Origin of the sequence: Gordonia oryzae (assembly GCF_003797185.1) — a bacterium.
GTDB lineage: Bacteria > Actinomycetota > Actinomycetes > Mycobacteriales > Mycobacteriaceae > Gordonia > Gordonia oryzae.
In genome coordinates, this window is the sequence record NZ_RKMH01000001.1 from 287,956 (window position 1) to 345,626 (window position 57,671).

The 57,671-nt window shown below is 67.4% G+C and carries 38 protein-coding genes and 2 pseudogenes (2 of these 40 only partly in view); 31 read left to right on the forward strand and 9 right to left on the reverse strand.

Features of this window, described 5'->3' with window-relative positions:
• Positions 1–771: the end of a methionine synthase gene (gene metH, locus EF294_RS01355; RefSeq protein ID WP_123925216.1), read on the forward strand. Its footprint begins 2,841 nt before the window's first position; the window shows 771 of its 3,612 coding nt (coding positions 2,842–3,612); its start codon lies beyond the left edge, outside the window; the stop codon is at positions 769–771.
• Here metH and EF294_RS22520 read toward each other — a convergent pair.
• On the reverse strand, positions 761–1,039 hold the full coding sequence (locus EF294_RS22520) for a hypothetical protein (RefSeq protein ID WP_342774303.1): 279 nt from the start codon (positions 1,037–1,039) through the stop codon (positions 761–763). The two genes, metH and EF294_RS22520, sit on opposite strands and share 11 nt — an antisense overlap.
• A 129-nt stretch (positions 1,040–1,168) precedes the next feature.
• Between EF294_RS22520 and EF294_RS01365 the strand changes: the two genes are divergently transcribed.
• The 4 genes from EF294_RS01365 to hisG all read left to right on the forward strand — a co-directional run bounded on the left by EF294_RS01365 (position 1,169) and on the right by hisG (position 4,555).
• The gene (locus EF294_RS01365) at positions 1,169–2,629 is read left to right on the forward strand and encodes a hypothetical protein (protein WP_123925217.1); all 1,461 of its coding nucleotides are present in this window, start codon (positions 1,169–1,171) and stop codon (positions 2,627–2,629) included.
• A 51-nt stretch (positions 2,630–2,680) separates the two neighbouring features.
• A complete protein-coding gene (locus EF294_RS01370; RefSeq protein WP_123925218.1) occupies positions 2,681–3,364 on the forward strand; it encodes an HAD family hydrolase in 684 nt (227 codons plus the stop codon).
• 6 nt (positions 3,365–3,370) lie between these two features.
• Entirely contained in the window at positions 3,371–3,634 is a 264-nt protein-coding gene (locus EF294_RS01375) for a phosphoribosyl-ATP diphosphatase (RefSeq protein WP_123925219.1), read from the forward strand.
• Between the two features lie 72 nt (positions 3,635–3,706).
• Positions 3,707–4,555, forward strand: coding sequence for an ATP phosphoribosyltransferase (gene hisG, locus EF294_RS01380; RefSeq protein ID WP_123925220.1), 849 nt, complete (start codon positions 3,707–3,709; stop codon positions 4,553–4,555).
• Between the two features lie 30 nt (positions 4,556–4,585).
• On the opposite strand, the gene EF294_RS01385 is transcribed toward hisG, so the two are convergent.
• On the reverse strand, positions 4,586–5,419 hold the full coding sequence (locus EF294_RS01385) for a thioesterase family protein (RefSeq protein ID WP_123925221.1): 834 nt from the start codon (positions 5,417–5,419) through the stop codon (positions 4,586–4,588).
• A 255-nt stretch (positions 5,420–5,674) separates the two neighbouring features.
• On the opposite strand from EF294_RS01385, the gene EF294_RS01390 reads away from it, so the two are divergent.
• Positions 5,675–7,303, forward strand: a complete 1,629-nt coding sequence (locus EF294_RS01390; protein WP_123925222.1) for an alpha/beta hydrolase family protein — start codon at positions 5,675–5,677, stop codon at positions 7,301–7,303.
• A gap of 29 nt (positions 7,304–7,332) precedes the next feature.
• On the opposite strand, the gene EF294_RS01395 is transcribed toward EF294_RS01390, so the two are convergent.
• Positions 7,333–8,250, reverse strand: coding sequence for a RecB family exonuclease (locus tag EF294_RS01395; protein ID WP_123925223.1), 918 nt, complete (start codon positions 8,248–8,250; stop codon positions 7,333–7,335).
• 173 nt (positions 8,251–8,423) lie between these two features.
• Between EF294_RS01395 and EF294_RS01400 the strand changes: the two genes are divergently transcribed.
• The 3 genes from EF294_RS01400 (at position 8,424) to EF294_RS01410 (ending at position 14,015) form a co-directional block, all read left to right on the forward strand.
• A complete protein-coding gene (locus tag EF294_RS01400; RefSeq protein ID WP_123925224.1) occupies positions 8,424–9,254 on the forward strand; it encodes a tRNA (adenine-N1)-methyltransferase in 831 nt (276 codons plus the stop codon).
• A 173-nt stretch (positions 9,255–9,427) separates the two neighbouring features.
• Positions 9,428–11,269 carry a proteasome ATPase gene (gene arc / locus EF294_RS01405; RefSeq protein WP_123925225.1) on the forward strand — a complete coding sequence of 614 codons (1,842 nt, stop codon included), beginning with the start codon at positions 9,428–9,430 and terminating at the stop codon, positions 11,267–11,269.
• Between the two features lie 190 nt (positions 11,270–11,459).
• On the forward strand, positions 11,460–14,015 hold the full coding sequence (locus EF294_RS01410; protein ID WP_185090911.1) for an FHA domain-containing protein: 2,556 nt from the start codon (positions 11,460–11,462) through the stop codon (positions 14,013–14,015).
• Between the two features lie 33 nt (positions 14,016–14,048).
• Here the strand turns inward: EF294_RS01410 and EF294_RS01415 are convergent.
• Positions 14,049–14,729: pseudogene (locus EF294_RS01415) on the reverse strand (DUF3417 domain-containing protein); the annotation flags it as partial.
• Here EF294_RS01415 and EF294_RS01420 point away from each other — a divergent pair.
• Positions 14,726–15,526, forward strand: a pseudogene (locus EF294_RS01420) (ABC transporter permease); the annotation flags it as partial. The pseudogenes EF294_RS01415 and EF294_RS01420 overlap by 4 nt on opposite strands.
• 33 nt (positions 15,527–15,559) lie before the next feature.
• On the opposite strand, the gene glgP reads toward EF294_RS01420, so the two are convergent.
• Positions 15,560–18,115, reverse strand: a complete 2,556-nt coding sequence (gene glgP, locus EF294_RS01425) for an alpha-glucan family phosphorylase (RefSeq protein ID WP_185090912.1) — start codon at positions 18,113–18,115, stop codon at positions 15,560–15,562.
• Between the two features lie 159 nt (positions 18,116–18,274).
• On the opposite strand from glgP, the gene dop reads away from it, so the two are divergent.
• The 11 genes from dop (at position 18,275) to EF294_RS01480 (ending at position 30,878) form a co-directional block, all read left to right on the forward strand.
• Positions 18,275–19,774: a depupylase/deamidase Dop gene (dop, locus tag EF294_RS01430; protein ID WP_123925227.1), complete on the forward strand. Its 1,500-nt coding sequence runs from the start codon at positions 18,275–18,277 to the stop codon at positions 19,772–19,774.
• A 257-nt stretch (positions 19,775–20,031) separates the two neighbouring features.
• On the forward strand, positions 20,032–20,223 hold the full coding sequence (locus EF294_RS01435; RefSeq protein ID WP_123925228.1) for a ubiquitin-like protein Pup: 192 nt from the start codon (positions 20,032–20,034) through the stop codon (positions 20,221–20,223).
• A complete protein-coding gene (gene prcB / locus EF294_RS01440) occupies positions 20,220–21,089 on the forward strand; it encodes a proteasome subunit beta (protein ID WP_123925229.1) in 870 nt (289 codons plus the stop codon). Before EF294_RS01435 ends, prcB begins: the two co-directional genes overlap by 4 nt.
• Positions 21,086–21,886, forward strand: a complete 801-nt coding sequence (gene prcA, locus EF294_RS01445; RefSeq protein ID WP_123925230.1) for a proteasome subunit alpha — start codon at positions 21,086–21,088, stop codon at positions 21,884–21,886. Before prcB ends, prcA begins: the two co-directional genes overlap by 4 nt.
• Before the next feature lie 84 nt (positions 21,887–21,970).
• The gene (pafA, locus tag EF294_RS01450) at positions 21,971–23,329 is read left to right on the forward strand and encodes a Pup--protein ligase (RefSeq protein ID WP_123925231.1); all 1,359 of its coding nucleotides are present in this window, start codon (positions 21,971–21,973) and stop codon (positions 23,327–23,329) included.
• Positions 23,330–23,345: 16 nt separating this feature from the next.
• Entirely contained in the window at positions 23,346–24,347 is a 1,002-nt protein-coding gene (locus EF294_RS01455; RefSeq protein ID WP_123925232.1) for a helix-turn-helix transcriptional regulator, read from the forward strand.
• Positions 24,347–25,348 (forward strand): helix-turn-helix transcriptional regulator, encoded by a 1,002-nt coding sequence (locus EF294_RS01460; protein WP_123925233.1) that lies wholly within the window; start codon positions 24,347–24,349, stop codon positions 25,346–25,348. Before EF294_RS01455 ends, EF294_RS01460 begins: the two co-directional genes overlap by 1 nt.
• 89 nt (positions 25,349–25,437) lie before the next feature.
• Entirely contained in the window at positions 25,438–25,710 is a 273-nt protein-coding gene (gene tatA / locus EF294_RS01465; RefSeq protein WP_123925234.1) for a Sec-independent protein translocase subunit TatA, read from the forward strand.
• 11 nt (positions 25,711–25,721) lie between these two features.
• On the forward strand, positions 25,722–26,717 hold the full coding sequence (gene tatC / locus EF294_RS01470; protein ID WP_123925235.1) for a twin-arginine translocase subunit TatC: 996 nt from the start codon (positions 25,722–25,724) through the stop codon (positions 26,715–26,717).
• A 117-nt stretch (positions 26,718–26,834) separates the two neighbouring features.
• On the forward strand, positions 26,835–29,672 hold the full coding sequence (locus tag EF294_RS01475) for a DEAD/DEAH box helicase (protein WP_246007601.1): 2,838 nt from the start codon (positions 26,835–26,837) through the stop codon (positions 29,670–29,672).
• A 231-nt stretch (positions 29,673–29,903) separates the two neighbouring features.
• Positions 29,904–30,878, forward strand: coding sequence for a DUF4333 domain-containing protein (locus tag EF294_RS01480; RefSeq protein WP_123925236.1), 975 nt, complete (start codon positions 29,904–29,906; stop codon positions 30,876–30,878).
• A gap of 47 nt (positions 30,879–30,925) precedes the next feature.
• On the opposite strand, the gene EF294_RS01485 is transcribed toward EF294_RS01480, so the two are convergent.
• Entirely contained in the window at positions 30,926–31,891 is a 966-nt protein-coding gene (locus EF294_RS01485; protein ID WP_123925331.1) for a 5'-3' exonuclease, read from the reverse strand.
• 134 nt (positions 31,892–32,025) lie between these two features.
• On the opposite strand from EF294_RS01485, the gene EF294_RS01490 reads away from it, so the two are divergent.
• Positions 32,026–33,144 carry a M24 family metallopeptidase gene (locus EF294_RS01490; protein ID WP_123925237.1) on the forward strand — a complete coding sequence of 373 codons (1,119 nt, stop codon included), beginning with the start codon at positions 32,026–32,028 and terminating at the stop codon, positions 33,142–33,144.
• Between the two features lie 15 nt (positions 33,145–33,159).
• Here EF294_RS01490 and EF294_RS01495 read toward each other — a convergent pair whose 3' ends face one another.
• Entirely contained in the window at positions 33,160–33,576 is a 417-nt protein-coding gene (locus tag EF294_RS01495) for a PPOX class F420-dependent oxidoreductase (protein ID WP_185090895.1), read from the reverse strand.
• Positions 33,577–33,661: 85 nt separating this feature from the next.
• Between EF294_RS01495 and dprE2 the strand changes: the two genes are divergently transcribed.
• From dprE2 to EF294_RS01515, 4 genes are read left to right on the forward strand one after another with little or no spacing between them, the layout of a single operon-like run.
• The gene (gene dprE2, locus EF294_RS01500) at positions 33,662–34,438 is read left to right on the forward strand and encodes a decaprenylphospho-beta-D-erythro-pentofuranosid-2-ulose 2-reductase (protein WP_246007602.1); all 777 of its coding nucleotides are present in this window, start codon (positions 33,662–33,664) and stop codon (positions 34,436–34,438) included.
• On the forward strand, positions 34,435–35,718 hold the full coding sequence (gene cbiE / locus EF294_RS01505; RefSeq protein WP_123925239.1) for a precorrin-6y C5,15-methyltransferase (decarboxylating) subunit CbiE: 1,284 nt from the start codon (positions 34,435–34,437) through the stop codon (positions 35,716–35,718). The genes dprE2 and cbiE overlap by 4 nt, the downstream gene beginning before the upstream one ends.
• On the forward strand, positions 35,715–36,512 hold the full coding sequence (locus EF294_RS01510) for a cobalt-precorrin-4/precorrin-4 C(11)-methyltransferase (protein WP_123925240.1): 798 nt from the start codon (positions 35,715–35,717) through the stop codon (positions 36,510–36,512). The genes cbiE and EF294_RS01510 overlap by 4 nt, the downstream gene beginning before the upstream one ends.
• Positions 36,502–37,269 (forward strand): cobalt-precorrin-6A reductase, encoded by a 768-nt coding sequence (locus EF294_RS01515; protein WP_185090896.1) that lies wholly within the window; start codon positions 36,502–36,504, stop codon positions 37,267–37,269. The genes EF294_RS01510 and EF294_RS01515 overlap by 11 nt, the downstream gene beginning before the upstream one ends.
• A 52-nt stretch (positions 37,270–37,321) precedes the next feature.
• Here EF294_RS01515 and cobJ read toward each other — a convergent pair whose 3' ends face one another.
• Positions 37,322–38,875, reverse strand: coding sequence for a precorrin-3B C(17)-methyltransferase (gene cobJ / locus EF294_RS01520; RefSeq protein ID WP_123925242.1), 1,554 nt, complete (start codon positions 38,873–38,875; stop codon positions 37,322–37,324).
• Between the two features lie 10 nt (positions 38,876–38,885).
• On the reverse strand, positions 38,886–39,509 hold the full coding sequence (locus EF294_RS01525) for a precorrin-8X methylmutase (protein ID WP_185090897.1): 624 nt from the start codon (positions 39,507–39,509) through the stop codon (positions 38,886–38,888).
• A gap of 120 nt (positions 39,510–39,629) precedes the next feature.
• Between EF294_RS01525 and EF294_RS01530 the strand changes: the two genes are divergently transcribed.
• The 5 genes from EF294_RS01530 to EF294_RS01550 form a co-directional block, all read left to right on the forward strand.
• Positions 39,630–40,328: a thioesterase II family protein gene (locus tag EF294_RS01530; protein WP_123925244.1), complete on the forward strand. Its 699-nt coding sequence runs from the start codon at positions 39,630–39,632 to the stop codon at positions 40,326–40,328.
• A gap of 534 nt (positions 40,329–40,862) precedes the next feature.
• Positions 40,863–42,623 (forward strand): fatty-acid--AMP ligase, encoded by a 1,761-nt coding sequence (locus tag EF294_RS01535; protein WP_123925245.1) that lies wholly within the window; start codon positions 40,863–40,865, stop codon positions 42,621–42,623.
• Positions 42,624–42,730: 107 nt separating this feature from the next.
• Entirely contained in the window at positions 42,731–48,292 is a 5,562-nt protein-coding gene (locus EF294_RS01540; protein ID WP_425459384.1) for a beta-ketoacyl synthase N-terminal-like domain-containing protein, read from the forward strand.
• Positions 48,289–53,127, forward strand: coding sequence for an SDR family NAD(P)-dependent oxidoreductase (locus EF294_RS01545; RefSeq protein WP_123925246.1), 4,839 nt, complete (start codon positions 48,289–48,291; stop codon positions 53,125–53,127). The genes EF294_RS01540 and EF294_RS01545 overlap by 4 nt, the downstream gene beginning before the upstream one ends.
• 4 nt (positions 53,128–53,131) lie before the next feature.
• Positions 53,132–57,671 carry the 5' portion of an SDR family NAD(P)-dependent oxidoreductase gene (locus EF294_RS01550; protein ID WP_123925247.1) on the forward strand. 968 nt of this gene lie beyond the right edge of the window, so 4,540 of the gene's 5,508 nt are visible here — the first part of the coding sequence; its start codon is at positions 53,132–53,134; the stop codon falls past the right edge of the window.

Genomic DNA, 57,671 nt, shown 5'->3' on the forward strand with positions numbered 1-57,671 from the left:
CTCCAGCTGCTCGACGAACGTGCACTGTTCTTGGGACAGTGGGGATTACGTGGGGCGCGTGGAGGTAGTGGACCCACCTACGAGGAACTCGTCGATACCGAGGGCCGACCCCGTCTGCGTGAATGGATCGATCGCCTCTCCACCGAGGGCATTCTCGCGCACGCAGCCGTGGTCTACGGCTACTTCCCGGCGGTCAGTGACGGCGATGTGGTGCACATACTCGCCGAGCCGACACCCGATGCGCCCATCAGGTTCTCGTTCACCTTCCCGCGACAGCAGCGGTCACGATTCCTGTGCATCGCCGACTTTGTCCGCTCCCGCGAGGCGGCTCTGACCGACGGGCGCGTCGACGTGTTGCCGTTCCAACTGGTGACGATGGGGCAGCCGATCGCCGACTTCGCCAACGAGTTGTTCGCCCGCGACGCCTACCGCGACTATCTCGAGGTGCACGGGATCAGCGTGCAGCTCACCGAGGCGCTGGCCGAGTACTGGCATCAGCGGGTCCGTGGGGAACTGGCGTTCGCCGACCGCGCCGCCGACGCCGAGGATCCCGACAACGCGCAGGGCTTCTTCGACCTCGAATATCGTGGTGCGCGTTTCTCGTTCGGGTATGGGGCATGCCCCGACCTCGACGACCGCGCGAAGCTGATGGAGCTCCTCGAGCCCGAACGCATCGGAGTGCACTTGTCAGAGGAATTGCAGCTGCATCCCGAGCAATCGACCGATGCTTTCGTGCTGCACCACCCGGAGGCCAAGTACTTCAACACCTGAGCACGTCACCACCGGCGTACGGCGAGACTTTCCGCGCAGGGGCTCGGTCAACGGCAAGACCACCTGCTTCTCGGAAGTTCAGTGGGAGGACCACGGCGAGGAATGGCCATGCGGTGGTGATCGAGCGCATGGTCGGGTCGGGATTCGGCCGCCCGAGCACAACCGCGTGGGCAACGGTTCCCAGTGCCACCTCGAGCGCGGCGAGAGCCGGCGCCGATGTGATGGCGGCGGTATCGGGATTGCGATGTCCGAAGCCGAGAACCGACATGCCGCCGTTCTCGCGGTTGCCGGGATGTGCGCGGCGAACACTCTGCGATCGCCGCGCGCGGGGGCGGGGCCATCCGATTCCCAGCGTGCGCCTACCGGCTTCCCAGCTTCGGTGTCCACCCTTGGCGTCATGACCTCTGCGACCCTGCCGGCCACCGAGGTGTCCGATGCCGGAGACGAACCAACGACCGACAGCGGACCCTCTCGCACCGCGCCGACGTGGGCACGATGGCTCGTGCTGGGCTTCCTCGTGGCCGTAGCGGTCGCGGTACGGTGGCACTTCCACTCGATGGAGACGATGGATTACCGGGTGTTTCTGTCGCGCTGGTACGCGACCCTCGACACACAGGGCTTTGGGGCGTTCAGGGAGCAGTTCGCCGACTACAACTACCCCTACCTCTATCTGATCTGGTTACTCACCGTCGTCCATGCTCCGACGCTGGACGCCATCAAGGCACTCTCGGCGGCCTTCGATGTGGTCCTGGCCTTCTTCGCCTACCGGATCGTCGCCCGGCGCACCGATCGATTCACCCTGCGTGCCTTGGCTTTCGGTCTGATCCTGTTCCTGCCGTCAGTGATCGCCAACAGTGCGTGGTGGGGTCAGGCCGACGCCATCTATTCGGCATTCGCGGTCGGTGGCATCTTCTTCTTGCTGCGCGCACAGCGCGAGGGCATCACTCACCGGGAATATGTCCTGAACTCGTTGTGGGCGTGCACCTTCTTCGGACTGTCGTTGTCGTTCAAGCTGCAGGCGGTCTTCGTGCTGCCGATCTTGGCGTGGATGCTGCTACGCGGCAGGTTGCCGTGGTACACCCTGGCAACGATTCCCGCGGTATTCGTCGCTGCGGCGCTTCCCGCCGTGGCGGTGGGCGCCCCGTGGTCGGATGCGCTGTCGGTGTATCTGAACCAGACCGACTCCTACAGACAACTCACCCTCGGGGCGGCCAACCTGTACCAACTGATCCCGATCTCCGGCGACGCCACGTGGCTGGCGCATCTGGGCATCGGGCTCGCCGCGGCGATCGTCGTGGCGTTCCTGGCGTGGTCGGTGTGGAAGGAGCCGCCGGTGACGCCCACGTCGATCCTCGTGGTGGCCACGGCGTCGGCGGTGATTGTGCCGTTCCTGCTGCCGGCGATGCACGACCGGTACTTCTACATGGCAGAAGTGCTCAGCGTGATCATGGCGTTCTACCTACCACTGCGCTTCGTGATCATCCCGATTCTCATCCAGGCCGCGGCGATCGGCGTATACCACTCCTCGCTGGGCGCCGACCAGGGGCAGGGTTGGGGCGCCGGCCACGGTTTCGGCGATCAGGGATCCGGGGGTGGTCAGGGCTTCGGGGGTGGTCGGGGACCCGGTCGAGAGCACGGCTTTGGCGCCGGGGCGGGCGGCGAATGGCACGGCGATACCGGCGACCGTCGCGGAGGAGGCGCGCCCGGCGGACATGGCGGCTCCGGCGGCTACACCTCCGGCCGAGGTGACACCGCACTCGGGACCTACGCGTCGATGATGGGTCTGGCCGCGCTCGGTCTTGTCGGGGCGGTGGCCCACACCCTGCGGCGAGCTCGCGGAGTGGTCATCCGTCCGTGACCGGGGTCACCGGATTGGGTGTGATCATCGCTTGTCGGCGATGATTTTCTCGTGTCGACAACCGCCGATCGTCGTGCTCCCGACGCCGTCCTCTGGGATATGGACGGCACCCTGCTCGACTCGGAACGGCTGTGGGATATCGCCGTCGCCGAACTCTCGCTGCGACACGGCTATCCAATGACCTCGCAACTGCGGGAGTCGACGCTGGGCAACTCCATGCACGACGCACTCGACAAGGTCTACGCCGCCGCGGGGCTCTCGGCGGCTGATCGTGATCACGCCCGAGACGAACGATGGCTGCTCGACCGGGTCGCCGAACTGTTCGCCGATGACCTGCCGTGGCGATCGGGCGCCCGCGAGACGCTCGAACTCGTCGCCGCGGCCGGTATCCCGATGGCGCTGGTCACCAACACCGTCCGCGAACTGACCGAACTCGCCCTCGACACCCTCGACCGGCGGTACTTCGCCGTCACGGTGTGCGGCGACGAGGTCGCCGCGGGCAAGCCGGCACCGGATCCGTATCTGTTGGCGGCGGAGCTCCTCGGGGTCGACGCCCGCCGATGCCGCGCAGTCGAGGATTCGCCGACCGGGACCTCATCGGCGACCGCCGCCGGGTGCACGACGCTCGTGGTGCCCTCGACGGCGCCGGTTCCACCGGGTCCGCTGCGGGAGTTCCGGACCTCGCTTGTCGGGGTCACCCTCGCCGAACTCCGCATAGCCCACGTGCGAGGATAGGAACTCGTGAAAACCTTCGACGAGCTGTTCGCCGAGCTGACCGACAAGGCGAAGAACCGGCCGGCCGGCAGCGGAACCGTCGCCGCTCTCGACGCGGGCGTGCACACCCTCGGTAAGAAGATCATCGAGGAGGCCGGAGAGGTGTGGCTCGCCGCCGAGTACGAGTCCGATGAGTCGCTCGGTGAGGAGATCTCCCAGCTGCTCTACTGGTTGCAGGTGATGATGATCAAGCGCGGTCTCTCGCCGGTCGACGTCTACCGCCATCTGTAGGCCGCGCCCGATCTGGCGCGGCCCATCGCCTCTCATCATCCCCTCAGCTCACCAGCTACCTCTGGAGTGATCATGCTGCGAGTCGCAGTACCCAACAAAGGCGCACTGTCGGAGTCGGCTGCCGCAGTCCTGGCCGAGGCCGGCTACCGCAAGCGGACCGACAGCAAGGACCTGACCGTCCTCGACATCGCCAACGACGTCGAGTTCTTTTTTCTCCGCCCCAAGGACATTGCCATCTATGTCGGCGCCGGGACCCTCGACCTGGGGATCACCGGCCGCGATCTCGCGCGCGACTCGGGCGCCGAGGTCGACGAGGAGCTTGCCCTGGGATTCGGCAGCTCCACCTTTCGGTATGCCGCACCGGGCGATCAGGAGTGGACCGTTGCCGACCTCGCAGGCAAACGGATCGCGACGTCCTATCCGAATCTCGTGCGCGCCGACCTGGCCTCGCACGGACTGGAGGCCGAGATCATCCGCCTCGACGGCGCGGTCGAGATCTCGATCCAGCTCGGCGTGGCCGATGCGATCGCCGACGTCGTGGGCTCCGGACGGACGCTGCGTCAGCACGGATTGGCCGCATTCGGTGAGTCGCTGTGCGACTCCGAAGGCGTACTGATCAGTCGTACCGGCACCGACACCGACAAACGCGCACGGCAATTTGTCAAGCGCGTGCAGGGCGTGGTCTTCGGTCAGCAGTACGTGATGATCGACTACGACTGTCCCCGCGGCACGATCTTCGAGCAGGCCATCGCGCTCACCCCGGGCTTGGAGTCGCCGACCGTCTCGCCGATGGCCGACCCGGACTGGGTCGCCGTACGCGCGATGGTGCCGCGCAAAAGCCACCAGAACCTGATGGATGAACTGTCCGAACTCGGTGTGCGGGCGATCCTGGCCTCCGACATCCGGTCCTGCCGGTTCTGAGTCTGGCGGGCGTCGTCAGCCGGTTACCGTTCAGCGGCCGTCGAGCAGCACCGTCTGCGCGGACCGGCCGATGAACCCGCTCGCGTCGTAGAGATCGGCGAAGGTCGCGCCGAATCCGTCGGAACCCGCGGCCAACTCGGCGTCGATGCCGAGCCACTGCCCGGACGGGACCGCGGAGAAGTGCACTGTCGTGTCGGTGTTCATCCACGTCCACTCGTCCGGACGCAATCGGGTACCGAGGCCGTTGGCGACGTCGACGACCGTCATGATCGATTGCAGATCGGAGATCTTCTCCCCGGCGACGAGTGCAACCGCCGGTCGTAGCCAGACCGCCGGTGTGGCGCCAAGCCTGCCGACGGTCACCGCCGACTCCGTCGACCCGATGAATCCCTCGGTGCCCCAGTCGACCCCGAGCGAGTTGTCCGCGGTAACGCCGACCGTCACGTCGATGTCCTCGGGTGTCGGGTGCAGCGGCGACTGGGGACGGACCGCGATCGTCGAGGTGTCCAGGGCGCGCAATCGCCAGGCCACCGCACGGGCGACCGGACGATAGGAACCGTCGGGTTGGACAACCTCCAGGTCGGCGGCGACCATGCTGATGCGTCGGCCCGGCCGGATCACTTGCGCCCGAACCCGATTCATCTCGAGCCCGACCGCACCCAGGATCTCGGTGGTCACCCTGGTGAAGTGCATGGACTTCTCCGGCGCCGCGTGCTCAAGCGCCCGCATCAACAGTCCGGTGGGAGGACCGCCGTGCTGGATCTCCGACGACCACGGACTGATGGTTGCCGACGTCGGCCGAAAGTATTCGAACCCGTCCGAACCTGAGCCTTCGGGAACGTAGTAACTGGTCTCCACGGCCACAGCCTATGTGAGTAGGCATAGCCCGCTCCGGGGGGCCGGGCCGGGAATCGATGTCGGTTGAACGATCGCAACTCTTGGTCCGAGCGGATGAATCTTGGTGGAGGTGCACGATGTTCGGCGGTTCACGCAGCCAGGATGAACAGTATTCACCACTGTCGATACGCGCTTGTTGATCACGAGTGGCGGGCAACGCGACTCATTGACGGGAGACCTGGTGGGTCCGCGCTGCGCGGTGATCGTTCGAGGGGAGAGATCTTGTACGGAGTACGAAAGGCGGTCGCGAATACGGCCGCCGGATGCGCGCTGTGTCTCGGTGCGGTGGTGGCGATGACACTGCCGGCGACTATCGCCACCGCCGGCACCGGAGTCGACGGCACCATCGCATGGCTGGAAGACCAGGGTGTCGTGCGTGCGGCAACACCGGACGACTGCCCGGTCGCGCCCGCAGGCGACTCGCCCGGGGATCTGTCTGGATCCACGACCCCGATTCCCGATCCGTGTCCCGATTGGCTGTCGGTTGGCGATCCCCACGCCGACAGCTCCGCGATCATCGTCGTCACACCCGGGACCGACGACGGCACGCTGTACCCGCGAATCAAGAGCATGCGCGCCGGTCGCGAGACCATCGTCGTCGACTATCCCGAAGCGCTTGCCCCGCTCATCTCGGGACGGTCCGGCGCAGCGCTCCCGATCTTCGCGCCCACCTACGACCAGTCGCGCGATATCGCGGTCGACAACAATCTGACGGTGATGCAGGAGTTTCAGAAACTTGCACCCACCGCGCCCCACGTCGTCTACACCGGCTACTCCCAGGGCGCCGAAGCACTGGGCAACGCCGCCGAACAGGCCGTCGCCTCGGGCACCATCGACACGGCCAACTCGCACATCATCCTCATCGCCGATCCGCGCTCCCCGTGGGGGTTGAAGGCCTGGGCTGCCGAGCAACCGCTGGTGGGGGCATTCTTCGAGGCGTTCGGTGCGGAATCCAACGGTGCCCGCGATCCGGGCGCGACGGGTAACCAGTTGCCCGTGACCTCGGTGATCGTGGTGGGTGATCCGGTCGCCAACTTCCAATGGGTCTGGTATCGGCCGGTGAGTTCGCTTCTCGTCGACGCGGCAGGCTTCATCACCATCCACTCCGGAATGGGCGCCGACAACTACGGGAACCTGATCGACTACAACCAGGAACCGACCACGCTGTACAGCCAGGACGGCAACACTACATACCTGGTCTATCAGCCCGATCACCATCCGCTGACGATGCTGGCGATGCTGGTCAATGACGAACTCGGGATCGGCTACGACACCGCCGATGTCGCGCGCTGGGACAAGGTCAACAACACCTTCTATCCGCTGCAGGGCCCCGCCGTCGACAACGCGGCGGTACCGGTCGTGACCAGCCCGAACCAACGCCCGACCCCATCGCCACAAGCCCGGACGGGAGCCGCACCCGACACCGCTGCGTCGCCGGGTGTCAACTCGCCACCGAGCGAGACCGTCGCGCCGAGTGAAACCACTGCAACCCAACAGAATTCGGATCTCACGGCACCGACGACCTCCGGGCGACATCGAGCACCCGATGCGCCCGGCGACGACCAGACATCCGCCATCCAGACCGGGACCACCCAGACCGGGAGCACCGGTACCGCGCAGTCCCCGGCCGATCAGCCCGCACCGGCGGGTGGACGGCACCGGCTGCAGGGCAGTGGCCGGCACTCCGACACCGGCGCTATGGCCTCGGGTACTGCGATCTCGGGTACGGCGACCTCGGGAACGGCCGGAACGGAAACGTCAGGAACAACCGGCACGGTCGGCGCGGGTGAGGGGAGCGCGGGTGACGGGGGCCCAGGCGATGGCGCTTCTGGCGCCGCGAACGCCGGGTGATCTGACACACGACCTGGCCGAGCGTCGGCTCAGGCCGTGAAACCCGGTGGCGGACCAGGGTATTCGGGAATGTCGCCGCCGAACTCGGGGCACCTTTCGTGATGTTCGCAGTATCGGCATAGACGTGATCGGCGCGGCCGGAAGTCGCCGGAGGCGACAGCAGCCCGGATGGCCCGCCAGATCGCCGACAAGGTGCGGCCGAACCGCTCGAGTTCGTCGCGGTCGGGAGTGTAGGTGAGCACCTGCCCGTCGGACAGATACATCAGTTGCAGACGGGTGGGGACCACCCCCCGAATCCGCAGGATCGCCAGCGCGTAGAACTTCATCTGGAACAGCGCCTTGGCCTCGTAGGACTCGCTGGGCGCGCGACCGGTCTTGTAGTCGACCACCCGGATCTCCCCGGTGGGAGCAATGTCGATCCGATCAATGAAGCCGCGCATGAGCACGTCATCGGCCTCGATCTCGACGTGTTCTTCCACCGCGGCCGCATCGAAGGCCGTCGGATTCTCCATCCGGTAGTAGTTCTCGATGAGTCCGTGCGCCTCGGCGAGGAAGGCCTCGTGATCGCCGGGTCCGATCAACTCGGCCAGCGTCGGATCTGCCTCGCAGAGCGCCGCCCAGGCGCCGTCCACGAGAAGGTCTGCGGACTCCTGGGTACGCAGTGACGCCGGCATGTCGAAGAGGTTCTCGAGAGCGGCGTGGACGACAGTTCCACGGGTCTGCGCCTTCGTGGGTGTCTCCGGGAACCGGTCGATCGCACGATAGCGATACAGCAGCGGGCACTGTTTGAAGTCGGCGGCACGCGAGGGCGACAGTGCCAACGGTCGACCGACGAGACCGCGCCCGGATCCTGGCGTCGACACCTCCTCCGGGATCGGGTCGCCCGGTGCCGCCGGGGCGGGTACCGGAGTGGCCTGGATGGACCCGGGAGAAACTGTGGTCGTCACATTTGGCAGGGTAGGGCTCGACTGTGACAAACCCGAGCACATCGGCGACAATTGCCGCGCGCGGCGAGGGGACCCACATCATAGGCATCGGAAACGTCCTGCCACAGTAGATAACACCTGTAACACCAGCCCTGAGAGGACCACCCCACCATGCTGCGCGAGAGCACCACCTGATGGCGTCGAGTGGCGTGTTCGTCGTCGGGGACCGGGTCCAGCTCACCGACGCCAAGGGCCGAAAGTTCACGGTGATCCTGGAAACCGGCAAACAGTTCCACACCCACCGCGGTGCGATTGCACATGACGACCTCATCGGTGCGCCCGAGGGGAGCATCGTCGCGGCGACGAGCGGAACCGAATACCTTGCGCTCCGTCCGCTCCTCGTCGACTACGTCCTGTCGATGCCCCGCGGTGCACAGGTCATCTACCCCAAGGATGCCGCGCAGATCGTGACCGAAGGTGACATCTTCCCCGGTGCGCGAGTGCTCGAGGCCGGCGCCGGGTCCGGTGCGTTGACCTGCTCGTTGTTGCGCGCCGTCGGCGAGCGTGGCGAGGTGACCTCGTATGAGATCCGCGAAGATCACGCCGAGCACGCCCAGCGCAATGTCGAGACGTTCTTCGGCGGCCATCCGGCGAATTGGTCGCTGGTAATCGACGATCTGGCGAATATCGCCGTCACCGAGCAATTCGATCGCGTCATCCTCGACATGCTCGCGCCGTGGGAGCCGCTCGATGTGGTGCGTTCGATCATGAAACCAGGCGGAGTCTTGACGGTTTATGTGGCGACGGTCACGCAATTGTCGCGCGTCGTCGAGGCGCTGCGCGACCAGGAGTGCTGGACCGAGCCTCGGGCCTGGGAGTCGCTCGTACGTGACTGGAGCGCGGTCGGCCTCGCGGTCCGGCCCGAACACAAAATGCAAGGACACACCGCGTTTCTGATCACCGCTCGACGACTCGCCGAGGGCACCACCACGCTCCGGCCGCAACGGCGCCCCACCCGCGGCTGACTCCGCGCACCGCCGCGCCGGAAACATCGTTAATACGTTGCGAAGACGCACTTTTAACACATCATCACCACATCTGGGTACGCGGTGCACGGCGATTCCTCGCTCCTGCCGGTAGCGTGGTGTCACGGCGCAAGCGCTCCATTGGGAGCGATTGCCGGGGAGAGGAGTCAGTAATGACCGAATCTGATCGCCATGAAGCCTCGGTGGACAACACTGGCGGCGATGACCCGAGCGAGTCCACGGATGCGCGCAACGTCGAGCCCGCGCGCACGCGCGATGTCGATGCGGGGGAGACGTTTACTCCTGCCTATACCCCGCCCCAGGCCGCGGCGCGCGCGGAACGGGAACGCTCGGCGTTCACTCGGGCGTCGGACCCGAAGGAACTACAGGATCGCGTCGACAACCTCAGCGCCCGCAACGCCAAGCTCCTCGAAACCCTGAAAGAGGCGCGCCAGCAACTCGTCGCTCTGCGCGAAGAGGTCGACCGGCTCGGACAGCCGCCGAGTGGTTACGGCGTGCTGCTCGAGATCTACCCGGACCTGACCGTCGACGTGTTCACCTCGGGACGCAAGATGCGTCTGACATGTTCGCCGAACATCGACACCGAGGTGCTGCACAAGGGTCAGACCCTGCGCCTGAACGAGGCGCTGACGATCGTCGAAGCCTGTGACTTCGATTCGGTCGGCGAGATCAGCACACTGCGTGAGGTCCTCGCTGACGGCAACCGCGCACTCGTCGTCGGGCACGCAGATGAGGAACGCGTGGTGTGGCTGGCCGAGCCGCTACGTGGCGAGGTCGACGGGGAGGACGGTAAGCGTCGCAAGCTGCGCCCCGGTGACTCCCTGCTCATCGACACCAAGGCGGGATTCGCCTTCGAGCGGGTGCCCAAGGCCGAGGTCGAGGATCTCGTGCTCGAGGAGGTGCCCGACGTCGGCTACGAGGACATCGGAGGCCTCGGTCGTCAGATCGAGCAGATCCGCGACGCCGTCGAGCTGCCGTTCCTGCACAAGGATCTCTTCCGCGACTACGCGCTGCGTCCGCCCAAGGGCGTGCTGCTCTACGGTCCTCCTGGTTGCGGTAAAACGCTGATCGCCAAGGCGGTGGCCAATTCGCTCGCCAAGAAGATTGCCCAGGTGCGCGGCGACGATGCTAACGAGGCCAAGTCCTACTTCCTCAACATCAAGGGTCCCGAACTGCTCAACAAGTTCGTCGGCGAGACCGAGCGGCACATCCGGCTCATCTTCCAGCGGGCCCGGGAGAAGGCGTCGGAGGGGACCCCGGTCATCGTGTTCTTCGACGAGATGGACTCGATCTTCCGCACCCGTGGCTCCGGTGTCTCCTCGGACGTGGAGACCACCGTGGTACCGCAGCTGCTCAGCGAGATCGACGGCGTCGAAGGCCTGGAGAACGTCATCGTCATCGGTGCCTCCAACCGAGAGGACATGATCGATCCCGCCATCCTGCGGCCCGGACGACTCGACGTGAAGATCAAGATCGAACGTCCCGACGCCGAGTCGGCGATCGACATCTTTTCCAAGTACCTCACCGAGTCACTGCCGGTGCACGCCGACGACCTCGGTGAGTTCGGAGGCGATCGGACCGCATGCGTCAACGCGATGATCGAGAAGGTTGTCGAGCGGATGTACGCCGAGAGTGATGATAACCGCTTCCTGGAGGTGACCTACGCCAACGGCGACAAAGAGGTCATGTACTTCAAGGACTTCAACTCCGGCGCGATGATCCAGAACGTCGTCGACCGGGCGAAGAAGTACGCCATCAAGTCACAATTGGACACCGGCGCACCGGGTCTGCGGGTGCAGCACCTGTTCGACTCGATCCTCGACGAGTTCGCCGAGAACGAGGACTTGCCCAACACCACCAATCCCGACGACTGGGCCAGGATCTCGGGCAAGAAGGGCGAGCGCATCGTCTACATTCGCACGCTGGTCACCGGCAAGAGTTCGGGCGCGAGCCGCGCCATCGACACCGAGACCAACACCGGCCAGTACCTCTAGGCCGACACCGGTCTGACATCGGCTCGGTGCTGCCCACTCCCGATTCGGGGAGTGGGCAGCTCCTGTCTGACCCCACCCGTCCCGACGGCACCTTTCGCCGCCCCCGTTTTGTCCGTCATCCACAGGACGAGGCGGGGACGGGTGGCCTCGGACGCACTAGAGTCTGTCGGTGATGAACAGTAGCGTCTCGATGATTCCCGGCCGGCTGACTGTCGGCGGGATCACGTACCGACTCGGCGATTCGCCACGGGTTCGTATCGGCCGTACCCCCGACAACGACGTCGTCGTGAACCATCCGCTGGTATCTCGGCATCACCTGTCGATCGAGTGGCGGGGGACCGGCTGGTGGGCGGTCGACGCCGGTAGCACCAACGGCTTCTTCCACGGTCCGCAGCGGCTGTCGGAGCTACCGCTGACCGCAGGCGCAGGTTTTCGGCTCGGTGACGCGACCACCGGCCCGCTCGTCGAGGTGGCGCTCGACGCCCCGCCCGCGGCGGGCATCGCGGGGCCGCGGCACGGGGCCGTTGCGCGGCCGGGTTCGCCGGTCCCACCATCCCCGCCGCCACCCCCGCGACGCCCACCTGCTGCCCCGCCCGGCCCGGCGGGGTCCGGGCCACGTCCGGCCGCTGCGGGTTCTGCTCGGATGCCGATGCGCGTGCCGGCACCGGGCACCTACGAACCCGGCGCGGTTGCGCCGATGCCCGCCGAGCTCGCCGATGCGCCGCACCTGCAGGCCCTCAAGCAGAACGTTTCGGCGATCTACCAGCTGCCCGGGCGCACCGAACGTCCGGGCCGCGAGACGATCTCGCTCGCCGGTTCACAGTCGATCGGCCGCACCCCCGACAACGACATCGTCGTCAGCGACGTACTCGCATCACGCCACCACGCCCGGGTACTTTCCCGGCCCGACGGTCTGTACATCGAAGACCTGCGAAGCGTCAACGGCACCTATGTCAATGGCCAACGTGTGCAACGGGTTCGGCTGACCGACGGCAACGTTGTCACCATCGGCAACAGCGACTTCGTGGTGTCCGGCGGAAGCCTGATGCGCGGTCAGTCCCAGGCTGTGGTCGCCGGCGGCCTTCAGGTCAACGGTGTGAGCTTTGTCGTCGACGGGGGTAAGAAACTTCTACAGAACGTCGAGTTCTCGGCCCGACCCGGGTCGTTGACCGCGGTGATCGGGCCCTCGGGTGCAGGCAAGTCGACGGTCTCGCGCATCGTCGCCGGGCTGAACTCGCCGACCAGCGGGCGGGTCACCTTCGAGAATCGCAGCGTCCACGAGGAATACGACTCGCTGCGCACCCGCATCGGCATGGTGCCGCAGAAGGACGTCCTGCACCACAAGCTCACCCTGCGCCAGGCCCTGCGCTATGCCGCCGAGCTGCGTCTGCCGCCGGATCTGTCGAAAGCCGACCGCGACAACGTGATCAACGGTGTGCTCGCCGAGCTGCAGCTCACCGAGCATGTCGACACACGCGTCGAGAAGCTCTCCGGCGGCCAGCAGAAGCGCGCGTCGGTGGCGATGGAACTGCTCACCGGGCCCTCGCTGTTGATTCTCGATGAGCCCACCTCCGGCCTCGATCCGGCCCTCGATCGCCAGGTGATGTCGACGCTGCGTCGTCTGGCCGACGCAGGCCGAGTGGTCCTGGTGGTCACCCACTCGCTGACCTACCTGTCGATGTGCGATCAAGTGCTGCTGCTGGCGCCGGGCGGAAAGACCGCCTACTGCGGACCGCCGACAGAGGTCGGGGCCGCGATGGGCACCTCGGACTGGGCGGAGATCTTCGCATTCGTCGCCGATGCCCCCGACACTGCACACATGCGCTATCTGCAGGGCAGGCGGCCTCCGACACCACCGCTACCGCCGCGGCCGCCGGGTCCCCCGATCCCGGTGCCGCAGACCAGCTTCACGCGACAGTCGAGCACGATCGGTCGGCGCCAGATACGCCTGATCTTCGCCGACCTCGGCTATCTGGCGTTCCTGATCCTGCTCCCGGTGGTGCTGGGATTGCTGACGCTGGTCATCCCGGGCAGCGATGGATTCAACGCGAAGATGGCCGCCGACCCCAACCTGATCCCGCCGCGTCCGGCCGCCAAGGACCCGGTCGAGGCGGTGCAGATCCTCGTCGTGCTCGTGGTGGGTGCGGCGTTCATGGGAGCGGCGTTGACGATGCGCGACCTGGTCGGCGAGCGCGACATCTTCGAACGCGAACGAGCGGTGGGGCTGCGTCCCGGTGCCTACCTGTGGGCCAAGGTGGTGGTGTTCTTCTGCACCGCGATACTGCAGAGCGCGGTGATGGTCGCGATCACCTTCGCCGGTCGGGGGCTACCGCATCGTGGTGGTCCGTTGGTGCCGCCGCCGGTGGCCCTGTTTGTCGCGATCGCCGCGCTGGCGTGCGTGTCGACCCTGGTCGGGCTGGCGATCTCGGCGGCAGTCCGCTCGCAGGAGCAGGCGATGCCACCGCTGGTGATCATCATCATGGTGCAGTTGGTGTTCTGCGGTGGCCTGTTCGCACTGGACAAGCCCGGGCTACAACAGCTCTCGTGGATCTTCCCGTCATACTGGGGCTACGTCGCGTCGGCGGGAGCAGTCGACCTGCGCACGATCAATCCCGACGCGACCCAGAAGGTCTCGCTGTGGCAGACCTCGCCCGCGCACGCGGGGCTGGCGCTCGGGGTACTGCTGGTGATCGCGATGATCCTTTCAGTGTTCACCTACTCGCGTCTGCGGCTCACGAAACGCTGAGCCGCAGACGCGGGTCTCCGAGCCCGTCTCAGCTCACCCGCCCGCCGGCGCCGGATACCGTACGAGTCCGAGTTCGGCGTCGTCGGCCAGCAGCAACTGGCGCGGCAGCACACGCGCGGTGTAGCCGAGCACGCCGGAACGGTGCGGGGTGACCGTCGTGGTGAAGGCCACCCGACCCAAGGCGTCGGGACCGCCGGTGGGACTCATCGGCGACACGGTCGGCTCGACGATGTCGCCGGCGTCGTCGACCCGACCGAGAACCGCTTCGACCGTCACCTCGTCGGCAGCCATCCCGCCGAGACCCACCTGTGCGGTCAGGTGCAGTTGCTGGGCACCCGGGTCGCCGGACTCGTCGAGCCCCGCGATCATCACCGACGGCCACGCCGCCTCGACACGCCTGCGGTAGGCGGCGAGGTCGCGTGCGGCCGCGTAGTCGTCGGCGACCGCGGCCGTGAACGACTGGGCCGCAGGAGCATACAGCTCGGTGGTGTAGTCACGAACCATCCGGGACGCGAGCACCTTCGGACCGAGAACCGCGAGCGTGTGGCGCACCATCTCGACCCATCGCTCGGGCAGACCGCTGGTCTCACGTGTGTAGAACAACGGGATGACCGAGTTCTCCAGCAGCGAATACAGGGCCTCGGCCTCGAGGTCGTCGCGTCGGTTCTCGTCGGTGACGCCCTCCGCCGACGGGATGGCCCAGCCGTTCTCGCCTGATCTTCGCCGACCTCGGCTATCTGGCGTTCCTGATCCTGCTCCCGGTGGTGCTGGGATTGCTGACGCTGGTCATCCCGGGCAGCGATGGATTCAACGCGAAGATGGCCGCCGACCCCAACCTGATCCCGCCGCGTCCGGCCGCCAAGGACCCGGTCGAGGCGGTGCAGATCCTCGTCGTGCTCGTGGTGGGTGCGGCGTTCATGGGAGCGGCGTTGACGATGCGCGACCTGGTCGGCGAGCGCGACATCTTCGAACGCGAACGAGCGGTGGGGCTGCGTCCCGGTGCCTACCTGTGGGCCAAGGTGGTGGTGTTCTTCTGCACCGCGATACTGCAGAGCGCGGTGATGGTCGCGATCACCTTCGCCGGTCGGGGGCTACCGCATCGTGGTGGTCCGTTGGTGCCGCCGCCGGTGGCCCTGTTTGTCGCGATCGCCGCGCTGGCGTGCGTGTCGACCCTGGTCGGGCTGGCGATCTCGGCGGCAGTCCGCTCGCAGGAGCAGGCGATGCCACCGCTGGTGATCATCATCATGGTGCAGTTGGTGTTCTGCGGTGGCCTGTTCGCACTGGACAAGCCCGGGCTACAACAGCTCTCGTGGATCTTCCCGTCATACTGGGGCTACGTCGCGTCGGCGGGAGCAGTCGACCTGCGCACGATCAATCCCGACGCGACCCAGAAGGTCTCGCTGTGGCAGACCTCGCCCGCGCACGCGGGGCTGGCGCTCGGGGTACTGCTGGTGATCGCGATGATCCTTTCAGTGTTCACCTACTCGCGTCTGCGGCTCACGAAACGCTGAGCCGCAGACGCGGGTCTCCGAGCCCGTCTCAGCTCACCCGCCCGCCGGCGCCGGATACCGTACGAGTCCGAGTTCGGCGTCGTCGGCCAGCAGCAACTGGCGCGGCAGCACACGCGCGGTGTAGCCGAGCACGCCGGAACGGTGCGGGGTGACCGTCGTGGTGAAGGCCACCCGACCCAAGGCGTCGGGACCGCCGGTGGGACTCATCGGCGACACGGTCGGCTCGACGATGTCGCCGGCGTCGTCGACCCGACCGAGAACCGCTTCGACCGTCACCTCGTCGGCAGCCATCCCGCCGAGACCCACCTGTGCGGTCAGGTGCAGTTGCTGGGCACCCGGGTCGCCGGACTCGTCGAGCCCCGCGATCATCACCGACGGCCACGCCGCCTCGACACGCCTGCGGTAGGCGGCGAGGTCGCGTGCGGCCGCGTAGTCGTCGGCGACCGCGGCCGTGAACGACTGGGCCGCAGGAGCATACAGCTCGGTGGTGTAGTCACGAACCATCCGGGACGCGAGCACCTTCGGACCGAGAACCGCGAGCGTGTGGCGCACCATCTCGACCCATCGCTCGGGCAGACCGCTGGTCTCACGTGTGTAGAACAACGGGATGACCGAGTTCTCCAGCAGCGAATACAGGGCCTCGGCCTCGAGGTCGTCGCGTCGGTTCTCGTCGGTGACGCCCTCCGCCGACGGGATGGCCCAGCCGTTCTCGCCGTCGGCCATCTCGTCCCACCAGCCGTCGAGAATCGACAGATTCAGGCCGCCGTTGAGCGCCGACTTCATCCCTGAGGTACCGCAGGCCTCCATCGGCCGCACCGGGTTGTTGAGCCAGACGTCGCAGCCTGCGTAGATGTGCCGCGCCATCGAGATGTCGTAGTCGGGCAGGAATACGATGCGATCGCGGATCGTCGGGTCCTCGGTGAAGCGCACCACCTGCTGGATGAGCGCCTTGCCGCCGTCGTCGGCCGGGTGTGCCTTGCCCGCGATGACCAGCTGCACCGGACGCTGCGGGTCGGTGAGGATGCGCTTGAGACGGTCGGGATCGCGCAGCATGAGCGTGAGCCGCTTGTAGGTCGCGGCGCGGCGTGCGAATCCGATGGTCAGCACCTCGGGGTCGAAGAGATCCGCGGTCCAGGACAATTCGACCTCACTGAATCCGCGGTCCCGGCCGCTGGCGTGCGCGCGTCGGCGCACCTCGTCGACCAGCCCGCCGCGCAGCTGCTGCCGGGTCTTCCACAGATCGGCGGCCGACAACTCGGCGTAGCGGGATGCCGACGAGTCCTCGTCGGCGCCGACGAGTTCGCGCCAAGGGCGTGCGACCCACGTGAAGCCGTGCACGCCATTGGTGATCGCTCCGATCGGCACCTCGTCGGCGTCGAATCCGGGCCAGAGGCCGGCGAACATCTCCCGGCTGACCTCGCCGTGCAGCTGAGACACCCCGTTTGACCGCTGGCCGAGCCGAAAACCCATGTGCGCCATGTTGAACACGCCGGGATCACCTTCGTTGCCGAGTTCGAGGACCGTCGCAGCGGACAGGCCGGGAAGCAATCGAGACCCACCGCCGGGGTCGGCGTCGAGGTAGAACGAGACCAGGTCCTTGCCGAAGCGGTCGATGCCCGCGGGGACCGGGGTGTGGGTGGTGAAGATGTTGGACGCACGTACCACCGACTCCGCGGAGCCGACGTCGAGGCCCGACTCGACGAGCTCGCGGACGCGTTCGGCGCCGAGGAAGCCCGCGTGTCCCTCGTTCATGTGGAACACCGTGGGCTCGGGGCGGCCGGTGGACGCGCTGAAGGCGCGCAGGGCGCGCACACCGCCGATGCCGAGCAGGATCTCCTGTTTGATCCGATGATCCTGATCGCCGCCGTAGAGCCGGTCGGTCACCGAACGCAGTTCGTCGTCATTGGCCGGGATGTCGGAGTCGAGCAGCAGCAACGGGATCCGGCCCACGGTCGCTATCCAGACCTGCGCGTGCAGAGTGCGTCCGCCGGGCATCGACACGGTCACGTCGACCGGATGCTCTCCGTCAGTGAGCAGGTCCAGCGGCAGCAGCCCTGGATCGTTGACGGGGTAGCGCTCGATTTGCCACCCATCGTGCGAAAGGCTCTGCCGAAAGTATCCCGAGCGGTAGAACAGGCCCACCCCGATGAGTGGCAGGCCCAGATCCGAGGCCGCTTTGAGATGGTCGCCGGCCAGGATGCCCAGGCCGCCGGAGTAGATCGGTAGCACCTCGGAGATCCCGAATTCCATCGAGAAGTAGGCGATCCCCGGGGGCATCGGCACCCCGTTGCTTTCCTGTCGGCCGAACCACTGCGGTTCGGCCCGATAGGTGTCGAGCTCTGCGCGCAGCGCTTCGAGCCGGCCGCGGAAGCCGTCGTCGTCGGCGAGTTCGGCCAGCCGCGCGGGATCGACCTCGGCGAGCAGGCGGAGTGGATCTGCGAAGGAGTGCCACAGATCGGGGTCGATCGTGGCGAACAGATCCTGGGTGTCGCTGTGCCACACCCAGCGCAGATTGCGGGCCAGGACGTCGAGGTCGGCGAGCGGGGCCGGGAGCGGTACGCGGACGGTGAACCGGCGGAAGGCTTTCACGGCGTAGACGCTACCGACGTCGGCGACCGGCCGCACCGCAAGCGGAGCGGTGTTCCTCAACTCATCCCGATGCCGACCACAGCGCCCGGGCATCTCACCGGTCGGCGCCCCGGTGGGTGGGATCGGTGGCATCGGCCGCCGACCTCTACCCTCGGATGCATGCAGCGAATCATCGGCACCGAGGTCGAGTACGGTATCTCGGCTCCGGGGGACCCGACCGCGAATCCGATCATGACCTCCACCCAGGCGGTGCTTGCCTACGCGGCGGCGGCCGGGGTGCCCCGCGCCAAGCGCACGCGCTGGGATTACGAGGTGGAGTCGCCGCTGCGTGACGCGCGCGGATTCGACCTCGGCCGCGGCTCGGGTCCGGCACCGATCATCGACGCCGACGAGATCGGCGCGGCGAACATGATCCTGACCAACGGTGCGCGCCTCTACGTCGATCACGCCCATCCCGAGTACTCCGCGCCCGAGGTCACCGACCCGATGGATGCGGTGATCTGGGACAAGGCGGGGGAGCGGGTCATGGAGGCCGCCGCACGCCATGTCGCGAGCGTGCCCGGAGCCCCACGCCTGCAGCTCTACAAGAACAACATCGACGGTAAGGGTGCCTCGTACGGCACCCACGAGAACTACCTGATGAACCGGGAGACCCCGTTCACCGCGGTCATCGGTGGTCTCACGACGTTCTTCGCATCTCGTCAGGTGATCACCGGCTCCGGCCGCGTCGGTATCGGACAGTCCGGCGACGAAGCGGGATATCAGCTCTCGCAACGCTCGGACTACATCGAGGTCGAGGTGGGACTGGAGACCACCCTCAAACGCGGGATCATCAACACCCGCGATGAGCCGCACGCCGACCCGGATCGCTATCGGCGCCTGCACGTCATCATCGGCGACGCGAACCTCGCGGAGACCGCCACCTATCTCAAGGTCGGCACGACCTCACTGGTGCTCGACCTCATCGAGGCCGGAGTCGATTTCTCCGACCTCGAACTCGCGCGCCCCGTGCAGGCCGTGCACACGATCAGTCACGATCCGAGCCTGGCCGCAACCGTCGCGTTGACCGACGGGCGCGAGCTCACCGGCCTGGCGCTGCAGCGTGAGTATCTCGACCGGTGTGTCCGGTTCCACGAGCGGGAACACTCCGAGGACAAGCGGGCCATGCACGTCCTGGCCACCTGGGTCGACGTCCTTGACCGTCTCGAACGGGATCCGCTTGAGTGCGCAGATATCCTCGACTGGCCGGCGAAACTGAGGATTCTGGAGGGCTTCCGGCAGCGCGAGGGCCTCGGGTGGTCGGCGCCACGCCTGCAGTTGATCGATCTGCAGTACTCCGATGTGCGCTTGGACAAGGGTCTCTACAACCGGCTCGTGGCGCGCGGATCGATGCAGCGTCTTGTCGACGAAGCGCAGGTGACGCGGGCGATCACCGAACCGCCGACCAACACACGCGCGTACTTCCGTGGTGAGTGCCTGCGGCGCTTTGGGGCCGATGTCGCCGCGGCGAGCTGGGATTCGGTGATCTTCGATCTCGGCGGTGACTCGTTGGTGCGCATCCCGACGCTGGAGCCCTTGCGCGGCAGCCGAGCCCATGTCGGCAAGCTGCTCGACTCCGTCGATTCCGCTGCCGAACTCGTCGAGCAGCTGACGACCTGACGAGTGGTTGGATTTTCGTGTGTTAGGTCCGCCGCAATCCCGGCGCCGCCGGTAGTGTGGGTCTACACCGTTGTTCGGTGTGCAGGCGGGACACCCGGCCACCGGGCAGAGTGTCCGACACGGTGTTCGGCGCCGCGCCGCGATGCAGGAGGAAGCGACCAGCGAGCGAAGCGCGCGTTGTCGCTGACGACGAAGAGCGGTGCTCGAGGCGCAGAACACACGCGGCGGCGGAGACGCCGCAGAGCTAAGGAGTGCAGATGGCGCAGGAACAGACCACGCGCGGCGGCGGCGGGGACGACGACGATCTCGGCTCGGACGGCGGTGCGGGTCAGGAACGTCGCGAGAGGCTGACCGAGGACACCGATGATCTGCTCGACGAGATCGACGATGTGCTCGAGGAGAACGCTGAGGACTTCGTGCGTGCCTACGTCCAGAAAGGCGGCCAGTGAGCGACGGGTTCGATTCACTGTTCCCCAATCCCGTACGGCGACCGGCTCTTTCCCTTGGCGCAGACATCTCTTCGTTCAGTGATTACCTGCGGGCGCACGCTCCGGAGCAGTTGCCGGGAGCGCGCGCACAGCACATGAGCGCCGCCACCGACACCTCCGAGATCCCACACGGCACCACCATTGTGGCAGTGAGTTATCCCGGTGGGGTGGTGCTCGCCGGCGATCGGCGTGCGACGATGGGAAATCTCGTCGCCACGCGGGATGTACAGAAGGTCTACATCACCGACGAGTATTCGGCGGCCGGTATCGCCGGTACCGCGGGTATCGCGATCGAGATGGTCCGTTTGTTCACCGTGGAGCTCGAGCATTACGAGAAGATCGAGGGCGTACCGCTGACGCTGGACGGCAAGGTCAGCCGGCTGGCCTCGATGGTGCGTGGCAATCTCGGTGCGGCGCTTCAGGGTCTGGCCGCGATCCCGCTGCTGGTGGGTTACGACATCGATCACGACGACCCGACCGAGCGGGGCCGGATCTTCTCCTTCGATGTCGCGGGCGACCGGCACGAGGAGTTTGGCGGGTACACCGCCATCGGTTCCGGATCGGTATTCGCCAAGTCGTCGATGAAGAAGCTCTACCGTCGCGATCTCGACGTCGACGGCGCGCTGGCGGTGGCGGTGGAGGCGCTCTACGATGCTGCCGACGACGACACCGCCACCGGTGGCCCCGACCTGGTCCGCAAGATCTTCCCGTTGGCGGTTGTGGTGGGTGCGCAGGGTGCCCACGAGGTCGACTCGGAGGCGATCGAGGCGGCCGCACGCGCGATCATCGATCGCCGCGCAGCCGAGCACGAAGGAGATCCGCGGTGACCTTTCCGTATTACGCCAGTGCCGAGCAGATCATGCGCGACCGCTCGGAGCTGGCGCGCAAGGGTATTGCCCGTGGCCGCAGTGTGGTCATCCTGACCTACGCCGACGGTGTGTTGTTCGTCGCCGAGAACCCGTCGAACACGCTGCGCAAGACCAGTGAGATCTACGATCGCATCGGGTTTGCCGCGGTGGGAAAGTACAACGAGTTCGAGAGCCTACGCAAGGCCGGAATCCAGCTCGCGGACATGCGGGGCTACAGCTACGACCGCAACGACGTCTCGGCGCTGAGCCTGGCCAACACCTATGCCAACGCACTCGGATCGGTGTTCACCGAACAGGCCAAGCCCTACGAGGTCGAACTCTGCGTCGCCGAGGTGGCCCGTCCCGGTAAGCCGAAACCCTCGCAGCTGTACCGGATCGGCTACGACGGCTCGATCTCCGACGAGACGCGGTTCCTGGTGATGGGCGGTGCCACCGAATCCATCGCAGCCGCTCTCAAGGACAGCTATGCGGCGGATCTCGATCTCGCGCATGCACTCTCGGTGGCTGTTGCCGCGCTGGCGACCCCCACCGACTCGGGTAATGGCGCCGCGGCCACGCCCCGGGAACTCGCCCCCGGTGATCTCGAGGTCGCGGTCCTCGACCGCAATCGGCCTCGGCGCGCGTTCAAGAGGCTCACCGGCGCACGCGTCGCGGAGGTGCTCGCGAGTGTCGACGGCGCCGGCCCCGATGGCGCCGGCACCTCTGGCACCGCGGGTGAGTCCACCGGGGATTCCGCCCATCCCGCGCCGCAGTGAGCACTGTCTTCCCGGCTACGGACGGCGATGTCGCGTCGCGCGTCCGGCGGGTCGCCGGGGCCGCGCGCGGGTAGGGTTGATCGGGTGCAGCGTCGAATCATGGGCATCGAGACGGAATTCGGTGTTACGTGCACCTTCCACGGTCATCGCCGACTCAGTCCGGACGAGGTGGCCCGGTATCTGTTCCGGCGGGTTGTCTCCTGGGGCCGGTCGTCGAATGTGTTCCTGCAAAACGGTGCGCGGCTTTACCTCGACGTCGGCTCGCATCCGGAGTACGCGACCGCCGAATGCGATGGTCTGGTTCAGCTGATCAACCACGACCGGGCGGGTGAACTCGTCCTCGAGGACCTCTTGATCGATGCCGAGCAGCGCCTGGCCGACGAGGGCATCGGTGGTGACATCTACCTGTTCAAGAACAACACCGATTCGGCCGGCAACTCTTACGGATGCCACGAAAATTATCTGGTGGTGCGGGCGGGCGAGTTCTCCCGCATCTCCGATGTGCTGTTGCCGTTCCTGGTGACCCGACAGCTGATCTGCGGCGCGGGGAAGGTGCTGGCCACCCCGAAGGCGGCGACCTTCTGTCTGTCGCAGCGCGCCGAGCACATCTGGGAGGGTGTGTCGTCGGCGACCACCCGCTCCCGCCCGATCATCAACACCCGCGATGAGCCGCACGCCGACGCCGAGAAGTACCGGCGGCTGCACGTGATCGTCGGCGATTCCAACATGTCGGAGATGACGACGCTGCTCAAGGTCGGCTCGGCGGCGTTGGTGCTGGAGATGATCGAGGCCGGCGTGGTGTTCCGGGATTTCGCCCTGGACAACCCGATTCGCGCGATCCGCGAGGTCAGCCATGACCCCACGGGGCGTCGTCCGGTGCGGCTGGCCGGTGGTCGGCAGGCCAGCGCGCTGGACATCCAACGGGAGTACCACGCGCGTGCCGTCGAGCACCTGGTGAACCGTCGCCCGGATCCGGAGATGAGTATGGTTGTCGATCTGTGGGGCCGGATGCTCGACGCGGTGGAAAGCGGCGACTTTTCCGGGGTGGACACCGAGATCGACTGGGTGATCAAGCGCAAGCTGTTCGAGCGCTATCAGGACCGATATTCGATGGACCTGTCGGACCCGAAGATCGCGCAACTCGACCTGGCTTTCCACGACATCAAGCGTGGTCGAGGCGTTTTCGATGTCCTGTCTCGCAAGGGTCTGGTGCGCCGGATCACCACCGATGAGGCGATCAAGACCGCGGTGAACGAACCGCCGCAGACCACCCGGGCCAAGCTTCGTGGGGACTTCATTTCCGCTGCGCAGAAGGCTGGACGTGATTTCACCGTCGACTGGGTCCACCTCAAGCTCAATGATCAGGCACAGCGAACGGTGCTCTGCAAGGACCCGTTCCGGTCGGTCGACGAGCGCGTCGATCGCCTGATCGCGTCGATGTGAGTCGTAGGCTCGACGGGTGGCATCATCCAAGGTCTCGAAGGTGGAACGACTCCTCAATCTGGTGATCTGCCTGCTGGCGACCAAGCAGTTCGTCACCGCCGAGTACATTCGGCGCAACGTGGTCGGCTACCACGACGACGGGCAGTCGGTCGAGGCGTTCAACCGGATGTTCGAGCGCGATAAGACCGAGCTGCGCGAGCTCGGTATCCCGCTGGTGACCGGCCCCTCGGCGATGGGGCAGGGGCTCGACGGCTATCGCATCAATCGTGACAGTTACGAATTACCCGACCTCTCCTTCGACCGGGACGAGGCCGCGGCGATTGCGATGGCGGCGACGCTGTGGGACACCCCGGAGATCTCGGCCATCTCGCAAACTGCTGTCCTCAAGTTGAGGGCTGCCGGGTTCGATGTCCGCGCCGACGACGAGATCGGGATCTCCGCGGGTGATTCGGCGAGGTCGATGGGAAGTGAGGCGACGCTTGGTGCGTTGTTGCCGGCCATCGAGGCGCAACGAGCCGTGACATTCACCTACCGGGCCGGATCGGGATCGGTGGGAATGCCACGAACCCTCGAACCGTGGGGTGTGGTCACCCATCGAGGCCGCTGGTACGTCGTCGGTCACGATCGGGACCGCGACGACACCCGAACCTTCCGGCTGAGTCGTCTCACCGACGTGATGGCCGTCGGTGAGCCGGGCTCGGTGACCGTCCCCGCCGGCACCGATCTGCAGGCGATCGTCGCCTCGGCGGTCGATTCGGCAGTCGGGGCCGACGGCCGTACCGCGCGGGTGTGGGTGGCACACGGGCGCGCTGCGGGCCTACGGCGACATGCGACCGGCCAGTCCGCGCAGGAGTACGAGGGCGAACCCGGCGACGTCCTCGACATCGAGATCAGCTCGCTCACCGGTCTGGCGCGGATGGTGCTCGGCGCCGGTGCCGATGCGGTAGTGCTCTCGCCGCCGGAGCTGAGGCAGATCGTCATCGATGCTCTCGACACCCTGACGCAGGAGAGTGCCTGATGGCCCAGGCTGCACCGTCTCGATTGAGTCGCCTGCTTGCGCTCGTCCCGTATTTCCTTGCCCACGAAGGCATCTCGATCGATCAGGCCGCGGCCGATCTCGGGGTGACCGAGCGCCAGCTGACCAAGGACCTCGAGCAACTGTTCGTGTGCGGCCTGCCGGGCTACTACCCGGACGATCTCATCGAGGTCGAGTTCAGCGAGGGACACGTACACGTCGGATTCACTGCGGGGATGGACCGGCCGCTGCGGCTGACCCCGACCGAGGCCAGCATCCTGCTGGTGGCATTGCGCGCGCTCGTCGACACCCCGGGTGTCCTCGACCGCGAAGCGGCCGGACGGGCCATCGCCAAGATCGAGCAGGCGGTCGGTGCGCCGGCACCCGGTGCCGCGGGCGGCTCCGGGCTCGCCCCTCTCGCCTCCGGCGACGACCTCACCGAGTCTCCTCGTTATCGCCTCGTCCGGGAGTCGGTGCGGTCGAGCCGTGCCCTGGCGTTGAACTACTACTCGGCGAGCCGTGACGTGGTGACCAGGCGGATCATCGACCCGATCTCGCTGCAGGCCGTTGACGGTCATACCTATCTGCAGGCCTGGTGCCGCGAGAGCGAGGGCGTCCGGCTGTTCCGTTTCGACCGGATCGACGAGGCGGTGATGCTCGACGAACCGGCCGCACCGCCCGATCAGGCGCGCCACACCGTGCAGTCGCCGATCCTCACCGAGAACCCCGACCTTCCGTCGGTGGACATCGAGATCGATTCCTCGGAGTTGTGGATTCTCGACTACTACACCGTCGACCCACTCGAACCGATTGAGAATCGGCCCTCTCCGTCCGCGCCGGTCCGGGCTCGCCTGGTCTACGGCTCGGCGGACTGGTTGACCCGCTTCCTCCTCGGTTTCGGTGGGCGAGTGCGCATCGCCGACGACGCCGAGATGGCGACGGCGATCCGCGTCGAAGCCGCGCGCGCCCGGGCGCGCTACGCGAGCGGCCCCGCGGGGGCGTGAACAAGAATCGTCACACTTGCAGTGAGGGGTATTCCGGGGTGCGGGGTAGGATGTCCCTCGGGCCGAGAAATGGCGGGAGAGGTAGTGCGATGGGTTTAACGTCATGGTGGCACTGGGCCATCGTGCTGGTGGTTCTGGTGTTGCTCTTCGGATCGAAGAAGCTGCCCGACGCCGCACGCGGACTCGGCCAGTCACTGCGAATCTTCAAGAGCGAGGTCCAGGAGATGCAGAAGGACGGGGAGACCCGACCGACCGCCGCCGAACCCGTTCCGCCGCGTGAACTGCCGACCTCCTCGCAGACGCCGCCGCACGACCCGGCAACTCCGAAGGCGCCGGCCGACAACACGAAGAAGCCCGCCTAGGCGCGTACGGCGTGCGGATCTCACTCGACCCGCGGAAGCGACAACGCAAGCTCAACCCCGACGGCACCATGCCGTTGGTGGAGCACCTGCAGGAGCTTCGCTACCGACTCCTCGTGGCTATGGCGGCCATCATCGTCACCACTGTCGTCGGCTTCGTCTGGTACTCACACGGCATCCCCGGCGTCACATCCCTCGGCGATCTACTGCGCGAGCCCTACTGTTCGCTGCCGCCGTCGACCCGGGCGACGCTGACGCCCGACGGCAGCTGTCGGCTCCTCGCGACCGGCCCCTTCGACCAGTTCATGTTGCGTCTGAAGGTCGCGTTGACCGCAGGCATGGTGCTGGCGTGCCCCGTCTGGCTGTATCAGCTCTGGCAGTTCGTAACCCCGGGCCTGCACGCCAACGAACGCAAGTACGCGATGAGTTTCGTCTCCGCGGCGGCGGTGCTGTTCGCCGGTGGTGCGGTGATGGCCTACCTGGTGGTGGCCAAGGCTTTCCATTTCCTGTTGACTGTTGGTAACGACGTACAGGTGACCGCCCTGGCCGGTGACCAGTATTTCGGCTTCATGATCCATCTGCTGATCATCTTCGGCGTGAGCTTCGAACTCCCGCTGCTCATCGTCGCACTCAACCTTGTCGGGGTCGTCAGCTATCAGAAGCTCAAGGCGTGGCGTCGCGGGCTCATCTTCACGATGTTCGTTTTCGCGGCGATCGTCACCCCCGGCCAGGACCCGTTCACGATGCTGGCGTTGTCCCTGGCGTTGACAGTGCTGCTTGAGGTCGCTGTCCAGATCGCCCGCGTCAACGATCGGCGCAAGACTCGCCGAACCCGGGAATGGGACGCCCTGGCCGACGACCAGGCCAGCACGATCCCCGCGCCGTCGGCGCCGCCGGTGGCCACGCGGCTGGACCCGGCCGTCGGCGTGAGCCCCACAAGCCGCCCCACCGAGCGGGGCACGCCAGGTGCCCGGGTGCGCGACGTATCCACCTTCGACGACATCCTCTGACCCGGAGATCGGGCGATCTGGCGACCCGTCGACGTCTCACTCGGCCATCGTCTGACCGAGCCATGACCGAGATGCATAGTGAGCACCGATGGCCTCGAAGATGACATGCTGGTGTCGATGACTTCCTCGAACCGTCTCGACGCTCCCTCCGCCACCGCGGAATCGGCGTTCGACACCTTCGTCGGCCGCCTGGACTTCCGTCTCGACGATTTCCAGATCCGCGCCTGCCACGCTCTGGAGAGCGGCCACGGCGTCCTCGTCTGTGCCCCCACGGGTGCGGGCAAGACCATCGTTGGCGAGTTCGCCGTGCACCTGGCGCTCGCGTCGGGCAGCAAGTGCTTCTACACCACGCCGATCAAGGCATTGAGTAATCAGAAGTACGCCGACCTGGTCGCGGTGTACGGCGCCGCGTCGGTCGGGCTGCTCACCGGTGACACCTCGATCAACTCCGACGCGCCGGTGGTGGTGATGACCACCGAGGTCGTGCGCAACATGATCTACGCGAACTCCCCGGCGCTGAACGGCTTGTCGCATGTGGTGATGGACGAGGTGCACTTCCTCGCTGACCGCTTCCGAGGCGCCGTGTGGGAAGAGGTCATCCTGCATCTCGAACCCTCGGTGCGGGTGGTCAGCCTGTCGGCGACGGTGAGCAACGCCGAGGAGTTCGGCGAGTGGATTCAGACGGTCCGAGGCGACACCACGGTGATTGTCGACGATCACCGGCCGGTTCCGCTGACCCAACACGTGCTGGTCGGCAGCCGCCTGTTCGACCTGTTCGACTCCCGCAGTTCGGCGGGCGATCATCGGCTGAAGGTCAATCCCGAGCTGAAGCGCTTCATCCGCCACCGGATGCTTCTCGACGATGGCGACGGCCAGCGCGGGAGCCGGGGGCGCGGTCCCCGACGCAAGCCGGGCCCGCCCCGGCCACAGGTCGTCGCACGTCTGGAGAAGGACGGCTTGCTGCCCGCGATCGGCTTCATCTTCTCCCGTGCCGGTTGCGATGGCGCGCTGGCGCAGTGTCTGCGGTCGGGTCTGAACCTGCTCACCCCCGATCAGGTCGCGGCGGTGGACGAGGTGGTGGATCGACATCTGACCGAACTCTCGCCCGCCGATGCCGACGTGCTGGGTGTCGACGAGTGGCGGGCGGGTCTGCGTCGCGGGTTCGCTGCGCATCATGCCGGGTTGTTGCCGACCTTCCGGCACACGGTCGAGGAACTCTTCGTCCGCGGACTGGTCCGCATGGTGTTCGCCACCGAGACCCTGGCATTGGGCATCAACATGCCCGCCCGGTCGGTGGTGCTCGAGCGGCTCGTCAAGTTCAACGGTGAGGCGCATGTGGACCTCAGCCCTGGGGAATTCACCCAGCTGACCGGCCGAGCTGGTCGACGCGGGATCGACGTCGAAGGACACGCGGTGGTCGTGTGGTCACCGGAACTGATCCCGGAGCAGGTTGCCGGATTGGCCGGTGCCCGTACCTTTCCGCTGCGGAGTTCCTTCGCGCCGGAATACAACATGGCAACGAATCTGATCGGGCGACTCGGTCTTGCCGGGTCGCGCGATCTGCTCAACCGCTCCTTTGCGCAGTTTCAGGCGGACCGTTCGGTGGTCGGTCAGGCGCGCAAGGTCGACGAGATGAGCCGTCAGTTGCGGCGTCTCGACGTCGAACTCGCCGGTGCTGCGCAGCGCCGGGGGATCGATCCGGGACCGGTCGGCGTCGGCGCAGACACCGCAGGTCCGGCAGATGGTGCAGAGGTCGTACACGGTGCCGACAAACCCTACGCGGGCTTCCTCGGATACATCACCCTGCGTGAGGACATCCGTCGGCGCGAACGTGATCTGCGGTTCCGGCGTCGCGTCGAGGGTCGGGATGCGATCGCCGACGAACTCGCCTCGCTCAAACGGGGTGCGGTCATCGGTGTGCCGACGGGGCGTCATCGCGGGATCGCGGTGGTGGTGGAGACGGCCGGGGCGCCGGTCGACCCGAAACCGCTGGTGCTCACCGAGGACGCCTGGTGCGGTCGGGTCGGGGTGGCCGATTTCGTCAATCCGCCGGAGGTCCTCGGCGGAATGCGCTTACCGCGCAACGCCGATCGTCGTACCGGGCGAGGTCGCCGCGACCTCGCTTCGGCGCTGCGCTCCACCGGTATCGAGATGCCCCGTGGGCGCGGGAGCAAGAAGCGTGCCGAGGCCGCCGACGACGCCGAGCTCAAGCGGCTCCGGCACGCACTGAAAGCGCATCCCGCCCACGGGATCGAGGCCTCTGACGATCTGTTCCGGCTGGCCGAACGGCGCAATCGGCTGCTACGCGACATCGTCGACGCGCAGGCTAGGATCGGCGCGCGCACCTCGACGCTGGGTGTCACCTTCGACCACATCGTCGGGGTGCTCAGTGAACTCGGTTATGTGGAGTACGTCGATGAGACCGTGCGTGTCACCCCGACCGGTGAGGTGCTCGCCCGGATCTACAGCGAGAGCGACCTGGTGGTCACCGAGTGCATCCGGGCGGGGATCTGGGACAAGCTCTCACCGCCGGACCTGGCAGCCGTCGTCGCCGCGATGGTCTTCGAATCACGCCGCGAGAGCTACTCCGGTGCCGATGCGATGAGCGGCAATCCGGCGCTGCGCACTGCCCTGGCCGAGACCATCGCGATCTGGCGCTCGGTAACCTCCGTGGAGACCCGCCACCACGTCTCGCCGACACGGGAACCCGATACCGGCTTCTCCATCGCGGTCTCGATGTGGGTGTCGGGCCGGTCGTTGACCGAGGCGCTCGCCGCGGCCGGTGAGCGCGGACATCTGCTCTCGCCGGGGGATTTCGTCCGATGGAACCGACAGGTCGTCGACCTGCTCGAACAGATCCGGCTGTGTGTGGGTGCGGATTCGCCGCTGGCGCGCCCCGCGCGCGTTGCGGTGGGGGCCATCCGCCGCGGCGTCGTCGCCGCCGAACTGGGCTGACGGTCGATATTCGGTCGTCCGACCGACGCGATTCGTCGCCGTCGGGCACATTGAGGGATCGAGGGCGGTCGCTGGGGTAACGTTTCTTGCTGATCGGACCGGTGGGCGACCTCCCGCGTTGATGCCGGCGGACAGGCCGGGTGCACCTCGGGTGATTTTGCCGACCATGAAGATCGGGCGAATCGGCGACACGCGCATGCCAAGCGGCGCAGCGAAGGCGGGAGACCACAGATGAGCAATCCGGAAGACCCCAGCAACAAGGTTCCGGGTACCCCGGCTGGCGGCGACGCGGCTCCGGGCGGCCCTGCCGCACTCGCGAACCCGACGGAAGCCGGAACCGACGGCAAGACCGAGGTCGTGCAGATTCCCGGGCACGTGCAGCAGCCACCGCAGGCGCCGCCGACCACCGCCACCCCGGCCGGTTATCCCGTCCAGCCGGGCCCTCCCCAGCAACCCGGATACCCTGCACCGGGTTACGGAACCCCTTCGGCGCCATCGGGATTCGGCGCGACGAGCGGTCAGCAGTACAACCCGACCCAGATGGCGCCCACCAGCCAGCCCCAGCAGTTCGGTCAGACCCCGCAATTCACTCAGGGCCAGGCTTACGGCCCGCCCCAGCAGTTCGGCCAGCCCCAGCCATACGGTCAGCAGCCCGGCCAGGCGAGCGCGCCGAACGGCGCTGAAGCCCAAACGCCGTACGGCGGCCCGGCCCAGCAGCCGGGGGCTCCGTATGGTCAGCAGCCCGGGACCACGCCCTACGGTGCCCAGAGTCAGCCGGGTACCGCCGGTTTCGGCCAGTTCAACCAGCCGCAACCGGGACAGCCCGGCCCCTACGGTGCGTACGGAGCACCCGGCGACCAGTTCGCCGGCATGGCCGCGCCCACGCAGAAGAAGGGTCTCTGGAGGGGACTGATCGCCGTGGGCGCGGTCCTGATCGTCGCGGCGATCGCGATCGTCGTCACCGGATGGCTGTGGTGGTGGCCGCGTGAACTGGATCAGACGGCCGCGCAGAACGGTGTCAAACAGGTTCTCACCGAGCAGTACCAGGCCAGCGACGTCTCGGATGTGAGCTGCCCGTCCGGCCAGAAGGTCAAGAAGGGCAACTCCTTCACGTGCACGGCGACCGTCGGCGGCCAGAAGCAGAACGTCAAGGTCACCTTCCTCGACGACGACGGCAAGTACCAGGTGGCGCGACCGACCAGCTGAGCCCGACCGGGGCCACACCACGACACGCGGCCGGACGCCGGACGCGATCAGCGCGGCACGTCGAGATCCCACCCCAGAGCCTTGGACAGGCGGCCGACCGACGTCCCGATCCCCAGTTCGGCCGCGAGTTCGACCAGACGCCCCGGATCCGCCGGTGCCGCGGGTAAGCGGTCGTCGGTGCTCTCCACGGTCTCGGCGTCGGTACGGACGAAGACCACCGTGCGCGCGGCGCTCAGATAGTCGGCGGAAGCGATGAGTGCCTTGCGGTTTCGTGGGGTCAGCGATGACGACGGATCGGCGGCCGCGGTTTCGAGTTCGTCGAGTCCGCCGTATTCGGTGATGAGCTTGGCCGCGGTCTTCTCGCCGATCCCGCTCACCCCGGGCAGACCGTCGGACGGGTCGCCGCGCAGGATCGACATCTCCGCGTACCCCGCACCGGCACGCTCGGTGGGCACGCCGTACTTCTCGCCGACCTCCACCGGACCCATCATCTCCGCCTTCGCCAGCCCTCGACCGACATAGAGAACCCGCACGCGGACCGGGTCGTCGGCGACGACCTGCAGCAGATCCCGGTCGCCGCTCACCACGATCACGTCGTCGGTGGACTCGGCGAACGCCAACGTGCCGATCACATCGTCGGCCTCGCAGCCTGCTGCACCCGAGGTGGCGACTCCGGCCGCGGCGAGCACCTCGAGGATCATGTCAACCTGCGGGGTGAGGGTGTCCGGAACTTCCTCGATATCGACGGTTATAGCGCCACCCCCGAGGGTGTCGCCGGCCGGCTGGGCCACCCGATGCGCCTTGTAGGAGGGGATGAGGTCGGTACGGAACGACGGTCGCCAGTCGAGATCGAGGCAGACCACCAGTCGCGTCGGTCCCTCGCGCGTCACCAGGGTGGCGATGGTGTCGAGAAAGCCGCGGACGGCGTTGACGGGCCGACCGTCGGGCGTGGTCATCTTCTCCGGCAGTGCGAAGAACGCGCGGAACCACAAGCTGGCTCCGTCGAGCAGCATCACGGTGCCGTGGGTGGATCGTCCGGTGTCGGTCACGCCCACAACTCTGTCATCCCGCGCCGACATCACGCGCGAGGCTCCGACGCCTTGGCGTCGAATCCGACCCACCACCGCCGTCCGCGTAGGCTGCCCGCATGGGTAGTGCTTCGCGATTCGACTCCGATGTGTACCGCACGAGGGTGGCCCGTGCGGCCGAACTGACCGCCGGCGCCGGACTCGACGCCCTGATCGTCTCGCCCGGCCCGGACCTGCGGTATCTGATCGGTTCGCGCGCGCAGACCTTCGAGCGGTTGACGGCGTTGGTGATCGGCGCCGACGGCACCACGCGCCTGGTCGTGGCGCGTCTGGAGCTGGCCTCGGTACGTGAGTCGACGGCCGCGGATCTCGGTATCGAGATCGTCGACTGGGTCGACGGTCAGGACGCCCACGCGCTGGCCCTGGCCGGGTTGCCCGACCACCCGCAACTCGCGGTGTCCGACGCGATGCCCGCCCTGCACCTCGTGCCGATCGCGCAGCGGGTCGCCGCCACCCCGGCCTTGGCCACCGATGTGTTGCGCGAACTGCGCATGATCAAGGACGAGGAGGAGATCGAGGCGTTGCGCCGGGCCGGTGCGGCCATCGATCGAGTGCATGCGCGCATGGGTGAATGGCTGCGGCCGGGACGCACCGAAAAGGACGTCGCCGACGACATCGCCGCGGCGATCGTCGCCGAGGGCCACACGGGGGCGGAGTTCGTCATCGTCGGCTCCGGACCACATGGCGCCGACCCGCACCACGAGTTCTCCGACCGGGTGATCGAGCCCGACGACATCGTGGTCATCGACATCGGCGGCCCGGTCGAGCCCGGATACAACTCGGACTCCACCCGCACCTACTGCTTCGCGTCCCCGCCCGTCGAGGTCGCCGAGGCCTACGCCGCTCTACAAGACGCCCAGGCGCGTGCGGTGCAAGCGGTGCGGCCGGGCGTCACCGCCGAATCGATCGACGCCGCCGCCCGCGACCTGCTACGTGAGCGTGGGCTGGCCGAGAACTTCATCCACCGCACCGGCCACGGCATCGGCCTGTCGGTCCACGAGGAGCCCTACATCGTGGGCGGAAACGATCTGATACTGCGGCCGGGAATGGCCTTCAGCGTCGAACCGGGTGTGTATTTCGCCGGACGATGGGGTGCGCGGATCGAGGACATCGTCGTGGTCACCGACGACGGCCACGAAGCACTCAACGTACGGCCGCACGACCTCGTGGTGCTCTGAACTCTCGTCGACCTCTCACTCCTGTGGTGGTTCGCCGAGCAGCGTGCGCGACCCCAGCACCCGTTCGACGCCGACCTCGATGACCACCCGTCGCGGATTCGGCCGGGGTTCGCGGTAGCGCAGCGCGTATCGCTGTTCGGCATCGGTGATCTGCTCGGGTTCGCGACGGATGCGGGCCGGCCCTTCCAGGGTCAGCCAGCGCGGCCCGTCGACGTGGGTGAGCGCCGCGTATCCGCCGCGTTCGACGTTGCGCACCTTCTGGTTGCCGTCGCTGGTGATGACCCGGGCCAGACCCGTTGCCTCGTCGTAGGTGAACCCCACGGCCGCGACGTGCGGTGTGCCGTCGGCACGCACGGTCGCGATGGTCGCGAGGTGGCGCTCGGCGAGAAAGGACAAGGCATCGGAGCCGAGATCGGCGTGCGTGCGTGGCATGGGTTTCACGGTAGCGGTCATCGGTGGGTGATCACGCGGACGCCCGGCACCTCGCGCGACCCCGCGCGATGCGATACTGCATCCCGTGGCAGACGAGGGTGTGGAGTCCGATCGCGGGACCGTGGTCGTCTTCGGCGGTCGCAGCGAGATCGGCGTGGCGTTGGCCGAACGGTTGTGCGCCGGCCGGGTCGTCATCCTCGCCGCCCGCCGCCCCGGCGATCTCGCACCGCAACGGCAGAGCCTGCTCGCGGCGGGAGCCGCCGACGTCGTCACCGTGGCCTTCGACGCCGACGACACCGCGACCCACCCAGCGTTGATCGGCACCCTTACCGGCGAACACGGACCGATCGCGATCGCGATCGTGGCGTTCGGCATCCTCGGCGATCAGGCGCGCGCCGAAACCGATGTGGCCCACGCCCTTCAGATCGCGCACACCGACTATCTCGCCCAGATCAGTGTGCTGACCCCGCTTGCGACGGCCATGCGCGCCGAGGGCAGCGGGACCATCATCGTCTTCTCCTCGGTCGCCGGGGTTCGGGTGCGCCGCGCCAACTACGTGTACGGCTCCACCAAGGCCGGTCTGGACGGCTTCGCCAGCGGCCTTGCGGATGCGTTGCATGGCAGTGGCGTTCGGCTGCTCCTGGCCCGCCCCGGCTTCGTCATCGGCAACATGACAGCGGAGCTGATGGCGCAGGGCACCCGACCCGCACCGTTGTCGGTGACGGCCGACGAGGTCGCTGACGCGGTGGCGCGTGCCTACCGCAAGCGACGATCCGAGGTGTGGATACCGGCCTCCCTGCGTCCGCTGTTCGCCGGAATGCGACTACTGCCGAGAGCGATCTGGCGGAGACTGCCCCGATGACTGATTCTGTTCCCACTCTTGATAACTCGACCTTCGTCGTTGTCGGAATCGGTGCCGACGGCTGGGACGGACTGTCACCAATCGCGCGGTCCGAACTCACCTCGGCACAGGTGATCTTCGGTTCGTCCCGGCAACTGGCCCTGCTGCCCGATATCGGTGTCACGACGGTTGCCTGGCGATCGCCCATGTCGGAGCATCTCGATGCCGTCCTCACCGGGTCGTCCGAAGAGCTCGCCCGGTACCGCGGACCCGACGGCACCGGTATCCATCTGCTGGCAAGCGGGGATCCGATGTTCCACGGACTCGGTGCCACCATTGTCGCTGCGGTCGGCGCACACCGCGTGCAGGTCATCCCGACGGTCTCGAGTGCCTCGCTGGCATGCGCCCGCCTCGGGTGGGATCTCGCCGATGTCGCAGTCGTCAGTGCGGTGACCGCCGACCCGGAGATCGTGCTCACCGAGATCAGCAACGCCCGACGTCTGCTGGTACTCGCACGTGACGACACGACCCCCGCCCGCCTCGCCGAACTGCTCGTGGCCCATGGCTTCGGCGCTTCGCCGTTCACCGTGTTGGAGCAGCTGGCCGGGCCTCACGAGCGGGTGCGTGGCGCGCGTGCCGACAGCTGGGATCCGGCCACCGTCGTCGACCCACTGAACATCATCGCCATCGACTGCATCGGCCCGAGGCGCTCGCCACTACCGGGTCGCGATGAGAGCGCGTTCGAGCACGACGGACAGATCACCAAGTCCGTCATCCGTGCCCTCACGGTGTGCGCGTTGGCGCCGTCCTACCGACAAACGTTGTGGGACATCGGTTCCGGATCCGGTAGCGTCGCGATCGAATGGTTGCGCGCACAACCAGGCGGCGTGGTGATCGCCTTCGAACGCGACATGACTCGGGCCGAGCGACTCCGCATCAACGCTCGTCGGCACGGTGTGTTGGGACGGGTGACGGTCGGTGGTGCTGTACCGGATGCGTTGGTACACGCCCCCACTCCCGACGCGGTATTCATTGGCGGCGGTCTCTCTCCGCGGGTACTCGACACCGCGTGGGCAGCGCTGCGGCCGGGTGGGCGGCTCGTCGCCAACGCGGTGACCATCGAGACACAGGCAATCCTCGCCGACTGGCATCGGATGCACCGCGATTCCACCGAATCGACGCTACGTCGGTTCGCGGTGGAGACCGCGGAACCACTCGGCGGCTACCTCACCTGGCGCCCGGCACTGCCCATCGTCACCTGGGCGGGAAGCAAGGCGCTCGACGGGACCGGGACGTCGTGACGCTGTTCCTGATCGGCGCAGGCCCGGGCGCCGTCGACCTCATCACCGTGCGCGGTGCCCGGATTCTCGGTCGTTGCCAGACTGTCCTGGTGGCCGGATCGCTGGTGCCCGCGGAAATCCTCGAGATGTGTCCGCAGGACGCCACGATCATCGACACCGCACGAATGCCGCTGGAGCAGATCGTTTCCCATATCGTCGATGCGCATCGCGCCGGCCACGATGTGGCCCGACTGCACTCGGGAGATCTCTCGCTGTACTCGGCCGTGGCCGAACAGGTCGCCAGGGTCCGCGCCGAGGGTATCGACGTCGAATGGGTGCCCGGCGTTCCGGCCTTCGCCGCCGCGGCGTCGGCGCTGCAGAACGAGTTGACAGTACCCGGGATCGGTCAGAGTCTGCTCGTGACCCGGGTGTCAACGCTGTCGACCGACATGCCACCCGGCGAGGACCTCGCCGACCTAGCAGCGGCGGGCGTAACACTCGCGCTGCATCTCGCCGCCCATCGTGCGACGCAGATCGTAGAGACGTTGCGCCCCGTGTACGGCAACGATTGCCCTACTGCCACCGTCGCTTTCGCTTCCCGCTCAGATCAGCTGATCATTCGCAGTCGGCTCGCCGACCTCGCCACCGCACTGGCCGACGCGGGCATCACCCGCACCGCGGTGATCTTCGTCGGACGTGTTCTCGACGCCGCCGATCATCCCGACCGTCTCGAGAGCTATCTGTACTCTCAGGCTCGGATGACCAAGTTGCGTAACGACTCCCGTGGGTATCGGGGAGATCCTGATGGCGGCTAGCCCGCCGCCGGGCCGTGGCTGTGTGCTGGTCCTCGGTGGCACGGCGGAGGCTCGCGGTCTCGCTGCGGACCTGCACCACGACGGTATCGAGGTGGTGAGTTCGTTGGCCGGGCGAGTCGCCCAGCCCCGCCTGCCCGTCGGCGCGGTCCGCATCGGTGGCTTCGGCGGTGTTGACGGGATGTCGGCGTGGTTGCACGACAACCACGTTCGCGCCGTGGTCGACGCTACCCACCCGTTCGCCGCCACGATCACCGCGCATGCCGTCACGGCGTGTGCCGCGACCGGCACACCGTTGCTGCGGCTTCGACGTGCTCCGTGGGTCGCACGTCCCGGTGACCACTGGACGCAGGTGCCCGACATCCGCGGCGCGGCCACGGCGCTCACCGGCCACGACGGTCGCATCCTGCTCACCACCGGACGCCAGGACGCCGACGCTTTCGCCGGGATCACCGACGCATGGTTCCTGATCCGGGTGGTTGACGCGCCCACCGGTCGGTTGCCTGCCCAACACACGATCGTGCGCTCCCGCGGTCCGTATCACCTCGATGCCGAACGCCAACTACTGCAGGAGAATCGGATCGACACGTTGGTGACCAAGAACAGCGGGGGAGAGTTGACCTACCCCAAACTCGACGCAGCCGCCCAACTGGGCATCCGGGTGATCATGGTCGACAGACCAACCGAACCGAGGGGTGTCACCGCCGTCGACGACGTCGTCTCGGCATCAGCATGGGTCCGCACGCTCACCGACGGGTGACATCGGCCGGTTTGCCGCCTGGTGCGCCTAGCGCTCAGCGTGCCATGAGCGCTCAACGACCCGGGTGGCTGCGCGGGGTGTAGACGAGATCACCGCCGCCACGTCGCACGACCCGGGTGGCCGACGACCCGATGATGATCAGCGTGCGCATGTCGACGACCGCCGGATCGAAGTCACCGACAGTGGTTACCATCAGCGATTGCTCGTCGCCGCCGACGTCGCGTCCGAGGACGAGCACCCGATCTGCCGAAACCGATTCGGTCAGAATACCTTTCAGCGCCGACACCTGCCAGGTACGACTGCGCGACCCGGGGTTGTAGATCGCGATCACCAGATCGGCGGCCACCGCGCGGCGGATCCGATCGGCGATCACCTCCCATGGCTTGAGCCGATCCGACAGTGAGATCACCGCGAAGTCGTGGCCGAGTGGTGCACCGACCGCCGCCGCGACGGCGGTCGCCGCAGTCATGCCCGGGACGACCCGCACCGGTACATCGGCCCACCGGGGTTCGGCGGCCACCTCGGACACTGCTGAGGCCATCGCGAACACTCCCGGGTCGCCGGAGGACACCACCACGACTCGGGCGCCTCGGGCCGCGAGATCCAGTGCGAACTCAGCACGTTCGGCCTCGACCCGGTTGTCGCTGGGGTGGATGCGTTGTCCCGGCCGCGGTGACACACGTGCCAGATAGGTCTTGTAGCCGACCAGGTCGGTGGCCGCCGCCAATTCTCGCTCCACCTGCGGGGTGGTCCACTCGTCGGCACCGGGCCCAAGGCCGACGACGACCACCTCCGCCCGCGGCCGGTCGGGGGCAGCTGCACGCGGGTTGTTCATGCGACCCGGCACCACCACCATCGAGAAGTACGGCACCTCAGTGGGGTCGACCTCGGCGACCGGGGCCACCTTCTGTGCGGTGGTGGATGCGCGTTCGACGTACCACGCCTCGTCGAGCCGGCCTGCCTCGCGCAACGCCTCGCGCACCCCGGTGAAGGTCCGGCCGAGTTTGACGACAGCGAAAGCATCGGCGTGGGTGAATAATTCACGCATTCTGGGCACCGGAAGGGTGCCCGGAACGACGGTCAGCGTTTCCTCGGCCTCCACGAGCGGCACCTCGATCGCCGCCGACGCCGCACTCACCGATGTCACGCCCGGGATGATCTCGGTCGGAAACTCGGCGGCCAGGCGTTTGTGCATGTGCATGTACGAACTGAAGAACAGCGGGTCGCCCTCGGCGAGCAGGGCCACGTCGCGGCCCGCGCGCAGGTGAGTGGCGAGCAGTTCGGCGCTGTCGGCGTAGAAGTCGTCGAGCGCACCGCGATAGCCGCCCGGATGGTCGGCGGCCTCGGTGGTCACCGGGTACATCAACCTCTCTTCGATCTGACCCGGACGCAGATACGGCTCCGCGACCCTGCGGGCGATACTGCGGCCGTGGCGTGCGCAGTGATAGGCCACAACCTCGGCTGAACCGATCACCCGCGCGGCCTTGACCGTCATCAATTCACTGTCACCGGGTCCCAAACCGACACCCCACAGGGTGCCGAGGCGCCGCGAAGACACTGCTTGTGAGGACACCGCTTGTGAGGACACCGCTTGCTCTGAATTCATGATCGACGACTCATTCCTCCGGGCTGGCCAATGCGTTGACGGCGGCAGCGGTGATCGCCGAACCGCCCCGGCGACCGGTGACCGTGATGAACTCGAGGTCGGCGCGGGCGGCCAGTTCGGCGCACGATTCGGCGGCCCCGACGAAGCCGACCGGCGCACCGACGATCGCCGCCGGCCGCGGCGCGCCAGCATCGATCATTTCCAACAATGCGAACAGTGCGGTGGGCGCATTACCGATCGCGACGACGGCACCGTCGAGAACCGGCTTCCAGAGCTCCAACGCCGCAGCGGTTCTGGTGGTACCCATACGCTCGGCCAATTCCGGCACCGCGGGATCGTGGAGATGGCATCGAATGTCGTTGTCCGAGGGCAGACGACGACGTGTGATCCCGCTCGCGACCATCGTGGCGTCACAGAGAATCGGCGCCCCGCCGGCCAGCGCACTCCGTGCGGCGCGCACGACGCCCTCGGTGGCCACCACATTGCGTGTGAGATCGGTCTGTCCGCAGGCATGGATCATCCGCACGACGACGCCGGCGACGTCGGGAGCGAATGCGGACAGGTCGGACTCGGCACGAATGATCGAGAACGATCGCCGATAGATGGAGGCGCCATCACGCAGGTACTCGGTCATGATGTCCGTCAGCCTATCGGCAGCCCCACCGGGACCGATCATCTGCTCGGTTCCCTTGTCGGCGCCTAGGCGGTGATCGCCTCGGACCCGCATCCCGGCCGAAGCGCTATCGTATGCGGCGTGACCGCCCCAACGCTCTACATCTTCCCGCACGCCGGCGGCTCGGCGGCCTTCTACGTGCCCTTTGCACGGACCTTCACCACCGATATCGGACGGGTGGCGGTCCAGTACCCGGGCAAAAACGGAAGCCAGGACCTGGCCGCCTTCACCGGTATCGGCGCCCTCGCAGAGACCGTGCTGAGCAAGCTGCCGACCTTCGGCCCGGATGCACGCGTGGCATTCTTCGGCCACTCCATGGGCGCCCTGGTCGCCTTCGAGACCGCCCGCCGCCTCGAAGAGCGGGGGGTGCAGATCGAGGCGCTGTTTGTCTCCGCATGCGCAGCGCCCGGTCGCAGTGGGTACGAGTACATCCCGGAGTCCGATCGTGGACTCCTCGACGCGGTCTCGGCGATGACCGGACTCGATCCCGCGATGTTGCAGGACGAGGCCTTCTCCTCACGGATTTTGCCGACCTTGCGCGGATTCAAGGCGATCACGGCCTACGAATGTTCGCCAGAGGTGACGCTCGCGTGTCCGATTCACACCTATCACGCCGACAACGACGAGGTCGCTACCGCGGAAAAGGTTGCGCCGTGGGAGCAACGTACCTCGGCCGAATTCTCTATGCGCGAGTTCCCCGGACATCACTTCTATCTGTCCGAGCACCTCGCCGACGTGGTCGCTGACATCGAGCGCCGCCTGTCCGTCACCAACCAATGAAGCCGTCCCCGGCACGATTCGGGTGACCCGCATCCGTAACTGCGCCTCGACCTCACATCACATTTCTCGCCGAAGTTCGGGACTGTTGAATTCAGAAACCGCGCTAATTCACTTCTGGAAAACGCTATCGTATTTCCGTGAATTCGTTGACTGGGTGAATTAATTCTCGAGGTAAATCCGGTGCGACCGCATGAATCGGACCGGCGCCGTCGGACTCGGCGGAGTTTCCCTCAATCCCACTGTGACACCTGGCAGTAAAGTCGTGTGGGACGCCGTCGGAGACCGTTCTTCACTGTCAGTGCATGTATCGTCGGCAAGACGAGCGGGTTACGGTGAATGACCAAAGAACTCGACGTGCGAAGGACTTCACGCGTCGAATGACATCACTCGTCCACGCGAAGAATCGCTCACAACGGCTCCTCGGAGGGGAAGCTCGAAGACATCGTCGCGATGTAGCCAGCGGTGGTTTGTCGCCGTCACATCGCGCATACGGACACACATTTCGCCGTCGGGGGGGAAAGTGACGGATAGCAAGTGAACAGCCGAGGGGGAGCACGGCCCTCGCTGCAGGACACCATCCCTGGGATTCTGCGCGCACGCGCGGAATCCCAGCCCGATGCCGCAGCATTCACCTTCATCGATTACGACGTCGATCCGGCGGGTTTTTCCGAGACCCTGAACTGGGCTGAGTTGTACGGCCGTGTGCGTGTGGTCGCCACCGAACTCGGCCGGCTCGGGAGGCCCGGAGACCGGGCGGCGATCCTGAGTCCGCAGAGCCTTGACTACATCGTCGCCTTCCTCGGAGCACTCGAAGCCGGTTTCATCGTTGTGCCGCTGTCAGTTCCGATGTTCGGAGCCCACCACGATGAACGCATCAGTTCGGCTCTTGCCGACTGCACGCCGACGGTCGTCTTCACGACCACGACGGTCATCGACGAGATCCTGCCGTACACGCAGAATGTGCCCGGTGCCACACCCGCGGTCGTGGAGATCGACGCCCTCGACTACCACATCGCAGTCGCCGACGTCGCCGGGCACGTCGGCCGGGACCGAACCGCGGTACTGCAGTACACCTCGGGGTCGACGAGTTCGCCTCGAGGCGTGATGGTGTCGCACAAGAACATGGTCACCAACCTCGACCAGCTCATTTCCGACATGTTCACTCATCACGGCGGCTGGCCCGATCGTGACTCGACCCTCGTGTCGTGGCTGCCCTTTTACCATGACATGGGATTGCTCCTGGGGATCTGCGGTGGCGTGATGGCTGGTCTGCACACCGTCGACCTCAGTCCGATGGCATTCCTGCAGAAGCCGTCTCGTTGGATGCAGGTGATGGCCGGTCATCCCAAGTCGTTCACCTCGGCACCGAATTTCGCTTATGAACTCGCCGCCCGCCGGACCACCGCCGAGGACCTGGCCGGTCTGGACCTCTCCCAGGTGACGGGATTTATGTGCGGCGCCGAGCGGGTCCACGATGCCACGGTGCGACGATTCGTCGACCGATTCACCCCGGATGGTTTGCCGGAGAACATGGTCCGGCCCGCGTATGGGTTGGCCGAGGCGACACTGTACGTCTCCGCGCTCGTTCCGGGCACCCCTGCGGTGGGCGTGCGGTTCGACTTCGAGAAGCTGGCCAAGGGCTACGCGCTGCGTTGCGGCGAAGGGCAGGATGGCGCGGTGTTGATGAGTCATGGACCCCAGCGGTCGGTGACCTACCGGATCGTCGACCCCGACACCCGCGAGGAGAACCCCGCCGACCGCGTCGGCGAGGTCTGGGTACACGGCGAGAACGTGCCCGCTGGCTACTGGCGCAATCCCGAACGCACCGAGGCGACGTTCGGCGGCTGGATCGAGAATCCGCGCTCGGACACCCCGGCCGGGCCATGGTTGCGGACCGGCGATCTCGGAGTCGTGTCCGAGGGCGAGCTGTTCATCACCGGTCGCATCAAGGATCTGCTCATCATCGACGGCCGCAATCACTACCCCGACGACATCGAGGGCACGGTCACCGAGCTGACCCGGGGCCGCGTGGCGGCGGTGTCGGTACCCGGTGAGCACGCCGAGGAACTCGTCGTGATCGCTGAGGTGAAGGACCGCGGCGAGCCGGTAGACCTCGACCAGATGCGGGCGACGGCGGTGGCGACGATCTCCGGTCGACACGGTGTGCGCGCCGCCGACGTGGTCTTTGTCGCGCCCGGCTCGATTCCTATCACCACCAGTGGCAAGACTCGACGCGCCGCCGCCGCCGAGACCTATCGGACGGGCGGATTCGCCCGCCTGGACGACCACCGGTGACGTCAGAGAATCGTTCCGATCGGATCCCAGCGGATCTCGTCGATCGGGGCGAGGACGATCGTGCCGAACGGCAACTGTGTGACTGGCTCGTCGACCGGCTCGTACGTATGGGCTGCGACCCCGACGGGGTCGACGTCGACGTGCCATTCCACGATCTCGGTGTGGGGTCCCGCGATGCGGTGGTCCTCGCCGGCGAACTGGCCGAACACCTCGGTCGGCCGGTGTCGCCGGTCGATCTCTGGGAACACGCGAGCGTCGCGGCGTTGGCACGCTTCGCGCTCGGCCGAGACACCGGGTCGGCCGCGACCGATTCGGCGCCGGCGGCCCGTAACACCGACACGCGCACCGACGCCGATGATCTGATCGCGGTCGTTGGCGTGGGTTGCCGGTTTCCCGGCGGCATCTTTGGCCCGCAGCAGTATTGGGACTTCCTGCTCGCCGAAGGCGATGCGATCGGCCGCGTCGATCCGCATCGATGGGAGTCGTTCGCCGACGGCACCGCCGAGACCGACGCGGCGCTGGCGCGCACCACCACCTGGGGTGGATTCCTTGACGACATTGATGCCTTCGACGCCGAGTTCTTCGACATCGCGCCCAGCGAGGCCGACAAGATGGACCCGCAGCAGCGGCTGCTGCTGGAGGTCTCCCACGAGGCGCTGGAGAACGCCGGGATCCCCGCGGAGTCGTTGCGGCACAGCCAGACCGGAGTGTTCGTCGGCGCCTGCGCGGGAGAGTATGGCTTCCTGGCCACCGCCGACCTCGCCGAGGTCGACAACTGGTCGGGCACTGGCGGCGCGCTGTCGGTCATCGCCAATCGTGTGTCCTATCATTACGATCTGCGTGGTCCGTCGATCACCGTCGACACCGCGTGTTCGTCGTCGCTGGTCGCGATCCACCTCGCGGTGGCGAGTCTGCGCTCGGGTGAGTCGTCGACCGCGCTCGCCGGGGGTGTCAATGTCATGCTCTCCCCAGCGATCACGCGCAGCTTCGACCGCAACGACGCGATGTCGCCGAGCGGGCGGTGCCACTCGTTCGACGCGGCGGCCGACGGCTATGTCCGCTCCGAGGGATGCGGCGTCGTGGTGCTTAAACGGCTCGCCGACGCCCGCCGTGACGGTGACCACGTCCTCGCGGTGGTACGGGGGAGCGCGATCAACTCCGACGGTCACTCCAACGGGCTGATGGCGCCCAATCCGTCGGCGCAAATGGCCGTGCTCCGGTCCGCCTACACCTCCGCGGGCATCGCGGCCCGCGAGGTGGATTACATCGAAGCACACGGCACCGGCACCCTGCTCGGAGATCCCATCGAGGCCCGGGCCCTCGGGGCAGTCGCCGGTCGTGGACGCCCCGCTGATGACCCGCTGTTGATCGGCGCGGTGAAATCGAATCTCGGTCACCTCGAGGCCGCGGCCGGTATCGCCGGTTTCGTCAAGGTCGCCCTGGCCCTCGAGAAAGGCTGTCTCCCGGCGACTCTGGGCTTCTCGCAACCGAATCCACACATCGACTTCGACAACCTGCGTCTGAAGGTGGTGGCCGAAAAGACACCGTGGCCGACGACGGGCAGGCCCCGTCGGGGTGGGGTGTCGGCCTTCGGTTTCGGCGGTACCAATGCCCATCTCGTCCTCGAGCAGGCGCCGGAGCCCGACGCCCGCACCGGTACGGCGGCCCGCAGCTTGGACACCACCGGCGGATCGCCGAAGTCCCCGATCGTGACTCTGGTGGTGGCCGGTAGATCTCGCGAGCGCATCGCGACCACGGCCGGCGCTCTGGCCGACTGGCTCGACGCAGACGGTGCCGCGATGCCGCTCGCCGAGGTCGCCCACGGTCTTGATCACCACCGCGATCGCGCACGCGCCTTTGCGACTGTCGTCGCGACCGACCATGCCGCAGCGATCAGCGGTTTGCGGGCGCTCGCCGACGGTTCGAGCGCGCCCGGCGTTGTCCCCGCCCACGAGCAGCCATGTCGCCCCGGAACAGTGTTCGTCTATTCCGGTCAGGGCTCCCAGTGGGTCGGGATGGCGCGCGGTCTTCTCGCTCGCGATCCCGCTTTCGCCGGCGCGCTCGAGGAGATCGAGCCGGACTTCCGCGAGCAGGTCGGTTTCTCCCTCATCGACGTCATTCGCTCCGGTGCGCCGATCTCCGGGATCGACCGCATCCAGCCGGTCCTCACCGGCCTCCAGCTTGCTCTGACGCAACTATGGCGTGCCCACGGCATCGTCCCCGACGCCGTCATCGGCCACTCGATGGGTGAGGCGGCAGCGGCCGTTGTCGCCGGTGCGCTCAGCGTGGCCGACGGCCTGAAGGTCATCGCCACGCGATCGCGCCTCATGCGACGGCTCGCCGGACAAGGCGCCATGGCGCTCATCGAACTCGACGCCCCCGCCGCCCACGAACTCGTTGCGGGTTATGCCGACGTCACCGTCGCCGTGCTGGCCTCACCGAGGCAATGCGTCATCGCCGGCCCCCCGGAGCAGGTCGATGCCGTCGTCGCCCGGGTGGCGACGCAGGACCGTCTCGCCCGACGGGTCGAGGTTGACGTCGCCTCGCACCACCCGATCATCGATCCCGTGTTGCCCGATCTCCGTGCGGCACTGGCCGATCTGACCCCCCGGCGTCCCCACCTGCCGCTGCTCAGCACCACGCTTGAGACCGGAGAACCCACCTTCGATGCCGACTACTGGTGTGCGAATCTGCGCAATCCCGTCCGGTTCGCATCCGCGGTGGCCCAGGCCGGCGCCGACCACGGAGTGTTCGTGGAGGTCAGTCCGCACCCGTTGCTGACCCACGCGATCGACGAGACGCTCACCGACACCCATCATCACGCCGTCCCCACTCTGTTGCGTGATGCAGATGAGGTCACCACTTTCCACACCCATCTGAACATCGCACGCACCGATCGCCGCCATATCCCGGCACCGAATCCCTCCGGTCCGCATCACCAACTGCCGACGACACCGTGGCATCACTCCCGGCACTGGTTCGCCACCGGAGCACGCTCCGCCAGGCCGCGAGCGGCGAGCGCCGGATTCACCCCACGACCGGGCACCCTGCTCGGCGAACACATCGCGGTCGGTGACCGCACCCACCTCTGGCGCGCCGACCTCGGCCCCGCGGCACTGCCGTATCCGGGACATCACCTGCTGCACGGACTCGAGGTGGTCCCCGTCTCGGTACTCGTGGCCACACTCGGCGCCGCCGCCGCCCACCTCGGTACCGACGCGCTGACCGACATCAGCTTGCGCCATCCGATCGCGGTGGACCGGCCTCGACGCATCCACGTCGTCGCTGACGCCGACTCGGTGTCCATCTCGTCCTCGGCGATCACCGAGGACGAGACCTCGCGCTGGGTCCGCCACGTTACCGCGCGACCGGCCTCGTCGACCGTGCCGGGCCCCCGGCCGGCACCCAACTCCGACAATGGATCCCGGCCGATCGACACCGCCGACCTGGTGGCGATGACCCCGACCTCCTCAAGCGCTGATCTCCTCGCCGAGTGGGGTGTGCAGGGACAGCCCTTCGACTGGGAGGTGTCTCGCGTCGCGCGCGGCACCGGCCGGATGCTCGCCGACATCGGGTTACCCGAGCCCTCGCCGGTCGCGATGCTCGACGCGGCGGCGCACGTCGCCCGACTCGTCGACGACTCGACCCGCGACCTGCTGGTTCCGGCCCGGATCGACTCGGTGCTCTTGCCGACGTCCCTGCGACGCACCCGTGCCGTCCTCGACATTCGCCGAGTGGACTCCGACGGCGCCGATCTCGTCGTCGACATCGTCGGATCGACCGAAGACGCCGATGACGCCCTCCTCGTCCGGGGCCTGCGCTTCACCTCGCTCGACGCCGAAGCCGGCATGGCCGAATCTGTCGCCGAAGCTGATCCGCGATCGCTGGTCCGTACTGTGGTGTGGCGCGATGACATCGGAACCGACACGGTCTCACCTACGACCATCACACACGGCGTCACGGTGGCAGTACTAGGCGACGCGCATGCCCTCGCCGGGGCACTCGCGCATTCGGGAGTGGTGTGCCGGGATCGGCCCGAGGACGCGCGACACGTCATCTACGTCGCCCCCACCTCCACGGCGGACCCCGATCAGGTCGATCATGCCGCGGCGGCGGCGGGAATGAGCTCGGAGGTCACCGCCCTCGTCGCACGGATGGCGCGGATGGCCACCCCGCGGACCCTGTGGATCGTGACCCGCGGTGTGCGCGAACCGAATTCATCCGCAGATCTACCCCAGAGCGCGCTGTGGGGTCTGGCCACGGTGATGGCCGAGGAACACCCCGACGCCTGGGGCGGATTGGTCGATCTCGCCGCAGGAGCGGATCCCTCGACCGTGGCGCCGCTGATTGTCGAGCGACTCAACCGGCCGTGGGGCGGTATCGCCGCTTTGCGCGACGGTCGGCTGCTTCAGCCGAGCCTCGAACCCCTCCAGACTGCCCAGACCGGCGACGCCACCGAGCCACGCGGCGAGGCAGGGCATCGCACCCCACGCGACAGCGCCGTGCCGCGCTGCCGCCCGGATGCCGCCTACCTCGTCTCCGGAGGCCCCGGTGCCCTCGGCCGCGTAATCGCCGGGCGGCTGGTCGATCGCGGTGCCCGCCGGCTCATCCTGATCGGCCGCACCCCTCTGCCGGCGCGCCGCGACTGGGACCGAGCCGATCTCGACCCGATCCTCGGTGACCGCATCAACACCGTGCGTGACCTCGAGAGTCGCGGCGTCACCGTCACCGTCGTCGCGCTCGACGTCGCCGACCGGGCTGCGGTGCAGGCCTTCCTCAACCGTCGCAACGAGGAGGGCGCCCCACTCATCCGTGGTGTCGTGCACGCGGCCGGGGTCACCGAGAACAGGCTGCTCACCGAGACCGACGACGCCGCACTGACCACCGTCATGCGACCCAAGATCGCCGGTGCGCAGGTACTGCACGAGGTCTTCGGCGACAGCCTGGACTTCTTCGAGATGACCGGTAGCGCCGGTGTGCATTTCGGTATTGCGGGCCAAGGCGGTTACGCCGCGGCCAACGCCTATCTCGACGCGCTCGCGCGCCTGCGCCGCCATACCGGTACCCCGGCCCTGACGATCGACTGGGTCGCCTGGCAAGGACTGGGGTTCGCCGCCGACGCCGACATCGTCACCGCCGAACTTGCCCGTCGCGGGTCCCGGCCCGTCACCCCGACCGAGGCACTGCACGCCTGGGATCTGATCTCCGAATCCGGTGTGGCACACGCAGTCGTCCTCCCGCCACCACCGTCGGCGCCGCACGTCGTGAACTCCACCACCAGCACGCCGGTGTGGTCGCAGATGGCCAAGCCCGACCTCCTTGCCGGATTGCGTGACGGCTTGCGCACGATCCTGGCCCGGGAACTGCGGATGTCGGAGGCCGACCTGCTCACCGACGTCCCCTTCGCCGAGTTCGGCCTCAATTCGCTGATGGCCATGTCGATCCGCCGGGATGCCGAGAAGCTGGCCGGTCTTGAACTCTCGGCGACGATGCTGTGGAATCACCCGACCATCGATGCGCTCGCCGACTACCTCGCCACCCGGATCGCCGGTGACGACGAGCCCGCCGAGCAACTGCCCGCACAGGATTCCGGTGGCCTCCTCGACGATCTCTTCGCCGGTGCCGAGTCCACGCCGTCATCTCTGGGTGCGGAGCACGGTCTCCGATGAGCGTCGACGACCTCGAATCCGTTCTGCGCGACTGGCTGACCACGCGGCTCGCCGCCCTTGTCGATCGCCCGGCGAGCGACATCGATCCCACGGTGGCGCTGGCAGATCTCGGGCTCGGTTCCCGGGACTCTGTGATGATCTCCGGTGAACTCACCGAGTTCCTCGGCAGGCAGGTCTCGCCCGTCGAGTTCTGGGAGCATCCAACGATCGACGCGCTGGTGGCCCACCTGTGTCTCGGGGATCACCTTGAACCGCAGGCGGTATCGGCGCGACGATCGCCGGCAGACGACGGTCCGATAGCGGTGATCGGTATCGGATGTCGATTCCCCGGCGGAATCGGTGGCCCCGACGAGTACTGGAAGTTCCTCTGCACCGACGGTGATGCCGTCACCACCGTGCCACAGGGTCGGTGGAACCGGTTCGACGACGGTCGTCCGGAGGTCGCCGATGCGCTCGCCTCGACCACCCGTCACGGCGCCTTCCTCGACGACATCGAGGGCTTTGACGCCGACTTCTTCGAGATCACCGCCCGCGAGGCGGTCAAGATGGATCCGCAGCAGCGCCTGATGCTGGAGGTCGTCTGGGAAGCCCTCGAACATGCCGGGATCCGACCCGAATCCCTGCGCCGTTCGCCGACCGGTGTCTTCGTCGGCGCCTGCGCTGGCGAATACGGGTATCTCGCATCCACCGACCTGCCGACGATCGACGCGTGGAGTAATCTCGGTGCGGCACTGAGCATCATCGCCAATCGGTTGTCCTATGTCCTCGATCTGCGTGGCCCGTCGTTGACGATCGACACGGCGTGCTCGTCGTCGTTGGTGGCGATCCACCTCGCGACCCAGAGCCTGCGGTCCGGCGAGGCAGACGTCGCGATCGCGGGCGGGGTGAACCTGCTGCTGACGCCGGCGGTGTTCGCCGGCTTCGATCAGTCCGGTGCGCTGTCGCCGACCGGTGCGTGTCATGCCTTCGACGCCGCCGCCGACGGTTTCGTGCGCGGTGAAGGCGCGGGCGCGGTCATCCTCAAGCGTCTCGATGACGCGCTCACCGCCGGTGATCGGGTCCTCGCCGTCATCCGCGGTACCGCGGTCAACCAGGACGGCCACTCCAATGGGCTCTTCGCCCCCAATCCCGCCGCGCAGATGGAGGTGCTGCGCACCGCGTACACCCGCGCGGGGATCAGCGCGCGCGAGATCGACTACGTCGAGACCCACGGGACGGGGACCCTGCTCGGTGACCCGATCGAGGCGCGCGCCCTGGGCACGGTGCTCGGCCGTGGACGCCCGGCGGACGCGCCGCTGCTACTCGGTGCGGTCAAGACCAATCTGGGCCATCTCGAGGCAGCGGCCGGGATCGCGGGTTTCATCAAGACTGTCCTGGCGTGTGCGCGCGGCACCATCCCGGCCACCTTGCATCAGCGAGAACCCAATCCCCACATACCGTTCGAGCAGTTGCGATTACAGGTCGTCGACAGGAAGCGAGCATGGCCGGCCACCGGACGACCACGACGAGCGGGCGTGTCGTCCTTTGGTTTCGGCGGCACCAATGCCCACATCGTCGTCGAACAGGCACCGGTGGTTCATCGCGATTCGGCGCCCGCCGACTCGTTCACCCCGGCGGTGAGCACCCTGATTCTTTCCGGCCGCAGTGCTGAGCGGGTCGCCGATCTCGCCGGGACGATTGCGGAGTGGATGACCACCGACGGTGCCGGGATCCCGGTGCCCGACATCGCCCACACGCTGAATCATCACCGGGCCGTATTGCCAGTGACCGCCACCGTCACCGCCCGCGATCGGGCGGGCACGATCGCCGGCCTACATGCTCTCGCCGGTGACGGCACAGCGGATACGGACGGCGCCCTCGGGGTCACCCTCCCACGGGAGGACGCCGCGCGCCCAACAGGAACGGTGTTCGTCTATTCGGGTCAGGGCTCTCAGTGGCCGGGTATGGCCGCCGTTCTCCTCACCGACGAACCCGCCTTCGCCGACGCGGTCGACGAGATGGAGGGCGACTTCCTCGACCACGTCGGATTCTCACTGCGCAACGCTGTGGCCGAGCGCCGCGACCTGCATGGTGATGCCGAGGTGCAACCGGTGCTGATGGGCGTGCAGGTGGCTCTGACCCGGCTCTGGGCCCATCACGGTGTGCACCCTGATGCGGTGATCGGGCAATCGATGGGGGAGGTGAGCGCCGCGGTCGTCGCCGGCATGCTCACCGTCGCCGAGGGACTTGCCGTGATCGGTGTTCGCTCGCGGTTGATGTCGGCGGCCCCGGGCGGCCGAGTCGCGGTCCTGCGCCTGTCCGGAGACGAGGTCGACGCCCGGCTGGCCGCCCATCCGGGCGTCGAGATCGCCGGTCGCCTCGCACCGCGGCAGACGGTGGTGGCCGGTCCGCCCGACGCCGTTGATGCAGTCCTCGCCGAGGTCCTCGCCGATGGTCTGTTCGCGCGCCGGGTCGCCATGACGGTCGCCTCGCACACCTCGCTGATGGATCCGCTGCTAGGACCGCTGCGTTCGGCATTGGCAGACCTGGCTCCGCGACCCGCTCGCATACCGTTCCTGTCCACCGTGCACCCGACATCCGGGGATTCTCCGGCTCCGGTCGCCGACGCCGACTACTGGGCCGACAACCTACGGATGCCGGTTCAGCTGGCGCAGGCCGTCGCCCGCGGCGCCGCCGACCATGCGACCTTCCTCGAGATCAGCCCGCACCCGATCCTGGGCCAGGCGCTCGTCGAATGCTTGGAAGAGTCGGGAGTCGAGCACGCCGCGGTCCTGGCGACACTGCACCGCGACCGGGACGACACCGTGTCGTTCCACCGGACCTATCACGCCGTCGCCCAGAGTGTTCGGGGGACGCCGCATCCGGCCGAACCGCATCCGGTGCTGCCGCGCATGCCGTGGCGGCACACCCCGTTCTGGCTACCCACGCCGACCCGTACGGATGTGTCGGCGGGACCCGCAGACGGGTCGCGGTCGTTTCCGGTCGAGGGGCGCGTGCCCGGACCGTGGTGGCATCACCTCGCCTGGCCGGCGATGCCCGCCGCGGGCACCCTCACCTCGACGACCGAGGACCGGCAACACTGGGTGATCGTCGGCGACGGTCTTGACTCGGGGGGGCTCGCCGTCTTGCGCGCCGCGCTGCCTGCGGGCTCGCAGATCACCGAGTTGGCCATCGACGGCATCGCCCCCGATACCGACGCCCCCGATACCGACGTTTCTGACATGCTCACCCGGGGCATCTCCGGTGCCGACCGTGTGGTGTTCGCCCCGGCCACCGAAGCGGATCCGTTTGCTGCGCGACCGGCATATCGGCTGTTCTCGGTGGCGCGTCGCGTCGTCGTCGCTGCCGTGGCGGCTGGCACCCGACCGCGAGTGCACCTGATCACCCGCAACGGCGCGCCACTGGCCGACGGCGATCAAGCCGTTCCCGCACACGCCGCACTGTGGGGACTGGGACGCACTCTGGCGCTGGAGCATCCGGAGATTTGGGGTGGCGTCCTCGACGTCGACGCCTCGGTTCCCGGGGGTGTAGTCGCACGCTACCTGCTCGACGAGATCGGCGCCGGCGACAACGAGGATCAAGTGGTCTACCGGGCCGGCACGCGACACGTCCCACGACTCCGTGCGGGAGCGAGGTCGTCCGATGACATCGGGGGAGAACCGATCACCGGCCAGACCCATCTGGTTGTCGGCGCCACCGGGCACATCGGCCCGCATCTGATCCGCCACCTCGCCGACCGCGGGGCGCACACCGTCATCGCCGTCTCGCGTACTCCGGGCACACGCCTCGATCCGCTCGTCGCCGAACTCGGGGACAGCGGGTGTCGGGTGGTGGTGGTCGCCGCCGACGCGACCGACGAGGCCACCATGACAGCGCTGTTCGCGCGTTTCGGCGCGGACCTCCCGGCGCTGGATGGAGTCCACCTCGCCGCCTTCGGCGGTGGTCCGGTCACCCTGACCGACATGACCGACGACGATGTGGCAGCCATGTTTGGTCCGAAACTCGACGCCCTGGCCGTCCTGCACCGGATGACGCTGACCTCCCCGGTGTCTCGATTCGTGGTGTTCTCGTCGATCTCCGGTCTGCTCGGCTCCCGGTGGCTCGCCCACTATGCCGCCACCACAACGTTCCTCGACGCGTTTGTGTACGCCCGCCGGACAGCGGGCCTGCCGGCAACCACCGTCAATTGGGGACTATGGAAATCGCTGGCCGATCAACAGGATTCGGCAGAGCGGCAGGTCACCGCGGAGTCTGGATTGATACCGATGGACGATCGCATCGCGATCGACGCCCTGATGTCGGTCGCCGGACCCCGAACTCCGGCGCGAGCAATCGTGGTCGACGCCGACTGGGAGCTGCTGGGTTCCGCCTACCGCACCCGCGCCGCCCTGCACATCATCGACGAGGTAATGCCTGCCGTCGGCGACGGCACCGACCGGGGTGATATCACCAAGGGCGACACGGACTTCCGGCGGGAGTTACGTGACGCCGACCCGTCGCTACGTCTGGCCCTGCTGGCCGACCGGGTGGCGGATCTCGTCGCGAAGGTCATGGGACTGACCTCACCCGCCGAACTCGACCGCAGCGCCGGGTTCTTCCAGTTCGGGATGGATTCCCTGATGAGCGTCACCCTGCAGCGAGCGCTCTCGGAATCCCTCGGCGAACTGTTGCCGACATCGGTGGTCTTCGATCACCCGACTGTCGACGCCCTGACCGACCATCTCGCGGCCACCCTGCCGGAGACTGCCGATCTCGACACGAACGACAACGACGACGGATTCGACGAACTCTCCGAAGACGAACTTCTGCAAGCACTCTCCGAAAGGCTGGGCTGACCTGGTGCCTCCCGAAACCTCGGATCGCCGGGCGATCATCACCGACGCGCTGCGCAAGATCGACGACCTGTCCCGAAAGCTCGCCATCGCCGAGCAGGGCGACCGCGAGCCGATTGCGATCATCGGCATGGGTTGCCGGTTGCCGGGCGGCGTCGACGACCCGGGTGACTACTGGGATCTGCTGACCGAGGGTCGTAGCGGTGTGGTGCGGGTGCCCGAGAATCGTTGGGACGCCGACGAGTTCTACACCGAGGACCACACGATCCCGGGCACCATCGTCAATCGGGTGGGGGGCTTCCTCACTCACTGGGACCCCGACGAGTTCGATGCCGAGTTCTTCGGGCTCACCCCGCGCGAAGCGATTGGTATGGACCCCCAGCAGCGGCTGCTGATGGAGGTCGCCTGGGAGTCCCTCGAGGACGCGGGCCTCCTGCGTGAACGACTTCGCGGAACGGCGACCGGCGTGTACATGGGGATGACCACCAACGACTACACGTTGACCTTCGCGGGTGCGATCCCGCGTACGGGACTCGACCCGTACATCCCGTTCGGCAACGCCGCCAACTTCGCCGCGGGCCGCCTGTCATATTTCCTCGGCCTCACCGGCCCGGCGATCGTGTCGGACACCGCATGCTCCTCGTCGCTGGTGTCGATCCATCTCGCCTGCCAGGGGCTGCGGCGCCGCGAGATCGACAGTGCGTTGGCCGGTGGGGTGAATCTGAACCTGAGCCCGGAGAACAGCATCGCCTGTTCCCGGTGGGGCATGCTGGCCCCCGATGGCACCTGCAAGACCTTTGATGCCGGTGCCAACGGATACGTGCGCAGCGAGGGTTGTGGCGTGGTGGTGCTCAAACGCCTGTCCGACGCGGTGCGTGACGGCGACCGGATCCGCGCGGTCATCCGCGGTACCGGGGTCAATCAGGACGGCGCGAGCAGTGGCCAGACCGTACCGAACGGTCCCGCCCAGCAGGCCTTGATTCGCTCGGTGTTGGCCGCCTCCGACCTGGCACCGGCGGAGATCGACTACGTCGAGGCCCACGGCACCGGAACCCCTCTGGGGGACCCGATCGAGCTCGACGCTCTGCATGGGGTGTTCGCCGAGCGTGGCGAGAGTGCACCCTTGGTGCTGGGGTCTGTCAAGACCAATCTCGGGCACCTCGAATCCGCCTCCGGTATCGCCGGTCTCATCAAGACGGTGCTCGCGATCGAGCATGCGCACATCCCTCGTCAGCTTCACTTCTCCGAGCTGAATCCACATGCGTGCGAAGGTGCCTCGCGTTTCGTCATCGCCGCCGAACCACAGCAGTGGCCGCAATCCGGGCGACCACGCCGTGCCGGGGTGTCGTCTTTCGGTGTCAGCGGCACCAACGCACACGTCGTACTCGAGCAGGCCCCCGAGGTGCCGGCGGATCCGACCCCCGTCGCGGTTGGGCCGGTCGCGACGACTGCGGCAACCGGCGCATACACGCTGATCATCTCGGGCAAGACCCGCGAACGCGTCGCCGCGCAGGCTCAGACGCTGGCGGACTGGATCGCCGGTGACGGTGCGCGGGTGGACTTGTCGGCGATAGCCCACACCCTGGCCCACCACCGCTCGCGGTTCGGTGTGGTCGCCACGGTCACCGCCCGCGATCACACACGGGCCGCGGCCGGCCTGCACGCTCTCGCCGGTGGCTACCGCGCGCCGGGAGTTGTTCCCGCACACGAGGGAACCTGCCCAGGGGGCACCGTGTTCGTGTTCTCGGGGCAGGGGTCGCAGTGGGCGGGGATGGGTCGTCGGTTGTTGGTGGCGGAGCCGGCGTTTGCTGCTGCGGTGGCGGAGTTGGAGCCGGTGTTTGTTGCGGTGGTGGGTTTTTCGTTGCGGGAGGTGTTGGCGTCGGGGGAGCCGGTGGTCGGTATTGACCGGATTCAGCCGGTGTTGGTGGGTGTGCAGTTGGCGTTGGTGTCGTTGTGGCGGTCCTATGGGGTGTGTCCGGATGCGGTGATCGGTCATTCGATGGGTGAGGTTGCTGCGGCGGTGGTGTCGGGGGCGTTGTCGGTGGCTGATGGGTTGTCGGTGATCGCGACGCGGTCGCGGTTGATGAAGACCCTCTCGGGCCACGGCGCCATGGCGTTGGTTGGACTCGGTGCCGACGCCGCGGACCAGATCCGCAGTCGGTACCCGGATCTGACGATCGCGGTGCACGCCGCTCCCGATCAGACGGTGCTGGCCGGTCCGCCTGAGCAGATCGATGCGGCGATCGCCGAGGTCGCCGCTCGTGATCTGCTCGCCCGGCGCGTCGAGGTCGACGTGGCGTCGCACCATCCGATCATCGATCCGGTGTTACCGGAACTGCGGGCCGCACTGTCCACCCTGACGCCGGCCGAACCGACGATCCCGATGTTGTCGACTGCCGACCCGAACGGTGCGACGTCGCCGGTCGTCGACGCCGACTACTGGTGCGCCAACCTGCGCAACCCGGTCCGGTTCACCGAGCGGGTCGCGCAGGCCGGTGCCACGCACGCGACGTTCATCGAAATGAGCCCGCATCCAGTGTTGGCCCACGCAATCGATGCAACGCTGGCCGATCGGCATCACCACACCATCGGCAGCTTGGCCCGTGACACCGACGATGTGGAGACCTTCTTCACCAATCTCGCTGCGACACAGACGCTGCGCTCACCCGCGGTGCCCGATACCGGAGCGTTCACGCGGCTCCCGAAATCCCCCTGGATGCACTCCCGGTACTGGGTGGAGGTACCCGCTGCGGTGCCGCATCGCGCCGGTCCACCACTGCCGAGTTCGACCGGTTCGCCGCGCACCGGGGGCGCTCTGGACGAGTGGTACCACGAGCTCGCCTGGGTCGACAGAGCCCTGTCCGCCGAGGTGGCATCACCTCCCGTCGGCGCCGCAGACGACGGCGATGGTTGGGTTGTCGTTTCCGAGGAGCCGGACGCGCTGGCCGCGGCGTTCGGCCCGGCGGCGCGTGCGGTTTCTGTGACCGATGCGGCCGGGGGCGTGGCACTGACCGGCGCGACACACGTAGTGTTCGCGCCGGCGGTCACCCCGACAGACTTCGGTGCGATCCGCGCTCACCAGCTCTTCGGTGACGTCCGACGGGTCGCTGCGGCGCTGGCAGCGACGCCCGGGCGCACACATCTGACGATCCTCACCCGCAACGCGCAACCCGTCGCCGACGGCGAGCCCGCCGATCCGGCGCAGGCGGTGCTCTGGGGATTCGCGCGGACACTCGCACTGGAGAACCCCGAGATCTTTGGACGAATCGTCGACGTCGACGCCGCGCTGCCCGCCGCATTGGTGGCACGACACGTTCGTGCCGAACTCGACAGCTCCGACGGTGAGGATCAGGTTGTACTGCGTGCCGGCCGGCGGCTACTGCCACGGCTACAGACTGCGGTACCGCCAACCCCGCTGACCGCGTTGCCCGGTGGCACTACGGCGCTGGTCGTCGGAGCGACCGGAAACGTGGGTCCCGACCTCATCCTCGCATTGTCGCGGATGGGCGCCGACACCATCGTCGCGCTCTCCCGCAGCGGTGCCGACCTGCCGGCCGAAGTGACCGCCGAGCTCGCCGCGAACTCGACCACGCTGGTAAACGTTTCCGGCGATGCCGCCGACCCAGAGGCGATGCGAGAGCTGTTCGCGCGTTTCGGAAACGATCTCCCGCACTTGGACGGCGTCTATGTCGCCGCGCTGGCCGGTGGCGCCGGTTCACTGATCGACCTCGACGATGCCGACGTCGACGCGATGTTCCGCCCCAAGGTCGACGCGATCTCGGTACTGCACGAACTGACGGTGACCACCCCGGTCCGCCGCTTCGTGTTGTTCTCCTCGATCACCGGACTGTTCGGCTCACGCTGGCTCGGGCACTATACCGCCGCCAACTCCTTCGCCGACGCCTTCGCGTTCGCCCGTCGCGCCGTCGGCCTACCGGCCACCGTCATCGACTGGGGATTGTGGAAGTCCTGGGCCGACGCCCAGCCCGAGACCGCCGCGGCCGGACTGACCCCCATGCCCAACGCGACCGCGATCGCGACCCTGCCCAGCCTGCTCGGTGCTGATGCGCCGATCCGGCCGATCGTGGTCGGCGCACAGTGGGCGCGGCTGGCCGAGGCCTACCGGATGCGCACCTCGTTCCACATCGTCGACGACCTGCTCGGCGAAGCCGACCATGACCTGTCGGGTCTGCCTCCGGCCCGGCCTGACACCGTTCTGGGTGAGACCGCCTCGATCGAGACCGGCACGGTTGAAACGAGTGCGGGAGATGCGGGCGCCGATGCTGCCGAGGTCGCGTCACACACCTGGTTCGCCCGTATCGCCGTCGACAAACTGCCCTATCCCGGTTCACACCTGGTGCATGGGGTGGAGGTCGTCCCGGCCTCGGTGCTGCTGCACACCGTGGCCTCCGTCGTGGCGCACGCCGGTGCGGTGGGTGCGCAACACATTGGCTTCACCCAGCCGTTGGTCCTCGATCGTCCCCGCGTCGTCCGGGTGCGACTCGATGCGACCGGTGCGATCACGATCGCCTCGGCCACCTCACCGG

Excerpts from the sequence above, each read along its gene's own strand:
- EF294_RS01540 (WP_425459384.1), top strand. The coding sequence starts at position 42,731 with ATGGGCTGCGACCCCGACGGGGTCGACGTCGACGTGCCATTCCACGAT.
- EF294_RS01410 (WP_185090911.1), top strand. The coding sequence starts at position 11,460 with ATGATTCCCGGCCGGCTGACTGTCGGCGGGATCACGTACCGACTCGGC.
- EF294_RS01495 (WP_185090895.1), bottom strand. The coding sequence starts at position 33,576 with ATGCCACGCACGCACGCCGATCTCGGCTCCGATGCCTTGTCCTTTCTC.
- EF294_RS01400 (WP_123925224.1), top strand. The coding sequence starts at position 8,424 with ATGGCGTCGAGTGGCGTGTTCGTCGTCGGGGACCGGGTCCAGCTCACC.
- EF294_RS01490 (WP_123925237.1), top strand. The coding sequence starts at position 32,026 with ATGGGTAGTGCTTCGCGATTCGACTCCGATGTGTACCGCACGAGGGTG.
- EF294_RS01515 (WP_185090896.1), top strand. The coding sequence starts at position 36,502 with ATGGCGGCTAGCCCGCCGCCGGGCCGTGGCTGTGTGCTGGTCCTCGGT.
- EF294_RS01460 (WP_123925233.1), top strand. The coding sequence starts at position 24,347 with ATGGCCCAGGCTGCACCGTCTCGATTGAGTCGCCTGCTTGCGCTCGTC.
- hisG (WP_123925220.1), top strand. The coding sequence starts at position 3,707 with ATGCTGCGAGTCGCAGTACCCAACAAAGGCGCACTGTCGGAGTCGGCT.
- arc (WP_123925225.1), top strand. The coding sequence starts at position 9,428 with ATGACCGAATCTGATCGCCATGAAGCCTCGGTGGACAACACTGGCGGC.
- EF294_RS01480 (WP_123925236.1), top strand. The coding sequence starts at position 29,904 with ATGAGCAATCCGGAAGACCCCAGCAACAAGGTTCCGGGTACCCCGGCT.
- tatA (WP_123925234.1), top strand. The coding sequence starts at position 25,438 with ATGGGTTTAACGTCATGGTGGCACTGGGCCATCGTGCTGGTGGTTCTG.
- EF294_RS01365 (WP_123925217.1), top strand. The coding sequence starts at position 1,169 with ATGACCTCTGCGACCCTGCCGGCCACCGAGGTGTCCGATGCCGGAGAC.
- EF294_RS22520 (WP_342774303.1), bottom strand. The coding sequence starts at position 1,039 with ATGTCGGTTCTCGGCTTCGGACATCGCAATCCCGATACCGCCGCCATC.
- cbiE (WP_123925239.1), top strand. The coding sequence starts at position 34,435 with ATGACTGATTCTGTTCCCACTCTTGATAACTCGACCTTCGTCGTTGTC.
- EF294_RS01525 (WP_185090897.1), bottom strand. The coding sequence starts at position 39,509 with ATGACCGAGTACCTGCGTGATGGCGCCTCCATCTATCGGCGATCGTTC.
- EF294_RS01485 (WP_123925331.1), bottom strand. The coding sequence starts at position 31,891 with ATGCTGCTCGACGGAGCCAGCTTGTGGTTCCGCGCGTTCTTCGCACTG.
- EF294_RS01545 (WP_123925246.1), top strand. The coding sequence starts at position 48,289 with ATGAGCGTCGACGACCTCGAATCCGTTCTGCGCGACTGGCTGACCACG.
- cobJ (WP_123925242.1), bottom strand. The coding sequence starts at position 38,875 with ATGAATTCAGAGCAAGCGGTGTCCTCACAAGCGGTGTCCTCACAAGCA.
- EF294_RS01475 (WP_246007601.1), top strand. The coding sequence starts at position 26,835 with ATGACTTCCTCGAACCGTCTCGACGCTCCCTCCGCCACCGCGGAATCG.
- dop (WP_123925227.1), top strand. The coding sequence starts at position 18,275 with ATGCAGCGAATCATCGGCACCGAGGTCGAGTACGGTATCTCGGCTCCG.
- EF294_RS01435 (WP_123925228.1), top strand. The coding sequence starts at position 20,032 with ATGGCGCAGGAACAGACCACGCGCGGCGGCGGCGGGGACGACGACGAT.